The organism is Microcoleus sp. D2_18a_D3, from assembly GCF_036702455.1.
In the GTDB taxonomy this organism is placed as follows: domain Bacteria; phylum Cyanobacteriota; class Cyanobacteriia; order Cyanobacteriales; family Microcoleaceae; genus Microcoleus.
Genome location: NZ_JAUBTK010000067.1, coordinates 1 through 42528, shown reverse-complemented (window position 1 = coordinate 42528; position 42528 = coordinate 1). Strand labels below are relative to the sequence as shown.

Annotated in this window: 37 protein-coding genes and 1 pseudogene; 15 read left to right on the top strand and 23 right to left on the bottom strand. The window is 46.7% G+C overall.

The genetic code is table 11. From position 1 onward, the window contains the following. Positions 1-74: 74 nt before the first annotated feature. The 4 genes from QUB06_RS25305 to QUB06_RS25290 form a co-directional block, all read right to left on the bottom strand. Positions 75-1028, bottom strand: coding sequence for a PhoH family protein (locus QUB06_RS25305; RefSeq protein WP_333377157.1), 954 nt, complete (start codon positions 1026-1028; stop codon positions 75-77). A 374-nt stretch (positions 1029-1402) separates the two neighbouring features. After that, a complete protein-coding gene (locus tag QUB06_RS25300) occupies positions 1403-1924 on the bottom strand; it encodes a KH domain-containing protein (RefSeq protein ID WP_333095964.1) in 522 nt (173 codons plus the stop codon). Continuing rightward, positions 1863-2147: a 30S ribosomal protein S16 gene (rpsP, locus tag QUB06_RS25295; protein WP_242721878.1), complete on the bottom strand. Its 285-nt coding sequence runs from the start codon at positions 2145-2147 to the stop codon at positions 1863-1865. Before rpsP ends, QUB06_RS25300 begins: the two co-directional genes overlap by 62 nt. Before the next feature lie 436 nt (positions 2148-2583). After that, positions 2584-3918, bottom strand: coding sequence for a D-alanyl-D-alanine carboxypeptidase (locus tag QUB06_RS25290; protein WP_333437623.1), 1335 nt, complete (start codon positions 3916-3918; stop codon positions 2584-2586). Between the two features lie 352 nt (positions 3919-4270). Here QUB06_RS25290 and plsX point away from each other — a divergent pair, with 352 nt between their 5' ends. The 7 genes from plsX to QUB06_RS25255 all read left to right on the top strand — a co-directional run bounded on the left by plsX (position 4271) and on the right by QUB06_RS25255 (position 11408). After that, on the top strand, positions 4271-5323 hold the full coding sequence (gene plsX / locus QUB06_RS25285) for a phosphate acyltransferase PlsX (RefSeq protein ID WP_333437624.1): 1053 nt from the start codon (positions 4271-4273) through the stop codon (positions 5321-5323). A gap of 318 nt (positions 5324-5641) precedes the next feature. Then, a complete protein-coding gene (locus tag QUB06_RS25280; RefSeq protein ID WP_333437622.1) occupies positions 5642-6643 on the top strand; it encodes a beta-ketoacyl-ACP synthase III in 1002 nt (333 codons plus the stop codon). 405 nt (positions 6644-7048) lie between these two features. Further along, positions 7049-7930 (top strand): ACP S-malonyltransferase, encoded by an 882-nt coding sequence (fabD, locus tag QUB06_RS25275; protein WP_006633728.1) that lies wholly within the window; start codon positions 7049-7051, stop codon positions 7928-7930. 244 nt (positions 7931-8174) lie between these two features. Continuing rightward, on the top strand, positions 8175-8888 hold the full coding sequence (locus QUB06_RS25270; protein ID WP_333437621.1) for a PspA/IM30 family protein: 714 nt from the start codon (positions 8175-8177) through the stop codon (positions 8886-8888). A gap of 9 nt (positions 8889-8897) precedes the next feature. Next, the gene (locus QUB06_RS25265) at positions 8898-9839 is read left to right on the top strand and encodes a phosphate ABC transporter substrate-binding protein (RefSeq protein WP_333437620.1); all 942 of its coding nucleotides are present in this window, start codon (positions 8898-8900) and stop codon (positions 9837-9839) included. A gap of 242 nt (positions 9840-10081) precedes the next feature. Further along, a complete protein-coding gene (locus QUB06_RS25260; RefSeq protein WP_333164213.1) occupies positions 10082-10720 on the top strand; it encodes a lysophospholipid acyltransferase family protein in 639 nt (212 codons plus the stop codon). Between the two features lie 154 nt (positions 10721-10874). Further along, positions 10875-11408 (top strand): hypothetical protein, encoded by a 534-nt coding sequence (locus QUB06_RS25255; protein WP_333437619.1) that lies wholly within the window; start codon positions 10875-10877, stop codon positions 11406-11408. 266 nt (positions 11409-11674) lie between these two features. Here the strand turns inward: QUB06_RS25255 and QUB06_RS25250 are convergent, their stop codons facing one another. From QUB06_RS25250 to QUB06_RS25205, 10 genes are all read right to left on the bottom strand, one after another. Continuing rightward, positions 11675-12220 (bottom strand): GAF domain-containing protein, encoded by a 546-nt coding sequence (locus QUB06_RS25250; RefSeq protein WP_333437618.1) that lies wholly within the window; start codon positions 12218-12220, stop codon positions 11675-11677. Positions 12221-12520: 300 nt separating this feature from the next. Beyond that, positions 12521-13111 carry a YdcF family protein gene (locus tag QUB06_RS25245; RefSeq protein WP_333437617.1) on the bottom strand — a complete coding sequence of 197 codons (591 nt, stop codon included), beginning with the start codon at positions 13109-13111 and terminating at the stop codon, positions 12521-12523. A 734-nt stretch (positions 13112-13845) separates the two neighbouring features. Further along, positions 13846-14676: a GUN4 domain-containing protein gene (locus QUB06_RS25240; RefSeq protein WP_333437616.1), complete on the bottom strand. Its 831-nt coding sequence runs from the start codon at positions 14674-14676 to the stop codon at positions 13846-13848. A 150-nt stretch (positions 14677-14826) separates the two neighbouring features. After that, on the bottom strand, positions 14827-15969 hold the full coding sequence (locus tag QUB06_RS25235) for a hybrid sensor histidine kinase/response regulator (protein ID WP_333437615.1): 1143 nt from the start codon (positions 15967-15969) through the stop codon (positions 14827-14829). Positions 15970-16119: 150 nt separating this feature from the next. Further along, positions 16120-18783 carry a GAF domain-containing protein gene (locus QUB06_RS25230; protein WP_333437614.1) on the bottom strand — a complete coding sequence of 888 codons (2664 nt, stop codon included), beginning with the start codon at positions 18781-18783 and terminating at the stop codon, positions 16120-16122. Between the two features lie 14 nt (positions 18784-18797). After that, on the bottom strand, positions 18798-19025 hold the full coding sequence (locus QUB06_RS25225) for a hypothetical protein (protein WP_333437613.1): 228 nt from the start codon (positions 19023-19025) through the stop codon (positions 18798-18800). A gap of 340 nt (positions 19026-19365) precedes the next feature. After that, positions 19366-20499, bottom strand: a complete 1134-nt coding sequence (locus tag QUB06_RS25220) for a glycosyltransferase (protein WP_333437612.1) — start codon at positions 20497-20499, stop codon at positions 19366-19368. Positions 20500-20509: 10 nt separating this feature from the next. Then, complete coding sequence (locus QUB06_RS25215) at positions 20510-21154, bottom strand: DUF4291 domain-containing protein (RefSeq protein WP_333437611.1); 645 nt, start codon at positions 21152-21154, stop codon at positions 20510-20512. A gap of 378 nt (positions 21155-21532) precedes the next feature. Next, a complete protein-coding gene (locus QUB06_RS25210; protein ID WP_333139230.1) occupies positions 21533-22681 on the bottom strand; it encodes an NAD-dependent epimerase/dehydratase family protein in 1149 nt (382 codons plus the stop codon). Between the two features lie 110 nt (positions 22682-22791). Then, on the bottom strand, positions 22792-23382 hold the full coding sequence (locus tag QUB06_RS25205) for a chromophore lyase CpcT/CpeT (RefSeq protein ID WP_333437610.1): 591 nt from the start codon (positions 23380-23382) through the stop codon (positions 22792-22794). Between the two features lie 494 nt (positions 23383-23876). Between QUB06_RS25205 and QUB06_RS25200 the strand changes: the two genes are divergently transcribed. Further along, positions 23877-24422: a hypothetical protein gene (locus QUB06_RS25200; RefSeq protein ID WP_333437609.1), complete on the top strand. Its 546-nt coding sequence runs from the start codon at positions 23877-23879 to the stop codon at positions 24420-24422. Continuing rightward, positions 24389-25360: pseudogene (locus QUB06_RS25195) on the top strand (RNA-guided endonuclease InsQ/TnpB family protein); the annotation flags it as partial. The gene QUB06_RS25200 and the pseudogene QUB06_RS25195, both read left to right, overlap by 34 nt. On the opposite strand, the gene QUB06_RS25190 reads toward QUB06_RS25195, so the two are convergent. Both QUB06_RS25190 and QUB06_RS25185 read right to left on the bottom strand, forming a co-directional pair. Then, the gene (locus QUB06_RS25190) at positions 25331-25549 is read right to left on the bottom strand and encodes a helix-turn-helix transcriptional regulator (RefSeq protein ID WP_333437608.1); all 219 of its coding nucleotides are present in this window, start codon (positions 25547-25549) and stop codon (positions 25331-25333) included. The pseudogene QUB06_RS25195 and the gene QUB06_RS25190 sit on opposite strands and share 30 nt — an antisense overlap. Positions 25550-25566: 17 nt before the next feature. After that, positions 25567-25779, bottom strand: a complete 213-nt coding sequence (locus QUB06_RS25185; RefSeq protein WP_333150720.1) for a helix-turn-helix transcriptional regulator — start codon at positions 25777-25779, stop codon at positions 25567-25569. A 132-nt stretch (positions 25780-25911) separates the two neighbouring features. Between QUB06_RS25185 and QUB06_RS25180 the strand changes: the two genes are divergently transcribed. Beyond that, positions 25912-26145, top strand: coding sequence for a hypothetical protein (locus QUB06_RS25180; protein ID WP_333437607.1), 234 nt, complete (start codon positions 25912-25914; stop codon positions 26143-26145). Between the two features lie 296 nt (positions 26146-26441). Here QUB06_RS25180 and petL read toward each other — a convergent pair whose 3' ends face one another. After that, positions 26442-26543 carry a cytochrome b6-f complex subunit PetL gene (gene petL, locus QUB06_RS25175; RefSeq protein ID WP_006633742.1) on the bottom strand — a complete coding sequence of 34 codons (102 nt, stop codon included), beginning with the start codon at positions 26541-26543 and terminating at the stop codon, positions 26442-26444. A 77-nt stretch (positions 26544-26620) separates the two neighbouring features. Here petL and aroB point away from each other — a divergent pair, with 77 nt between their 5' ends. After that, positions 26621-27715 (top strand): 3-dehydroquinate synthase, encoded by a 1095-nt coding sequence (gene aroB, locus QUB06_RS25170; RefSeq protein WP_333437606.1) that lies wholly within the window; start codon positions 26621-26623, stop codon positions 27713-27715. A gap of 96 nt (positions 27716-27811) precedes the next feature. Here the strand turns inward: aroB and QUB06_RS25165 are convergent, their stop codons facing one another. Then, positions 27812-28582: a tetratricopeptide repeat protein gene (locus QUB06_RS25165; RefSeq protein WP_333437605.1), complete on the bottom strand. Its 771-nt coding sequence runs from the start codon at positions 28580-28582 to the stop codon at positions 27812-27814. Between the two features lie 191 nt (positions 28583-28773). Here QUB06_RS25165 and QUB06_RS25160 point away from each other — a divergent pair, with 191 nt between their 5' ends. Beyond that, complete coding sequence (locus QUB06_RS25160; RefSeq protein ID WP_333139986.1) at positions 28774-29613, top strand: stomatin-like protein; 840 nt, start codon at positions 28774-28776, stop codon at positions 29611-29613. On the opposite strand, the gene folP is transcribed toward QUB06_RS25160, so the two are convergent. The 5 genes from folP to QUB06_RS25135 form a co-directional block, all read right to left on the bottom strand. Beyond that, on the bottom strand, positions 29604-30473 hold the full coding sequence (gene folP, locus QUB06_RS25155) for a dihydropteroate synthase (protein WP_333437604.1): 870 nt from the start codon (positions 30471-30473) through the stop codon (positions 29604-29606). The genes QUB06_RS25160 and folP overlap by 10 nt on opposite strands. Positions 30474-30736: 263 nt before the next feature. Then, the gene (locus tag QUB06_RS25150) at positions 30737-31297 is read right to left on the bottom strand and encodes a Uma2 family endonuclease (RefSeq protein ID WP_333437603.1); all 561 of its coding nucleotides are present in this window, start codon (positions 31295-31297) and stop codon (positions 30737-30739) included. 122 nt (positions 31298-31419) lie between these two features. Then, entirely contained in the window at positions 31420-32145 is a 726-nt protein-coding gene (gene tpiA, locus QUB06_RS25145) for a triose-phosphate isomerase (protein WP_445251421.1), read from the bottom strand. Between the two features lie 68 nt (positions 32146-32213). Next, positions 32214-32399, bottom strand: coding sequence for a PCP reductase family protein (locus QUB06_RS25140; protein WP_006633749.1), 186 nt, complete (start codon positions 32397-32399; stop codon positions 32214-32216). Between the two features lie 100 nt (positions 32400-32499). Continuing rightward, positions 32500-33465 (bottom strand): hypothetical protein, encoded by a 966-nt coding sequence (locus QUB06_RS25135; RefSeq protein ID WP_333437602.1) that lies wholly within the window; start codon positions 33463-33465, stop codon positions 32500-32502. Between the two features lie 834 nt (positions 33466-34299). Between QUB06_RS25135 and QUB06_RS25130 the strand changes: the two genes are divergently transcribed. The 3 genes from QUB06_RS25130 to QUB06_RS25120 all read left to right on the top strand — a co-directional run bounded on the left by QUB06_RS25130 (position 34300) and on the right by QUB06_RS25120 (position 41901). Beyond that, positions 34300-35313, top strand: coding sequence for a PleD family two-component system response regulator (locus QUB06_RS25130; protein WP_333437601.1), 1014 nt, complete (start codon positions 34300-34302; stop codon positions 35311-35313). An 18-nt stretch (positions 35314-35331) separates the two neighbouring features. Next, positions 35332-35736 (top strand): hemerythrin family protein, encoded by a 405-nt coding sequence (locus QUB06_RS25125; protein ID WP_333437600.1) that lies wholly within the window; start codon positions 35332-35334, stop codon positions 35734-35736. A 150-nt stretch (positions 35737-35886) separates the two neighbouring features. Then, the gene (locus tag QUB06_RS25120) at positions 35887-41901 is read left to right on the top strand and encodes a response regulator (RefSeq protein ID WP_333437599.1); all 6015 of its coding nucleotides are present in this window, start codon (positions 35887-35889) and stop codon (positions 41899-41901) included. The last annotated feature ends 627 nt before the right edge of the window (positions 41902-42528 follow it).

Here is a 42528-nt window from a genome sequence, read left to right as displayed (position 1 = left end):
ATGACTAATGACTAATGACTAATGACTAATGACTAATGACTAATGACTAATGACTAATGACTAATGACTAATGACTATGTTTCGTGCAGTTCGTAAGCAGCGACAATCCGCTGCACTAGCGGATGTCGTACCACATCCGCCTGAGAAAATTCGCAGAAAGCAATGCCCTCAACGTTGCGTAGAATATTTTGGGCAACTGACAATCCCGACTGTTGGTTTGGCGGCAAATCTGTTTGAGTGATATCCCCCGTTACTACCATTCTCGATCGAAAGCCCAGACGAGTCAACACCATTTTCATCTGAGCCGGCGTCGTATTTTGAGCTTCGTCCAAAATTACGAAGGCATTGCTGAGAGTGCGCCCCCGCATATAAGCTAAAGGAGCTACTTCGATCAAGCCTCTTTCCATTAAATCGGCCATTTTTTCAGGGTCGATCATTTCTTGCAGGGCGTCGTAAAGCGGGCGCAAATATGGATCGACTTTTTGCTGCAAATCTCCCGGCAAAAACCCTAATTTTTCGCCAGCTTCCACGGCTGGCCTGGTTAAAATCAGCCGTTCGTACTGCTTGCTTAACAGCGCTTGCACGGCGAAAATAGCTGCTAGAAATGTTTTGCCAGTACCAGCGGGGCCAATGCAAAATGTCAGGTCATGCGTGCGTACTGCTTGGACGTATTGCCTCTGCTTGAAGGTTTTGGCTCTAATTTCTTCGCCGCGGCGGGTTCTGGCGAGAACGTCTCGCTGCAAGTCTTGTAAATCGCCTTGGCGGTTGGTATCCAAAGCTTGGCGCGCCGTCTGGATTTCAACTCCGGTAATATTTTTGCCGGATTTCCAATAGTCGGAGAGCGATCGCACTAATTTATGACACAATTCTACTTGACTTTTTGTGCCGGAAATCAGCAGTTCTTGCCCTCGCATTACTACGTTAGCACCGGTTTGCTTAGAGATCATTTTCAGGTTTTCTTCTTGATTACCGGCCAAGGACATGGCGCTTTGAGTGCTCGGTAACTCTATTATTAGTTTTTCATTCATGCCAACATAAGCTCCTCCAAATAAGCAATTAAAAGTTAACAACTAAACGTTAAACCACTCACTATTTGCGAACAAAAAAACGCCCGTTACTAGGTTTTACCTAGTATCTAAGGCGTCTTTTAGATTTAGCTCCCAAATGAGTTTGGTGCTTGAGGCACAAATCAAATCTCCCTTCTATTAAGTCAGGCAATTTTAGATTTTAGGTGGGAATTTTTAGATTTTAGATTAACCTGATGCCGCTGACATTTGAAATTTTAAATTTTACATTTGTTTCCGATCGCAAAACCGGCAATTTCAAACAAAACGGCGCTTGTAATACAAACTCTACAACAGGCAATCTAAAATCTAAAATTCTTTCTGGGCTACGCAGTTAGTTAATAACCGGGAGTATTCCTGCTCGTTCTAAACGTAGGTGTGTTAGTACGGCGAGGTTGTTCTCTCGGAGTTCTGCTAGCTAAGGGACTCGGCGACGGAGGTGGCGTCCGGGGTCGGAAGTCGCCGCGCGGCTCCCGCGAGCCGCGATCTGGGCGATCGCGATCCGGGCGATCGCGATCGCCCCTGGGCGGGCCAGATCCACGATCGCCCGCCTCACCATCGTATATATCTAAGTAGAGGGACTGACCCGCCGTTTGCGCCACCGCTTCGAGCGTAGTTCTAATTGCCTGAATATTGCGTCCGCCCCTACCGTAAACCCGGCCTTTGTCGGGATCTTCAAAAGCAAGCCTAACCCAGACCCGCGATTGGCGCGGGTGCAGTTCGCAATCAACCCGCAAAGAGCCTGGGGTCTCTAAAAAAGGCCCAATTAAAAATTTAACCAGTCCAGCATAGTTGGGACTAGCTGACTGCTGCTGTGCTGGATTCAACGTTGGCTCCGGCTCCGACTTGTTCAAATACATGGGCTTTTCTCAGGATGTCACGCACGGTGTCAGTTGGCTGAGCGCCTTCTTGCAGGCGCTTGACAATCGCTGGAACATCCAGCCTGGTTTCATTATTTCTGGGGTTGTAATAGCCGAGCTCTTCTAGGGGACGGCCGTCGCGGCGGGTAGAACTGTTCATCGCTACAATCCGGTAGCTTGTCTCGCGTTTTTTCCCGTATCTCTTCAATCGCAGTTTGATCATCTTCTTGCACAATAGTCTTGTTCCAATTCTAAGCTATTTTTTGAACCTCCCCACATCTAAAGCCGGGGGATTCTTGCCCACCAATCAAGGCGACAACGGGACATTCAAGTATCCCTCTACTCACTCAAACAGCTTAAAGCTGAGATTGCGTATACTTTCTGAGTCCTTCGTATGTTTAAGTTTGAACGCTCCATACCCTGCCATTATTTGCCCTTTAACTATTCCAAATCTAGTTGGATCTGTCCGTTGCTGGGATTGCTCCATACTAGGGTACTTCAATGCGCCGAAGGTTATTCCTACTCACTTTTCGCTTGTGCTGATTATACACGGCGGTTTCAACCGCTACCGACTTATCCCCATGTCTAAAGCTAGGGGCCCGGCGGGCTCGTCTTTCGGTCAATGCTCCTTCCTCGAACCCCAACTCAACCCGTATTTCTTAACCTCCGACCAAAATATCGCTACGATTTGCTGCCCCCAAGGCAGGTCTGGCGCCGTCAATGTGCGGTGTAATTGCTACTGGCAAAATCGATGCAGTTCCCCACTGCTGCACCAATTTTTGCAAAAATATATCTTGCTGCGCTCTCAAAGAGTCCCAATCGGTGCCGCGATTAATAATTGCAAACCAAACTAAACCCCGATCGCGCGTGGGTATGGCTCCCGCCAAAGCAATCACCGTGTCCAAAGTACCAGTTTTCACCACAGCCGATCGCGGAATGTGTCGGTATTCCAAAGTTCCTTTATCGCGCCCGGACACCGGAAACAAGTCAGCAACTGTCAGCCCAGTCGTCTGAAGGTTGCGGGCGATCGCCTGCATCATCCCACAAGCCGCCCTGGGAGACATCTGATTTTCCACTCCCAATCCCGAACCGTTAACTAATTGAAGTTCCTCCTCCGGCACTCCCGCAGCCCAAGTCGCTTGCTGCTGGACTATTTTTGCCCCCCCCAAATCGTCGGCCAGCATCTGAGCTATTTCATTGTCGCTGTGGACGTTCATCTGCTTGAGAATTTCGGCTAAAGGAAGCGATCGGCGCTTTAGCAGCAAACGCCCCGAAGTCACAAATTTCTCAGCAATGACGCTGCCGGCCACCGTTACTTGCGGCTTTCTAGTTCCTGGAGCCATCTTAGAATACATTGCCACCACGTCCGCAGGCCAATTGCTACCCTCAAGAGCTTGCCGCAGTATCTCCCCCGCCACCACAGGATCTGACTGGTAATTCATGCGGAAATTGCCTGTCACCACCAAATTTCCCGCCACGCGCTCGATACCCATTTGATTGAGAGCATTGCCAACGGCGATCGCCTCCTCCCACACAAACAGCGGATCGCCCCCGCCGCTGACCACCAAATCCCCCTGCAATACACCATTCCTAATCGGCCCCGTTCCCCGGAACCGCGTTTCAAACTGATAATCCGCGCCCCAAGTCTCCAGGGACGCCAGAGAAGTCGCAATCTTAGTCAGCGAAGCCCCAGGCATCAGCGTCTTGCCCTGCTGACTTACCAGCGGCACCATTCCCGCTTGCACCCAAATTCCCTGATTCCCATCAATCAGGTTCTTGTCTTTCAAATCTTTTAAATATTCCCGCACCGTCGCTTCTGCGGGCAAGTCTGGATTTGCCGCATTTATTCGCCCAAAAGCCAAATCTTCGGCCACCACTAACCCGGGTATCCCTCCCCGCCAAGCCAGCACTGACGCAGCATTAGGCGCGACAGTGCCTACCCCAGCCATGTCGAGCCACAGAGACATCATCCCTGAGCTAAATAAATCCAGCATTTTTTACTCCTAAAGTCAATCGATTTGAGATTTGAGATTAAAGAATTGAAGAAAGCGCTCCCACTGATAAATCCGGGGGCTTGTGATCAGGATGGGGAGCTTTTTTCTCGCTCCACGGATGAATCCGGCGTTCCCGGACTAAAGTGCTTGCGGTGATGTAAACTATTTCATTGATTTTTTCAATATGCCGTCAAAAATAGTAAAGTAGTGACAAAACAAGTTCTATCAGAGTAGTCGGAAATAAGAATTGTCCGATCGCCCTAGCGAGCCGATTTTAGTTCTTTATTCAGACTTGTGGATTCACGCTCCTGACTTCCTGGTAGAATTTTTAGTGTTTCTCAAACATTGGTCAATGGGATCGACACGCGCAAGAATTGCAATAGACGCTATGGGTGGGGATCATGCCCCCGCCGAAGTTGTAGCTGGAGCGCTTAAGGCACAAGAAGAATTAGGCGTAGAGATTTTGCTGGTGGGCGACCCGCAGCAAATAGAAGACTCGCTCCGGCAACAAGACGCGATCGGCCGCGTCTGTACAGGTCAGCTAGAAATCGTTCCTTCTGAAGGAACGGTGGAAATGCACGAAGAACCTTTGAGTGCCCTCAAACGCAAGCCCAACGCTTCGATTAACGTAGCGATGAACTTGGTAAAGCAGCAGCAAGCTGATGCTGTGGTGTCCGCCGGTCACTCCGGCGCGGCAATGGCTGCTGCCCTGCTCAGGTTGGGCCGGCTTCCCGGAATCGATCGCCCTGCGATCGGTGCGGTTTTACCGACAATGGTACCGGGCAGCTCTGTACTCATTCTCGATGTCGGCGCTAATGTGGACTGCCGCCCCAAATTTTTGGAGCAGTTCGCTCTTATGGGAACTATTTACAGCCAGTGCGTGCTGGGCGTCGCCGAACCTAAAATCGGCCTGCTCAACATTGGCGAAGAACCTTCTAAAGGCAACGACGCGGCAGTGCGGACTCACCAGTTATTGGTGGACAACCCGAACATTCCTTTTGTGGGCAATGCCGAAGGCCGCGACGTGCTGTCGGGGAAATTCGACGTGATTGTCTGCGACGGGTTTGTCGGCAACGTGTTGTTGAAGTTTGCCGAAGCGGTGGGCGAAGTTGTGGTGCAAGTTCTTAAGGAAGAATTAGTCAAAGGACTCCAAAATCAAATTAACGATCCTCTGCTGCAAAAAAGCTTGCAAGGATTTAAGCAGCGGGTAGACCACGTTGAACACGGCGGCGGTTTGCTATTGGGCGTTGCTGGAGTTTGCATTATCAGCCACGGTTCGTCTCAAGCTGGCTCGATTTTTAATGCCATTCGTTTGGCGAAGGAGGCTATTGACAACCAAGTGCTGGAGCGAATTCGATCGTCCAATAACCAAAGCGCTCTGGAACAAGAAGCTTTCAACAGTTGACAGTTGACAGTTGACAGTTGACAGTTAACAGCTTGCCCGCTGGCTTAGAGAAGGGTTGACCTGTGAGGGCGACCTCTAAGAAGGAAGTCCGAGGATTGGAGTAATGAATCGTCTGATTTTAATTTCTCCCGCTAGGGACTCCGGCTTTCAACCAATTCTTTCTAGTAGGAATTAAAAATTAAAAATGTCAAATTAAAAATGTCAGCTTAAACCAAATGTTCTGCTTAACTAAAAGCAATTCAAGCAGTTTTAAAAAGAAGTTTAATTGGTAATTTTTAATTTTTAATTTCTCGATTGATCGCTCATAAATGGAGAGGAATGTTGCAGCAATCAGGGTTCGGCATTGCCGTCACAGGTAGCGGTTCTTGTACACCGCAGGTTTCGCTCGATAATAACGGTTTGAGTCAGATAGTAGAAACTTCTGACGAGTGGATTGGGGCGCGGACGGGCATTCGTTCCCGGAGGCTGGCGGACGATCGCACTTCTTTGTGCGATTTAGCGTCGGAAGCATCGCTTCAGGCGATCGCAATGGCAGAAATTTCGCCAACAGATATTGATTTGATTATTTTGGCGACTTCCAGTCCTGACGATTTGTTTGGGACTGCCAGTAAAATTCAATATCAATTGGGCGCAACAAAAGCTGTGGCTTTTGATTTAACAGCAGCTTGTTCCGGCTTTGTTTTTGGTTTAGTTACAGCCTCGCAGTTCATTCGGACAGGGGTTTATCAAAATGTTTTGCTGATCGGAGCAGATATTTTGTCTCGCTGGGTGAATTGGTCGGATCGGGGTACTTGCATTCTCTTTGGAGACGGTGCAGGTGCGGTGGTATTGCAGGCTTCAGAAGTTGATTCATTTTTGGGATTTGAAATTCGCAGCGACGGCACACAAAATTCGTCTCTCAATTTGGCTTACAAAGCCGAGTCAAAAGAATTAATTGAGGGCGTCAGCGTCGCAGTGGGTGGATTTCATCCCATCACAATGAACGGTCAAGAAATTTATCGCTTTGCAGTAAAAAAAGTGCCGGAAGTCATAGAAAAAGCTATGTTTCGGGCCAATATTAACGCTGCAGAAATTGACTGGCTGCTGTTGCACCAAGCCAATCAGCGGATTCTCGATGCAGTTGCCCAAAGGCTAAAGATTCCCCCCGAAAAAGTAATCAGCAATTTGGCAAAGTACGGCAATACCTCAGCGGCTTCAATTCCCCTTGCCTTAGACGAAGCCGTGCGTCTGGGTAAAGTTAAACCGGGCGATACTATTGCTGCGGCTGGTTTCGGTGCAGGTTTGACTTGGGGGGCAGCGATTTTTAAATGGGGAAGGTAATATTTGGCGGCCGGCTGTAAACTTGCCCTACTTATTGTCGGGGCTGTGAGACTTGCAAAATACAAATCCTTGAACCCGCCATACATAGGGCAAGGTGTGCAGCCACACACCCCCGGGACAGGAGTTCTTGACAAGCGCGCCCTGAAATAGAAAATCCTCTATTCTTCGATCGACTTTCCCCGGCTAGAAGGTGGAAAATTTTGTTACTGCTATTAATTTAATTAAAGTAGCAAAAAAAATATAAAGTTCGTAAAAACTGCAATTATTATGTTAAAATTGTGAGTCGCGAGTAGATAGTTCGTTAACCAAAAGATAGCGGATACCAGCGAGCGAACTTAGAAGCGGAAAAGAAAGAATTTTTGCAATCACCAATTAGCAACCACCAATTAGCAGATTACCGGAAAAATGACTAAAACAGCATGGGTATTTCCCGGACAAGGTTCCCAGGCGATCGGGATGGGTGCAGACTTATTAAACTTGCCAACAGCCAAAGCCAAATTTGAGCTCGCTAAAGAAATTTTAGGTTGGTCTGTCCCGGAAGTTTGCCAAAAAGAAGAAGCAAAACTATCTCGGACTCTCTACACTCAGCCTTGCTTGTTCGTAGTAGAAAGTATTTTGACCGACTTAATGCGAGAAAAAAGCGATCGGCCAGCAGTGGTTGCCGGTCACAGTTTAGGAGAATACGTCGCCCTCTACGCAGCAGGCGTCTTTGACTTTGAAACGGGATTGCGCTTAGTCAAACGCCGCGCCGAACTCATGGACACTGCCTCCGGCGGGCAAATGGTGGCTTTGATCGGGTTCGACAGGCAGGAACTAGAACTGCAAATTCAATACAGCCGAGACGTAGTGCTGGCAAACGACAACAGCGAAGCACAAGTCGTGATTTCTGGAACGCCCGCAGCAGTAGAAGATTTGCTTGCCAAAATCAAAGTCAAACGCGCGGTTAAATTGAATGTTTCCGGTGCATTTCACTCTCCCCTGATGGCCGGGGTGGCGGCAGAGTTTCAACTAGCGTTAAAGTCTGCAAGGTTTTCCGATGCTAAAATGCTGGTGCTCTCGAACGCAGAACCGTCAGCCACTACCAGCGCAGCCACTTTAAAGCAGCGGTTGACTCAGCAGATGACCAAAGGCGTGCGCTGGCGTGAAATTTCCCTGCAATTGCCACAACAAGGAATCGATCGGGTAGTGGAAATTGGCCCCGGCAAAGTTCTCACAGGTTTGATCAAACGGACTTGTCCCGATTTAGCGCTGGTAAATGTTAGCAGTTTTGCAGATTTGCCCGCTTAATCTATTTTTAACCTGTGATCAAATCGCAGACCGTAAAATTGAGAGTTAACCGGCCCTAAGATTGCCCAAAAACGAATCGCACAACAGGCAAATCCGAATATTACCTGTTGTGCAACTTGGGGATAGACGATCCAGACGGTTAGAAAATATTAATCAAAAATCTAGAAATCGATCGACCTGACGGGGCGATCGACAAATCCTGATGTAAACTAGGCGTAAAAACCAAGCTTACCGAGTGTTTTATATGAAAAAAGTCCTTTACTGGTTGATGGGCGACAAGGCAGGCAGAACCATAGTAGGTGCCTGGAACTGGATGTGGGGACTGCCCGTAGAATCCGGCGGCCAGGTGTCGGTGGCGGTAGCCGAAGAGTCACTGCGATCGATGCAAGAATCAGTGCAAAAGCTAGCAGCAGCAGTCTCCACCCAAGTTGCAGCCTACCAGCGCGCCAAAACTAAATATGAAGAAAAAGTTAGGGAAATGCAAACCGTAGAGCGCCAAGCCATCACAGCCCAGCGCAACGGCAACGAAGAAGCAGCCCGCTTGGCAATGTCGAAAGTAATTCAGACAGAACAAATTCTGCCGCAGTTAGAAGCTCAAGTAAAACAAGCCGAACAGTACGTCAACGCTTCCAAAGACAAGCTAAATCGAGAACGGATGAAGCTGGAAGCCTACAAAACTGATATGCAAAATATGAAAGATATGGCTGAGATTAACGAAGCCCTCGGAGCCATATCCAAAGTCAACAACGACCTCAGTATCGATTCAGCTCGATCGCAGTTTGAGCAAGCCAAAAACGCCGTCCACGGTCGCAACCTCAAACAGCAAGCTTTAGCAGAAATATCTGAGAACCCCCAAGAAAGACTTCAGGCCGAATTAGAAAATATGACCTTAGACGATGAAGTTAATCGCAGGCTACAAATGTTAGACGACTCCAACAACAAAGAACTTCCAAACTAAGGAGAGTTTATGGCTAAGAGTGGGCCTCCCCCCATAGTTTTTATTCTGTTATTTCTGTTGCTTGCCGGTGGCGGTTGGTTCTTTTTTCTCAACAAACCAGCATCGCAAGATGTTAGTAACAATCCCCCCACTCCCACACCCGCAGGCGATGGCGTCCCACTTCCCGTCGCACCAGTAGTCGGCGGCGCTTCGCCTGTTGCAGCTAGTTCCTTTGCGCTTCCAGCTTCTGTTCCTGCGGGCACGGCGGTGAGAATTGACGGTTCCACCAGTATGGTGACAATCAATCAGAACCTCAAGAACGGCTTTCAAGGGAGGTTTGCTGGCACTACAGTCGATGCCAAAGCAAATGGTTCTGCCAAGGGAATTCAGGATTTGGCGCCGGGAACAGCCGATATTGCAGCGGTATCGCGACCTTTGACGGCTCAAGAACAAGGTCAGGGTTTAGCAGCGGTGCCTGTTGCCCTAGATACGATCGCCCTTGTAGTTGGCGTGAACAACCCCTTCAAAGGAGGTTTAACCTCCGCTCAAGTTCAAGATATCTTCAAGGGAAATACTCAAAACTGGTCGAAAGTCGGCGGCCCGGCGGGCCCGATGAAAGTAATTAACAGACCGGCAGTTAGTGGCACTCAACAAACGTTTAAAGAACAAGTGCTCGGAGGTGGCGAGTTTGGTACGACGGCAAATATTACCACGCTCGATCGAGATGCGACAACTCCCCTGCTGCAAGCTTTAGGCAACAACGGCATTGGCTATGCGACTTTCGCTCAAGTAGCCAATCAGAAAACTGTGCGCGTTGTTCCGGTCAACGGTGCGACGCCGGATGCTGGTAACTATCCTTACAAGCGGCAGTTGTACTACGCTTACAAAAATCCTCCTAGCCAAGCAGTTAAGGATTTCTTGGGCTATGCGACTTCTTCGGAAGGACAAAAAGCGATGCTGGCTGGAAATTGAGCCTTTGCAGAGTTTTGACCTTCAGGAATTCGCCAGCATAAATTCTGGCGCTACACAAGCAAATAGTCCGCCAGAATAAATTCTGGCGCTATACAAGCAAAGTCCGCCTGCGCGGACTATATTCTTCAGTCCGCGCAGGCGGACTTCGTTTGACAAGAAGCGGTTTAAACCGCCGAATAATCTCAAACGGACTCGATTCTGATAGGCTAATATTCGATGTAATTTAAAATCTAAGGTTTTCTGTGAGCAAAAGTCGCGAACCAGTCGAAAGTTTACTTCTCTACTATTTATTCAAATGGTCAATTGTCAGCCCGATGCTGCACTTGTACTTTCGCGGCCGCATCTACGGTGCAGAAAATGTTCCAGCAGAAGGGCCGGTGGTAGTAGTCAGCAATCACGCCAGCGATTTTGACCCGCCGATTTTGTCGAATTGCATGAGGCGACCTGTCGCATTTATGGCGAAGGAAGAGTTATTTAAAGTTCCTATTTTGAAGCAGGCAATTACGCTTTACGGTGCTTATCCAGTGAAGCGGGAAAGTGCCGATCGCAGTGCAATTCGATCGGCTATCAATTCTTTGGAAAATGGCTGGGCGACGGGTGTATTTTTGCAGGGAACTCGCACCCCAGACGGCAGAATTACTGAACCGAAATTAGGTGCTGCGCTGATAGCTGCTAAGGCAAAAGCGCCGCTGTTGCCTGTTAGTTTGTGGGGAACTCACGCGATTTCGTCGAAAGGTTCGGGAATGCCGCGTCCGGTGCCGCTGACGGTGCGAATTGGCAAGTTAATTGAAGCGCCCGGTTCTTCGGATCGCGAGGAGTTGCAAGCGCTGACTCAAAGATGTGCGATCGAGATTAATGCCATGCACGATTTGGGTCGCTGATTTTATAACTTTTGTTGCGGTTTTTCAGGTTATATCTACAGATAGATGAATGCTGAAGATAAACATCGAAAAATATCAATATAAGTGATTGAAAACAAGCGCAATAATTAGGCTTGAATTTGAGTTTAATTTGACAGGGGATAAGAAGAAAGATATGGTAACAAGCAATCAAACCCGCGCGTTGGGATTGTTTTCTAAGCGCGAAGATGCCGAGCAAGCTCTGGCAGAATTGAAATCTTCCGGGTTTCCAATGGATAAAGTTTCGGTTGTTGCTAGGGATGCAGGTGAGTCTGTAGGCGATACTCAAACTAGCACTCAGGTGGGCGAGAAAAATCTCGACACAGGATCAGCAGTGGTTGGAGAAACTCTGACAAATAGTGCTTTAGCCAGCTTCCTAGTGGGTCTCGGAAGTTTAGCTATTCCCGGAATCGGGCCGATGATTGCAGCGGGGACTTTCGGCGCCTCACTGGTGGCTACCGTAGCAAGCACTGGCGTCGCGGCTGCGAATTTCGGTGGAGTGGTGAAGGCTTTGACTGACTTGGGAATTCCCGAAGAAACAGCTAGAATTTACACCGATCGCCTGCGGGCCGGCGATTATTTGGTGGTAGTAGATGGCGCTGAGGATGATATTAGTCGGGCTCAAGGGGTTTTCAGCAGTCGGGGCATTCAAAATTGGGGCGTTTTTTAAACAAGAATTGTGCACTAAGTCTATCCCTAGGGCGATGCACACCTCACCATTGGTGAGAACCATTAGCTCAAATTTAGTACCCGACTTTTGTTTGAAAATTAGCGTATCGATCCCCCCTAACTTAAAAAGGGGGGAACCGGAAACGGTCTTTCGTCGGCCGGGAAGGGCATTGAGATTCGGCTAAAACGCCGATCGAGACCGGGTTTTAGTCTTAAGTTGGCATTAATTCATTGCCCACCCCCTCCCTACAAGTAAATTATTGATTTTTATCGCTCATCTTTTGATGCTGAGGCGGTGACATAAGCGACAGCTAAAGGCGAAATTTTTTCTGTAACTGCTGCGATAACTTGGCGATCGAAGTCAGCCCACACTCTGGGGCGATCGAACATACAAGGCTGCAAAACCCCCCACAATAAGCCGTCAGCACAAAGGTGAGCGTGAATCAAAGCTCGATGTCCGAACTCTTTTGCCTCAAAATGTTTGTTGACTACTTCAGGATTTGCTGTTTCAACATCCTCAACAAAAATCGAAGGTTCAGTTCGCAAAGCTGCTGCAAACAAAGGGTCTTCTTCCCCTAAAGATTCTGGTTCTTTTTTCCATTCCGCGTCCCCAATCTCTGGAAAGTTCGAGTTGCGACGCCAGCAGTAAGGTACTCTGCCTCTTTGCGTTTCAGGATTGCGGAGGTAGAGAAAGACCCGATCGCAATTTAACACCTCGCCTAAAGCCGGCACCAAAGCCGAAAAAACAGCATCCGGCGTTTTGCTGTCACTCAAAATTTTATCCAGAACTTGCGGCAGAATTTGGTCGGTCATTAACTTTAGCTTTTGAAGTTCATCTACTAATTTTAAACTACTCGTTCTCTTCTGTTACCAGAAAGAATTGGTTTAAAGCCGGAACCATAAGCGGGAGAAATTAAAAGAAGACTATTCATTACTCCAATCCTCTTCCTTCCAGGTAGATGTCGCTATAAAGCGGTCAACTGTCAACTGTCAACTGTCAACTGAAGCATTTATCATCAGCGTCTTCCCGGTGTCTTAAATCGCTATAGAAAACAAGTTTTAAAACCAGAGAGAATGGCAAAAAATTAACACTTGCTCAATGCTTTCCTGGGTTTATTCAATTCGGGCTTGGCTGAAGTCAGCACCCGTATAACCGGTTGTCAGCCAAAGAATAGCCCTAGCGCCGTCGCGAATAGCTTTTTCCACCGGTTCGGGGGTTCGCCCAGACGGAACTGCCACAGGCTTAAAGCTAATGCCTCGACTACCGAGTACGATTTCGCCGATAATCTGAGCTCGCCGCATATGATCGTCAGAAGTGATCAGATACACGCTCTCAATCCCTCTAGCTTTCAATTCATCTACCAGCGTAGTAAAATTTGTTACCGTATCTACCGCTCTGTAGTCTAAGTGCACGCGATCGGACTCAATTCCCGCTTCTGAAAACACCCATTCCGCGAACTCCGGATTGCTCCCAGACGACACCCAAATCGGCAATTCAGGGTGATCCAGAGCAAATTTGGCGGCAAACACCTCTCGCTCCGTAGCCCCACCTAGAACTAACAAAGCTTGGGGTCTCTGAAATTCGCTCTTAACCTCCTGATAGCCAAACCAACACGCCATCAAAAGCCCTACTAGGAACCAAAAACTGCGTGAAGTATTCAAAGGCTGGTAACGTCGCGTGTTTGAATTGATTCTTAACCACATCTAAACCTATAAAAATTTTATGTAACTCACAAAGGAACCATAGCAAAAAATACCGCACGTATAGCCCACTAACAGGAATTAAAAATTAAAAATTAAAAAAGGGTCGCGGGATCATAGATTTTAGATTTTAGATTTTAGATTTTAGATTGACTCTACGCTGGTGGTGGGGCTTAAACAGGTGATTTTAGATTTGAGATTTCAGATTTTAGATTTCAGATGGATTCTATAGAGGTTCTGCGTAAGTCCTCGTCTTCAACCAAGTATTCGTCTGTGGGCGAATTCGTTAGCGGATATGCAAAAAAGAGGGGCAAAACTTAGGCTTTCCCCTCCTGCTGTTAATTTTTCTTGATTTTTAACGGGACTGGCCGGGTTCGAACCGGCGACCTAGCGCTTCAGATTTGTGTGAGTTTCCCCACTCTCTGGACTATACCTTCACCATAGGCTTGCAGCCTTTAGGTGGTGACCGTCTAGTCTCTAAACCTTCCTGATTTCAATATAGGCGATTGTTTAATCGCCCTGAACTCAGGCTTGGCTTGGTATTGCCTTAGAGTCATAGGAACCCATGAACTCTTTAGGTTTCACCAAATTTGACCACATTCACTCCCAGAGTTTCCTCGCAGGGTGCCCGATTCTTCAGGAGGCGCTTGCTCTATCCATCTGAGCCACAGCCCCAGTTGCTAAACCGTTTTGATTATAGCAGTTAATGTCGATTTTGAATTTTTTATTTTCGATGATTAGCGATCGCCAGTTGCGAGTTTCGCAGCGATGCGGGCAAAGTTTTCTGCAGCGGTGAGTTTACCAGCACCATAACAGGCGCGCTGCCTCCATGCGGTGACGGGGAGATGTCCGGGGGGAGCATCTTCGTTGAAGGAGAGCTCGCTGTAATATTTCCAATTTTCCTTGACTCGCCAGCCGACTCGATCGCAAAATTCAGTATAATTTGCCTCGGTACTTTCCCAAATCTGCTGCTGCACGCTCAACCCGAACCGCCCGCTGCTGTATTGTTGCCAAAGTTGGTCGATCGTGCAAAGGTCTGTAGGAGGAAAACTGTCAATATCGGCTGCACTCAGCCAGCCTTCGTCTTCCCTGACAGCGATTTGCAGCAAGATTTCCCAAGTGTGTTCATCAGCTTTGCGCCATTTTCTGGTTTCTAATAGCTTTGTCAGTTGGCGATAGTCCATCCCCACTTCGGAGATAGCCGGAGTTGAGTCAGGTATTGCGCTTATTTTGTCTTCCAGCCGCAGTAGAGTGCTGACAATCAATTCGGGGTTTAGTTGTTCGAGGCGGTACAGAACCCATTCTAACTGAGATTGAAGGTACGTGCGGGCGATCGCACCTTGCTGCAATTCCCCATGCAACTCATCAAATTTAGCTGACCAATTTTGTTGAGTGCGGGTCAATTCCCACATTTGTTTTGCCCACTGCAATCTAACTTGTTCTTTTTTTAAATAAGTTTTGGAAGGCTTAGCACGTTGCGGGTAGGGAGTCACATCCCAGCCGCAAATCGAGCAAAACTCTGCTTTTTCTTCTCTGTATTCAGCACCGCACACTGGACAGTTAGACATATTGCCATAAATTCGGTTGCCAAGTAATTATAGGACATCTGGTAAATTAACCCTAATTCGATTAGGTACGCACTTTGCACCCTACCATTACAGTGTATCTTTACTAATGTTCGCTTTTCGCACCCCAAAGTTAGGGTGAATTATACTGTTCTAACAAGGCAACCGAATAGTAAACAAACTGCCTTTGCCCAACTCGGATTTTACGTCAATCGTACCGCGGTGAGCTTCGACTATTTGGCGGCACAGGTGTAATCCCAAACCTGTGCTGGATTTCTTGTGAGTTCCCGAGCTAAACCTTTCAAATAACTTTGCTTGTTCGCTGGGAGAAATGCCGGCGCCGGTGTCTTTGATTTCTATGATTACCCATGCCAGCGGTTGGTTTTTGAAGCTCGTATAAGCAGGTGAATTGGCAGCTTTTAAGCTGACATCTATTGAGCCATTGTCGGTGAATTTAATCGCATTTCCGATTAAATTTGTCATCAAGCGGTGCAGTTCCAGACGATCGCCCGGATACTTCGCAATCGGTGCACTTTCTGCACTTTCTGTCAAGTCTAAATTTATCGACAAACCTTTAGCATCCGCTAGGGGAGCTAGTTCTTCAGCTACTTCTGTAATAAGCTGGCGCAAGTCCACGGGAGCGAAACTTAGGGATTTGCGGCCTGCTTCGTAGCGGTAGACTTCCAGCAGCATATTTACCATCGCGATCAGGTTTTTGTTGCTGCGAACCATCGTCCCGAAAGCGTCGCGCATGGGAAGCGAAATTTCTCCCAAAGCTCCCTGCTGCATTAAACTTAGCATTCGATCGGCTGCTACCAGCGGCGTCCGCAAGTCGTGAGCGAGTCGGGAGACAAAATCTTCGCGCTGGAGGGCGATCGAATTGCGCTCGTCTACGCTGTGTTTTAGCCGCAGGAGCGATCGTACCCTCGCCAGCAGTTCATCCATTTCGACTGGTTTGCGGATGAAATCGTCTGCTCCCATGTCCAATCCCTGCACTACGCTGGCACTGTCGTGAGCAGTGATCAGCAAAATCGGCATAAAGGGCAATTCCTTATTGTCTCGGATTCGTTTAGTGACTTCGTAACCATCCATTCCCGGCATCATCACGTCTAGCAGTACCAAATCCGGGGCTGACTTGTCAATTTGACTCAAGGCAGAAAAGCCGTTTTCGGCGGTGCTAATTTCGTAACCTTCTTCTTCTAGGATTGTCTGCACCAACAAAACATTATCTGGTGCGTCGTCTACCACCAGAATCCGATCGGCTTTTGTGGCATTCGGAACAGATAAATAACTCATTTAATTGTTAGCCTGGAAATAAATACTAACTTTAATATGGCATCCGATTTATGTTTTCACATTTTTCCACTTCTTAACTCTGTCATAAGGAATATATCAAAACTTTATCAAATCTTTTTACTTTTGAACACTCGGATGTAATATAATCTACTACTTGGTTGTCATAGTATGCACGCCGTCCCAATCATCGGGCGGGGGTACTTCCAAATAGCTTAGGGATCGGTCGAGGTGAACTTCCACAGGTCGATCGTTCGGTCGCATAGCTAAAGCCGCTTCAAAACAATTAATAGCTTTGTGAAAATTTCTAGCAATATAAGCATCCCTACCGTTGCTGTAAAGTTCCAAAAACCGAACGGTTTCTCCGTCGATGGGTTCAGAACTATTTTGCAGCAACTCGTAAATACCCACCGGCTGATTTTTGCCCTTAACCCGCACCTTGTCTAACTCTCGCACCCAAATCCCTTCGCGACACAAACTGTATGTAAATTCGCTCAAAATTATATCGCAGCCGTACTCCTTTGTAAGCTGTTCCAAGCGCGAACTCAAATTCACCGCATCCCCGATTACCGTGTAATCCATTCGCTTTTGGGAACCAATATTTCCCGAAACCACCTCTCCAGAACTAATCCCAATTCCGAAGCGAAACGGATCGGCACCGGGGCGAGAATCATTAAACTCTTTCAAACGGCGGCGCATATCTAAAGCCGACTGAACCGCCATCCAACCGTGACTTTCCGGAGGATTCAGCGGCAGGGGCGCGCCGAAAACCGCCATTAAAGCATCGCCGATAAACTTGTCTAAAGTGCCTTCGTAGTGGAAAACGGCCTCCACCATCGTCTCAAAATATTCGTTCAGCAGGGATACCACATCGGACGCTCCCAAATTTTCGGTCAGCGTGGTATAGCCACGAATGTCGGAAAATAAAATAGTGACTTCTTTGCGTTCGCCCACCATCAGGGCGCCTTCACCCAAGGCCATCACTTTATCTACGACTCCAGGAGTCAGGTAGCGGTACATCGTATTTTTCATCCGCTTTTCGTGGCTGATGTCTTCGAGTACCACTAAACCGCCGCGCACGCCGCCCTCTGGATTGAGCAGCGGGTTGACAGTCAAATTCAAACTACGTTCAATTACTTTTATTCGAGAGGCGGGGATGGGCAGCGGACAATAAGGGTGATACAGGGCAGAATTTCGCAGCGCAAATAGAGATTGGGCATTAGCTAATTCTGCCAGCGCTACTTCCTCAGTCCACGCGCGGTTTTCGCCCCAAGCGTAATATAAATTAGGATCAGTGTGATCGGGCACGGCCAAAATATAAGTTTCTTCTTCTTCTTCTTCTTGTTCTTTTTGTTGGGAATTGAGTGTTTTTTCTACCAACAGTCCCACAGTTAAACTTTGTTCGGGAACGTAATGTCTGGCAGCATTTTTGAGACTGTCTTCTAGTCGAAATTGCAAATTGTCGATCGGCACAACTTCCCAAACATAGCGATTCACAAGTTTCTCTTCCCAAATCTGGGGATTGTGTTTGCTTTTAGCTTGATTTACGGGATAGCCCAACAATTCTATGGCTGCTTCGTTGATAGTCACAACTCGCCCCTGTAAATCGGTGGAAATTACTGCATCTGAAAGGCTTTGCAGCATATCTTTTTGATACTGCTTTTCCACCATCACGTTCTGAAACAGTTGAGAATTTTGCAACGCCATTCCTGCTTGGGAATTAAACGCTCGCAAAAACTCTTCGTCGGAAGGGGTGAAAGTACCTTGGTTCTTATTAATTAGCTGAGTTACCCCGATCAGCTCACCTTTAGCGTTATGCACCGGCATACACAAGACAGTCCGAGTGCGGTATCCCGTTTGCTGGTCTGTAGAGGGATCAAAGCGGGGATCGTCGTAAGCATCTGTAATATTTAGAGGTTGACCAGTCGAAGCCACGTAGCCAGCAATTCCCCTATTCGCCGGAAGGCGGACTTCCATCATCGTTGTGCCGTCAGCCTTAGCTAATTTTGTCCAAAGTTCGTTGGTTTCCCGATTTAACAAAAATAGCGTGCTGCGATCGGCCTGCATCAAGTCGCGAGCTTGATCCATGACAGAGCGCAAAGTGGTTTCCAAGTCAAGACTTTGACCCAAAGTCGTGGTCGCTCTCAAAAGTGCGGCAACCCCTCGCTGGTTGCGGGCCACGACGTAGAAAGACTGACAGCTTTCGAGAATAATCCCGATCGAATCTGCAAAAGCCTGAAACTGTTGTTCGTCTTCCTCGCTAAAGGAGACTTTGCCAGCTTTATTTAACAGTCTGACCACCGCTACGGGTTCCTGTTGGCTCTTGCTGCTAAAAATCGGCATACAGAGCATGGTCTCGATCTGGTAGCCCGGTGGTTCGTCTACTTCGGTATTAAAATACTCGTGCGATCGAGCTTCGGCGACATTAATAGATTTTCCGGTTGTTGCTACGTAGCCTAAAATGCCTGCATCCATAGGCAAGCGAACTTCTACATCTTCGCCCGTAAGTGGATCGGCTGTTTTGTGCCACAGTTGATTTTTGTTGGAGTCAACCAAAAAAATAGTTGTCCGGTCTGCTTGCAAAATTTGACCAATTTTGACAGTGAAGGCATCTAAAAGTTGCTCTAAGAGACTTTCGAGTGCTTCATTGTTAATCAGGTCCATCGCCCGGATAAATTGCTGAAATTCAGCCGTGATAAAGTCCAGCAGGCACACTAATTCAGGAACTGGCAGGCTCTTAACACGGGAGGTCAATGCCCCCATAAAATTGACTTGAGTCAGTGTAGCCAGAACGCTACCAGTATTGGAGAATGTCATGATTAACTGCTTGCTCAGAGGGGTAGACTGACCGCAGGTCGATCGGCGCTAGATTCGGCGGCGGTGCAAACTCTTGAATTTGTTTGCCAGCGCATCGGCACTCGCTTGTGGTTTTGATGAATCGTGAGTTCAAAAGTGGCGCACGCAACTTCAGTTTGCTTGTTATGTATGCTCGATCGATCTTTTTTACAACCTCGATACTGATGAGGGTTCGTCAATTCAAGCTGAACTTGAGTTCGCAAAACTGCCAGCCTGAAAATTAGGTGACAGGCTTTAGTTCGATCGAGAGTGCAGTGTGGATTTGACGCTCTGTGCTCGGCCCCAGCGCGCGGTGTGACAGTTTTAGCGCACTCGGCGACCGTATCCGGTCAGGTAAAGGGCGCTATGAAAGCAGCGCGCAAGGCATTCCTACAGAGCTTACTCATAGTTTAATGGTAAACGCAACAGCAGGATAACGACGGTAATTTATGCAGCAAAAAAGTTCGATCGGTCTTTGAAAACATCCCTGTTCACTACCAACTAACGATCGAACAGCCAAGCTAAGCTGGCGGTGATGTTTAAAGGTGCTACAGATCCTGACATTTAGGCCGCTCTGGGCATAGACTCGGCAAACACCACTGATTGATAGTACCGCTGCAGTTGTGCGGCGGCGGCGGCCCAACCCCAGCGTTCGGCTTCTCGGCGAGCGTTATGGCGCAAGGTTTCCCGTTCTTCGGGATTCGCAAACAGACGCTTGGTGGCGGCGAGTGCTCCTTCTTCGTCGGCGGGGTCAAATAAATATCCGTTAACACCGTCGGTGACGATATCGGGAATTCCGCCGCTGCGCGCCGCCACTACAGGCGTCCCCGCAGCCATTGCTTCTAGGAGCACTAAGCCCAGGGTTTCGGTGCGGGAGGGAAAAATGAAGGCGTCGGCCGATGCGTAAGCTCTTGCGAGTTCTTGCCCCTTGAGGTAGCCGACAAAATTGGTGGGTGTACCGGCAAAATATTGTTCCAGGGTTTGCCGATGCGGGCCGTCTCCCACTAAGGCGAGGCGGGCGTCGGGAATCGCTGCGAGGACTGGTTTGATGCGTTCGATTTCTTTTTCTGCACCGAGGCGGCCGACGTACAGCAGCAGGGGGCTGTCTGGGTTATTTGCAGAAAGGCGCGATCGCATTTCTCGACTTGCCAATTCCGGGACAAACATTTCAGTATCTACACCCCGCTGCCACAAATCTACTCGCTCAATGCCGTGGGTTCTCAATTCTTCTACCATTGCTGTAGAAGTACATAAATTCAGTTCTGCTTGGTTGTGAGCACCTTTGAGCAATTCCCACAATAAAGGTTCGAGGACTCCAAAACCGTAGTGGTGCAAATATTTGGGCAAATGCGTGTGGTAAGAAGCCAAAATCGGAATGTTGAACTTTTTCCCGTAATATATACCGCCCAATCCCAAAATAGCGGGATTGACAACATGAATAATATCAGGTTTAAACTGCTCTAATTGGCGACCGACAGCCGGAGAAGGAAGTGCCATTTTCAATTCCGGGTACATCGGCAAAGGCAAACCCTCCACACCGTAAACTCGTGCGCCTTTGTATTCTTTAATCCCGTAATCTGGAGAAAATATCAGAACTTGTTCGCCCGATCGCTGCAAGTGATCTACCGTGTGAATCAGTCTGGTAACAATGCCGTCTATTTTCGGCAGGAAAGTTTCAGTGAAAAGAGCGATTCTCATAATAAATTGTTTAGGAAACCGATGATAATCCTAGCCTCTGGAAGATGTCGGGGTCGATGACAGGATACACTGCCTCGCAGGGAGTCAGTAATTGCGTGCGATCGCCTCCGTTATATTGACGCTGTTGCTGCACGAATTGGGAAATATCCTCAATTTTAACAATCCATTCTCGCGCGTAACTAGCTAAAACACTGCCGCGCAAACCGAGTTGAATTGCCCGCCGATCCATTTTCGATCCATTTGGGTGATGGTCCGGGTCCCATTGCAGCCGTACAGCCGAATTTTTAACAGCTTGTTGCCATTCTTTTTCGCTTCCATACACTGCAGGAACGAAATTAGAATGGACAGCAGATGCTAAAATTTCGTCCCAGGCCGATCGCTTCAGCCAAATAGCAAGAATTACTTCTTGTCCGGGTTTTGTTCCCCATGCCGATCGATACATCATCCATAGAAAATTTGGCTTAATCCAACTCATACGATTCAGGCTGAATTCCCCGCCGAAATAACCATTTTCCGCTGCAAAATGACCGATCGCCGGACGGTAGGCTTGGTACACTACGACCGTATGTTCATCAAATTGTGCCAGAATGTGACGACCTATTTTCGGCCATTTACTTGCCTGGTTTAAGTAGGGTTCTGTTAGCAGCTTCACCACAACTAATTACTCTCGTGATGTTTCTGGGGGCAACATACAAACTCCGTGAATTCCTATCCCTACAATTATCCCGCCTCAAAGCAATCCCACACCTTCGGCAAAGCAATTAATTCTGTGAATTTCCTTTGCTGTTCTGGCAATTAATATTTCTGTTCCAGAGGCAAATGGGGCTTCGCTATGGAATTTTTTAATTAACCGCAGAGGACACAGAGGACACAGAGAAAGAGATAAAAAAAGAGAGATCATCTTAATATACAGCAAACTCCATTCAGAACTTGCGAACCCTTCTCCTCTCTTCCCTTCTTTTCTCTTACTTCGCGCCCTTCGCGCCTTCGCGGTTCGTTAAAAAGCTCTTTCCCCGCAGAGAGAGGCCCGAACTTACTTCCAAGAAACCTTCGGCAAAATTTGGTTTTTATCGACACGGTGCTGATATTTTGTAGCAAAATTCAGCAGAGAATCGAGCAGGGAATCTGAGAGATAGTGCGGTTGCAAACCGAGGTCTAGCAAATTGGTGTTTTTGGCATTGAAATAATGTTCTTCTTTCTCAACTCTGGGATTTTCGAGGTGGTTGATTTCTACTTTTAATCCCATTGCCATGCCTGCTTTTTGCACCAAGGAGGCTAAGTCGCCGACGCTGAATTGTTCGGTGAATTGGTTGAAGACGCGGAATTGTCCGGCTTCTGCGGGGTTGGCGATCGCCAATTCCACGCACCGCACGGTATCCCGAATGTCTAAGAAGCTGCGGGTTTGTCCGCCCGTGCCGTAAACTGTCAGAGGATGACCGATCGCAGCTTGGATGCAAAATCTGTTCAATGCTGTACCGAATACTCCGTCGTAGTCCAAACGGTTGATCAACAGTTCATCCATGCCGGTTTCATCTGTGAGCACGCCGTAGACTACGCCCTGATTTAAGTCGGTGGCTCTTAAACCCCAGATTTTGCAAGCAAAATGGATGTTGTGGGAGTCGTGGACTTTTGACAGGTGGTAGAAACTGCCCGGTTGTTTGGGATAGGGTAGTGTATCCTTGCGCCCGTTGTGTTCGATCGTGATGTAGCCTTCTTCAATATCAATATTCGGCGTGCCGTATTCGCCCATTGTCCCCAATTTCACTAGGTGACAGTCGGGGAAGTCTTCCCGGATGGCGTACAGCAGGTTGAGTGTCCCGACGACGTTATTGACTTGAGTGAGGACTGCGTGTTCGCGATCAATCATTGAGAAAGGTGCCGAACGCTGTTCGCCGAAATGGACGATCGCCTCTGGTGCAAATTTTCTCATGCTTTTGCTGAGAAAATCGTAGTTGGTGATGTCACCGACGAACAAGTCGATCGACTTGCCCGTTAAATCTTGCCATCGCTGGAGTCTTTGCTGAATCGGTGCGATGGGAGTGAGGGTGTCGCTGCACAGTTCCAGATCCCAGTGCCGCCGCACGAAGCTGTCGAGGATGCCAACTTCGTAACCCTTGTTAGAAAGGTAGAGTGCGGTTGCCCAACCGCAATAGCCATCGCCACCAATAACCAGGACTTTCATAAATCAACGGTGAATCTTGCTTGCCAATACTGGGTTAATGTACCAGGTATTGGTGCATTCTGAACCTTTAATCAAGCGTGTTCGCCTAGGAAGGAGTCTGTTTTTTGAGATTAAACCTGAATTTCGTCGGCGAAACTGGCCCGGCGGGTGAATTCAAAGGGGCCGGCCTGGGCTCCCCAGACGTGGGCGTCGGTTTCTGGGTCGCGTCCGCGATCGTGGCTAATAAATTTGTCTTGGTCAATCTCGAATTCGCTGTCTAGATAGGTTTTTTTGCCCTTTCTGACCACCGTGCAGCCTTTTCCGGGTTCGACAGACCCTTTGAAGCTGTTGCCCGTCCACTGCGTAATAAAGGTGCAGCCGGGAAGTAGAGTCAGTTGTGCTTTTTTGATTTCTTGCAGCCGTTGCGGGTCGCGGGCAGCGCCGTAGAATTGTTCTTCGTTTTCTATGGCATAATTTTCGATGTCGATTCGATCGCCCACCGGGACTAATTTCAAAACTCGGACTCGGTACGGTACATTCAGTTCAATATCGTAGGCTTGTTCTAGGTACAAGCTGATCCCCTCCAGAACTTCGACGGGCAAAGGTCTCATGCAGACGCGGATGTGGGCGAAGAAGGGCGGGTTTTCAAAGGCTTGGGCTTGGTTGCTGAAGTCGGCGGCCATCCAGCGGGCGAGGGTGACGATATCGGTGGAATGAGTCATTTCGATTTTAGATTTGGGATTTTAGATTTTGGATTTAGGGAGTAGAAGTTATTTTAGGGGAAAGCGGGCGATCGGCTATAGAAGGTAGTTATATGGTTTACGAACAAGTAAAGAAACTGCGGCGATAAGTACGGCATTAATCAACGTATCCCATTAGCGAGATCGCCCTTTTCTTCTGCCAACTCTCGAATTTGTAGTCGAACTCGCCCCATTGGTTCGCCCTCAATCTTCCAAAACCTCAACCAAATCTTCCATCGTCACCAAAAAACTGGGTCTGAAGCCCCGTCGTTCTACGACGGCTTTTTATTGATTTTCCAGTTTCCTAATCAACCCTCTCAGTACGTCTGATTGAGAGCGCATTGTCTTTGTACAGTAACGGGCAAGAATTTCAGCTTCTTGAGAACTGATGCGTATATGCAATCTCTTATCTTTTTCCATAACTTCCACGATGTGTACTCAGTTTATGTGTACAATATAGCAAGGAGGTAAAAACAATGCAACGCTGGAACTACAAGTTAAAACCAAACAAAGAGCAAGCCGCGCTCATGGTCCAATGGCTTATAACACTGCGTAAGCACCGTAATTATTGTCTGAGAGAACGCGAAATCGGCTGGGAGACTAACAACAGAAATGTTGAAACGCCAATCAGCTATGCTTTTGGGTCTTATTGCGAAATAGACACCCGTTTAGAAGTTGGTGCTGTGTGTCCTCTTAGTTGTCCGGTTGTCAAGCATGGCGTTATGTCTGCAACATTAACCAAGACCAGTAAAAAGCTAGGTCTGTGTTGGGATAGCGCTGGGGGTATTCAAAGTAAGAGAACTACTGAGTTAAGAAAAGAAAACGAGTGGTACAGCCGTATTGATTCAGATGTGTTGCAGCGAAACCTGGCTAAACTAGATACTGCGTTTGCAGGTTTTTGGAGTCATAAAAGAGGCTTTCCGGCTTACCGAAAAGCCTCAATTTTCAAGACCTTCGAGTACAAACCGGGGCTTGCAAGTTTGAAAACAACCGAGTTTATCTTCCTGGTATTGGTTGGATGAAATACTTCAATAGCAGAAGTTTTCCATTCAATGTAGAAATCCGAACTGTAACCGTCAAGCAAAAAGGGACATATTGGTACATCAGTGTACTGCTTGACGACGGAGTGAGACTGCCAGAACTTATCGAACCTAAGTCAGTTGTTGGGATCGATGTAGGAATAAACAAGCTTGTGTCCCTTTCAGATGGTAGCTTTATTGAGAATATAGCTGTTGCAACAAACTATAGAACAGCTCGACGATTAGCGATAAGAAATCGTGCTGCCAGTCGCAAGCAAAAAGGCTCTAGCAACAGGAAAAAAGCACAGATCAAGCTGTCTCAAACCCAACACAAGCTAACCCAAAAAAGAGACGGATATAACTGGAAAGCTGCCGATAAGATAGTTAAAACGGCTGATGCTGTAGCGCAAGAAAACCTAAAAATAACCAACATGGTTAAACGCGCCAAACAATCCCACGATGGAAAAGGAGGTTATAGGAAGAATGGTGCTGCTGCCAAGAGTGGACTTAATAAAAGAATCCTAGATTGTGCTTGGGGGGATATTTTTGGAAAAATAGCGTGGCTAGCTGCGAAGTCTGGCAAGCCTGTATTTGCAGTTAACCCCCGACACACTTCTCAAGAGTGTCCTAAATGTGGACATACAGAGAAAGGCAACCGAGACGGAGAAAAGTTCGTGTGTCGCGCCTGTGGTTATGCTGAACACGCTGATACAGGAGCCTCTAGGAAAATAGCCAAGAAAAGCGGTTTATCATTTCCGCGTAATCAAAAAAGACTACCTGCGGACTGCGGGAAAGTAACGCCTTTGGAAATATCAATCCCTAAGTGGGTTGAGCCTAGGAACCTTAATTTATCGGTTAACTCGCAGTTATCTAATGTAGAAAGCGGTTATCCAGAAAAAAGGATATCCGGATTAATTTCCGGAGAATCCCCGCTGCTTTAGCACGGGGAGTGTCAAGTCGAAGGCGCGGGCAATTTTGTAGACAGCAGAAAGATCGACTGTATTCAAAGCATCGCGCCTCCCGTAGCTTTTTACTGTGTTGTAGTTGACTCCCGAGCGATCGGCAACTTGCTTTAGTGTCCAACCCTTTTGCTCAGCTAGTTCTCGAATCCGCAGTCTAACGTATCCCATTAGCGCGATCGCCCTTACTATTCCAAAAACTCGACCAAATCTTCAATCATGACATCAAAAGCAAGGGCGATCTTCTGAACGGCACTCAGATCGACCATACTCATCCCATCATCGCGTCTAGCGTACCCTTTAACCGTGTTGTAATTAACCCCAGAGCGATCTGCCACGTCTTGCAGCGTCCAGCCCTTTTCTTCTGCCAACTCTCGAATCTTTAGTCGAACTCGCCCCATTTTGTCCTTGACAACAGGTTAGATTTAACCTTAAACTGTAAAAAATTCAAAACGATCGCCCTCCTAGCCTCGAAAACTTAAGGGCGATCGCCTTTTCTACCACACCCCACGAACGTGGGGAAGGATTAACCTATGATACCAACATCCCAGCCCAAATTAAACACTCATCCCTGGTGTATCGTGCGGCAATTGCCAAATATGCAGCGATTGGTGGTTGCTCGGTTCCACCGTCGAGGCGATGCTGAGGGATACATACAGATTTTACAGCGGTTGTTGCCAACTTCTAAACACGCGATCGTTTTTGATACGACAGGGGCTGAGAAATTGGCACAAGTGCGATCGACTCAATTAGAACGAATGTTGTAATTAATTAGGAGCGATCGTGTTTTATAGCAAGTGCGATCGCTCCTTTATCCTCAAGGCAAATAATTCGGGAATCGAGGGATTTTAGATTTTAGATTGTAAATTTTAGGTTGAAGCCTTAACCCAATTAGTTTGGCTCAAATATGAAATTAATCACTTCTAGCCTAAAGTTATATTAGTCGAAGCATTTGCGCCGTCAATCCACAGATTAAATCAGAGATTTTTGGCGCAAATACTTTGTCGAACTGATACTTTTGCCAGAGATTAAATACTCTGGTTCAGACATCTAAATTAGCCAATTAGATGAGTTTGACAGCCCGCAGACCAAACATCAGCACTGTCGCCAAGCCGATCATGCCGCCAAAAATCCCAAAATAAGTTATTGCTCCGCTAAGAGTCATTGCAATTTCTCCAAAACAATCAATAAAAAGACCTATAAGAACTATAATCTAAAATCTAATATCTAAATTAGATAAATATGCAATCCATAATTAAAGTTGACTTGGGGCCACAATCTTACAATGTTTGCGTGCGATCGGGCGGTTTAGACGAACTCGGCAGTCTGATGGGCGATCTAAGTTTGGGCAAAAAAGTGCTGCTGGTGTCGAATCAGTCGATTTTTCGGCAGTACGGCGAAAGAGCAACAGCAGCCCTCGAATCGGCCGGCCTGGAAGTCAGTAGCTGCATTTTACCACCGGGAGAACAGTATAAAACTTTAAATTCGGTGCAGAAAATTTACGGGGCGGCTTTGGAAAACCGCTTAGAACGTTCCTCGACAATGGTGGCTTTGGGCGGCGGGGTGGTGGGCGATATGACGGGTTTTGCGGCCGCGACTTGGCTGCGGGGAATTAATGTTGTACAGGTTCCGACTTCGCTGCTGGCGATGGTTGATGCTTCTATTGGCGGCAAAACGGGGGTAAATCATCCTTTAGGGAAGAATTTAATCGGGGCTTTTCACCAGCCGCGTTTGGTGTTAATTGACCCGGATGTACTCAAAACTCTGCCGGCGAGAGAGTTTCGGTCGGCGATGGCGGAAGTCATCAAGTACGGGGTGATTTGGGATGCTGAACTTTTCGGGAAGTTGGAGAATTGCAAGCGTTTGGATCAAATGCGCTATGTGAAGGCGGATTTGTTGGCCGAAATTTTGAGCAGGTCTTGCCAAGCTAAGGCTGAGGTGGTAAGCAAAGACGAGAAGGAATCGGGTTTGCGGGCGATTTTGAATTACGGACACACAATCGGTCATGCTGTGGAAAGTTTGACGAATTACAAGGTGATCAATCACGGGGAAGGAGTGGCCATAGGTATGGCTGCGTCAAGCCGATTGGCTGTGGAGTTGGGAATGTGGGATGCTGAGTGCGATCGCCGCCAGTCTGCTTTGCTGGAAAAAGCGGGTTTACCTGCCAAATTGCCGGCTGGTGTGGATGTTGAGGAAATTTTGCATACTTTGCAACTCGATAAGAAGGTGCAGGATGGCAAGGTGCGGTTTGTGCTGCCGGTGCGCTTGGGTGAGGCTGCTGTGAGCGATCGGGTGGATGGAGATTTGATTTTACAAGTTTTGAAGGAAATGCTTTAAATTCTCGTTTTTGGGGTTGTTTAACCGTCGCTGAACGCCCATTAACGCCGATCGCCCAAGATGTTTTTTCTTCCAATCGGCGATCGGCGGTTGAGTTTAGGATTCGCTGGATCGCGAATTAATTTCCTCCAAAATTTTATCTACTCTGTTAGCAGCTTGAGTTCTACCTTGCTTGATAAATAACTCCTTAGCTTTTTTGAGGCTGGCTACTGCCTCCGCTTGGTTTTCCTTGTCTCCTTGCTGGTACAAACCGACTCCTAAATTGTTTAAAGCATCGGGATATCGATCGTTAATTTTAACCGCTTGTCTCCACTGAACAATTGCCTCCGGCAACTGCCCCTGACTTGCCATCGCCACGCCTAAATCGTTGTGAGCTTTGGCGTGCTTCGGGTTGACTTCAATTGCTTTTTGGAATAGAGCGATCGCCTCGCTCATTTTACCTTGCCCCGACAGCATAGTTCCCAACTTGTAATAAGCATCCGCTTCTTTGGGATAGCGAGCGATGAGTTGCCGGTACAAAGCTTCGGCATTGACAGCATTTCCTTGACCGTAAAGGTCGTTGGCAGTTCTCAAACCCACCGTGTAGCCTTTACCTACAACTTGGCACTTCTTCTCGGAGTTGCCTTCCTGCTTGCAAATCCTGAGTTCGTCTCCCTTCATCTCGTAGGACATAACTTCCCGAACAGCAGGGCCTCGGCGCGGTGGTTGCAAGTTCTGCGAGTGCAAGTTTTGCGATAGTTGCAGGGCGATTGTCTCAGCCCCGGCCGGTTGGGCCACTGCGGCATTGCAGATTCCTGCACCCACCAAAATGCTTGGGGCAATCCACATCAAAGGTTTGAACAAGCGAAACTCTCGATCGTTTTTCATGTCTTTTGTCGAAACGTGTTGTTGATATCCTGGGTTTCACTAGCGCCGTAAGAGTCGGAGCCGATGGGGCCCACCCGATGAAATAGTTAGTTATTAACAGTCGAGATATTTTAGCACTGTGGGGCCGAGTTTGAGTTAAATTAGAGTAGAATTCCGATCGATTCTCAGTCAACCTTAGCAGGAAAATAGAAATGGGGCAGTCTATTCTTACCATGCTCTTTGCGCTCATCCTCGGCTACGCTGTTAACTCAAGCGTCAAAATAGTCAGCGGTGGCGACGAAGCTTTAGTGGAACGTTTGGGTCAATACAAGCGCACCCTCAAGCCAGGATTCCACTTTATCAGTCCCCTGGTCGAAAAAGTCGTCTGCGTGGACACAAGCCGTGAAAGAGTTTTAGACATTAAACCTCAGTCAGCAATCACGGGAGATAATGTGGCTCTCGAAGTCGATGCCGTTGTTTATTGGCGGGTTGTCAATTTACAGAAAGCTTATTATGGAATCGATCAAATTGAAAATGCGATCGCCAACTTAGTGTTAACGACGTTTCGCGCTGAAATTGGTCGATTGCCCATGCAAGACATCTTGGGTTCCCGAGATGACATGAATAAAAAGTTACTCAAAAAGTTGGACGAAGCTACTGAAACTTGGGGCGTCAAAGTAATTCGGGTGGAAATTCAAAGCATTACACCTCCGAAAAGGGTGCAAGAAGCTATGGAATTGGAGCGCGCTACCAAGAGCGAGTGGCAAGCAATGGTCAATAAGGCGATCGGGACTAAGGAGTATATGAGGCTCTTAGTTGAAGCTTTAGACTCCCATCCGAATAGCAAGCAAGTTTTGAATTACTTAGTAACCGAAAAATACTTAGACGCTCAACAAAAATTGGGCGAAAGCGACAACGCCAAAATTCTGTTTATGGACCCCAGGAGCATGAGCGAAGCTCTGGGCGAGCTGATGGGTTCTATGCCCGATGTGACGCCTCCTTCTGAGGGCAGCCAAATAACAGTTATCGAGACTAACACTTCTCAAGACTGATTCCTGAAGATAGCGTCGGCAACCAGACAAACATCGTGCATTTCTCTGACATCGTGAACTCGCAAGATATCTGCCAAATTTGCGATCGCACCTGTACAAGCCGCCGCTGTCCCCCAAACTCTTTGTTTCGCTTCTGGCTGATTCAAAATATGACCGATGAAGCTTTTTCGCGATACTCCGACTAAAATCGGACAGTTTAAAACACGGAATTTTCGCAACTCTCGCAGAATTTCTAAGTTTTGACTGTAAGTCTTGGCAAAGCCAATACCAGGGTCGAGAATTATTTGAGATTTGTCAATCCCCGCAGCAACTGCTGCCGCAATTCGACTCTCGAAAAATTCCCCAATTTCCCCCATTAAATCCCGATAATCTGTCAGTTGTTGCATCGTCTGGGGAGTTCCCCGAATGTGCATCAAAATTATTGGCACTTTTAACTGAGCAACGGTTGACAGCATTTCCGAATCAAAAGTTGCTCCCGAAATATCGTTAATTATATCCGCTCCCGCCTCTACCGCAGCTTTCGCAACCTGCGCTCTGGTAGTATCGACCGAAATAGGAACTGAGCCAAAAATATCGGCTTTTTGTCGCAGTATTTGTACGAGAGGTATAACGCGATCGATCTCATCCCCTAATGATATTTCCACTGCACCGGGCCGAGTAGATTGACCGCCAATATCAATAATATCTACCCCCGACTTTACCATATTTTCCGCTTGCGCTAAAGCAGATTCTCTGGTATAGAAATCTCCGCCGTCGCTAAAACTATCAGGGGTTACGTTCAAAACGCCCATTAAATAAGTGCGTTTCCCCCACTCGAAAGCTTGATTTCTAATGGTAATTTTTTCTGGGTTATGTGTCATAAATTATATTTTTGGGCAGGCGGGACAACCGTCTCACAAGAATTTCATCTTGAGAGTGTTGGGTTTCGTTCCACGGGCCCAACCTACACTATCAACTAATAATAATTTTTTCTGGGTTATTTGTCATGGCGATCGTGGGATTTGATATCTGACTGAACGCACGGGTAGCCAGAAACCGGGTTTTTTCACGACAATATTTCGTTGCCACCCACAGATTCTGTAAAAAACCCGGTTTCTTTGAGTCTTAATGCGTCCAAGACTGTTCAACCAAAACTCAACCAGCTAAAAACAGTATCAACTGTCAATTCTAATTCAATTTTATCAATTATTGGCAACAGAGCAGCACCTTTATACAGCTCTACTTTTTGTCCGGGAAATACTGCCAAAATACTCTCTTCTTCTGGATCTAGTAACCACCCCAACTCAGTGCCGTTTCGCGAACAGTGGAGTAAGTTACTCAGCACTTTTGTTTGGCTTTGGTTTGGAGAGAGAATTTCTATCGACCAGTCGGGATTAATGTCAAAGCGGTTAGCAATTCTACCAGACGGCAAAAAAGCAATTCTTTCCCATCGGAATACTGCTACATCTGGCACGATTGATGCCCCGCCAAAAGTGCAGCGCAACTCGGGAAAAGCATTGGCAATTTTCCGAGTTTTCGCTACTTGATTGATAGTCTTGCAGAGTTCACCTTGAAGTACGCTGTGTTCACCTTGAGGCCTGGGCTTCTGAAGGATTTGTCCCTCAAGAAATTCTGATGCCGGTTCAGTTTCAGGAAGTTTGAGGAACTCGTCTAAGGCGGGTTTGGGTTTAACGATCGCAGTCATAGGTTAATTCTCCCGATCCGAGAAACACTGAACGGCACATCACAATTGTAGGCGATCGCTGTTTAATTCCCGCTGCCTTGTTCCCATTACCAATTAACAATTACCAATTACCAATTACCTAATTACTGATAATTGACAATGCGCGAGAAACTCGCAGCTTCCAAACTCGCACCGCCTACCAGAACCCCGTCAATCTCAGGCATCGCCATAACTTCATCAATATTCTCCGGTTTGACGGAGCCGCCGTACTGAATTGGCACGTCAGGATTAGTCAATTTACTGCGAATCAAACCAATAACTCGGTTAGCTTCCTTAGCTTCGCAAGTATCGCCAGTGCCGATCGCCCAAATAGGCTCGTAAGCAATGACTAACTTATTTTGGTCAACATCAACCAAATCTTTTGCCAACTGAGAAAAAATGTGAGCTTCAGTTTCGCCTGCATCTCGCTGCTGCTTGGTTTCCCCAACGCACAGAATCGGAATTAAATCGTATTTCTGAGCCGCTTTCAGCCGCAAATTCACCGTTTCGTCAGTTTCCCCAAAATATTGGCGCCGCTCGCTGTGGCCGATGATGACATAACGGACACCAAGTTCACTCAGCATTGGCCCGGAAATTTCCCCAGTAAAAGCTCCAGACTCTTGCCAGTGAACGTTCTGAGCACCGAGTCTGATCCGGCTGCCGTGCAAATTTTTCGAGAGGACAGCCAAGGAAGTGAAGGGAACGCAAAGCACGACTTCCCGTTCCTCTGGGGTTTCCGTCAGGCAGGACATGAATCCTTGAAGAAACTCTAGGGATTCTGCCCTAGTTTTGTACATTTTCCAGTTGCCAGCTATAACTATTTTCCGCACTATTTCTTTCAGTCCTTGTCCTTACAACGCAATTTATAGTCTAAAGCTTTAGCGTACCTTTCGATCCTTCATTGCCCAAACTCGATTCGAGCTTGCTCAACTAAGTCAACGGTGACGACTTCGGTTTCGGCTTCGCGGGCCAACTGCTCGATGCGGACGCGAGCTTGTCCCCGGACAAAATAGGGAATATTTTTCAGCTTCGCCTTGGCTTCTGGCGTCCATTTTAGATCATCGGAAAATTCGGAATCGGGCATGGCGTTTTGAGCGATCGACTACAAGCCTTCATGTATCAGGCTTTGATGGAAAGCCTGGATCTATTAAATTTACCACGAGTTGCGATCGCGCCACACCTTCTCACTCTGCCTTAATTTGGTTGCCTAAAATAGCCGACGCTTCTTGTAAAAGCTGATTCTGCTCTTCTCGAATTGCCTCCAACCTTATCAAAATATTAGCAATTCGTTCCTGAGACTCCAAACTGTTTGATTCAACTCCCGTCAATTGTAAAGCTGAATTATTTTTGTCTTTGGGATTCTTTGAAACCAATGAGTTTACAACCACTCCACCCAGATTACTTACAGATTTAGAGCCGAGACTCAAAACCCCTTGCATAAATTTTAAAGGAATTTGCAGAATAAATAACAATCCTTTTGCAAAAAAGTTACCTAAAGCCTGTAATAAACTCCTGATAATCAATATAAATAGCACCAACATTACTAAAGATATCCACGGGTGACTCACCAACCAGAAGACTACAGGGTGCGAACCCATCCAATTTTTTAAAATACCATCGATAGCACTTTGAAGGGCATTGGAAGTGGCATCGCTCATAATTCCCGCCTTGTTAATGCTATCTTCTAATGAAGCCTTAGCCTTTTCTGTAACTTGATTTACCCTCTCTACAGTTTGGCTAGTGCTTTGATTCACAGTATTGACCGCAGAGTTAGTAGTTTGATTAATAGTTTCTTTAGCAGTTGTCGCAGAGTGAGAAACAGCATCAACAGCTTTGTTGGTAGTTTCACTGACGCGACTAACTGCTTGATTCGCGACTTCAGATATAGAAATTATCGCTTTTTCGGTTTTGTCCGCTACAGTACCTAAAGCATTGTTCGTAGCTTGATCAACAGTATTAACGGCAGAATTCGTAGTTGGAGTGAGAGCTTCTTTTGCCTGATACGCAGTTTCGGAGAGAGAAGATTTAGCTTGTGCTATTGCTTCTGAAGTAGAATTCACTGCTTTTCCTACTTGTTCCGTCCAAAATCCTTTCGTTTTTTGAAAGCTTTGAGAAAATTTTTGATAAAAATCAGGGAGTGCTACTTCCATAGTAAGTGACCTCCATCAAGTTAATTTACTGTTTCCCAGTGATTATAGTATATAGCAATGCTAAATGAGTCATAAATTTTTTACCCCACCCCAACCCTCCCCTTACTAAGGAGAGGGAGTAAGAAATTCACAAATGATGCGAGAATTGCTATAGTAGAGCTTCAATGCCCCCATGTTTTGAAAGATGGTGCCAACGCTTTGACGATGTGTTCCCGACTCAAACCCAAAGACACGAGTTTAGACACTATCTGGGGGGATTATGGAGAGAAAAAAGAGAAACAACCTATCCGAGAGCGCGCAAAACGCTGTAGATGTTTCTTAACAAAGCTTACGCCTTTTTGCAGTCAGAGCTTCCTGGTGCGAACAAACGCTCAACCAAGGGCGAAGCTATAGGTGATAGTGTGACAATCAGATGTATTCCCCAAAAATAGATCGGACGATCGCTCAAAGATGAGGCCGGAATTTGATGCACCTGAAAAAGCCTGAATTAAGTTGAAAAATCTAGCATATTATGCCAGCGACGATCGCGCGATAACTGGCGATCGTTCGTCAAAGCTCGCTCGGCGTTGTAAAAACTGTTTAACGCCCCCAAAAATAATTACATATTTACAAAAATTAGCGCGAGTTACCAGACTTTCTATCTCCGAAAAAAAGCGATAAATTTTAAGTAGACTGTGGTTGGTGGTTTAACAAACCCGACGCTGCCTAAGATGTTGTTGCGGAAGCTTAGCTGGTGTATAATTTATGACATATTTGCCCAATTTTCACTTTCTATCTCAAGCTCAAAATATGCTACGCTAAAATGTTTGCAGAGCTTAAGATACACCCTGACGTATGTATCAATCATTAGAAGACTCAGCCATTTCCACTAACCCATCTACGGCACCGTCCCCTCTAATTCTCATTGTGGATGACGATGCCTTGATTCGTTTGCAACTCCGACTGTATTTACAGAAGGAAAAATACCGAGTGGCGGAAGCGAGTGATGGGTTGACAGGGCTAGCAGCTTATGAGGAAGTACATCCAGACCTGATCCTGCTAGATGCAGTGATGCCTACTATGGATGGTTTTGCTTGTTGTCAAAAATTATCTGAAGTGCGTGAGAGCGATCGCCCACCTATTTTGATGATTACTAGCTTAGAAGACAAAGAATCTGTCGATCGAGCGTTTGCAGCGGGAGCGGCTGACTATATCACTAAGCCGATTCACTGGGCTGTTCTGCGACAGAGAGTGCGACGGTTGATTAAGCAATTCCACTTGCAACAGCAACAAACCCTACTTTACAACCAGCTAGAGGCCGCCAATCGACAATTAAAATACCTCGCGTCAATTGACGGTTTGACTCAGATTGCCAATCGCCGTCAGTTTGACCAACAGCTAGAGGAGGAGTGGCGACGCATGACGAGGCAGCAAACTCCTTTGTCACTGATTTTGTGTGATATCGATTTCTTCAAGCCTTACAACGATACTTATGGACACCAAGCAGGGGATCTATGTTTACAGCAAGTTGCGACAGCTCTCAATCGCAGTATTAATCGACCGGGAGATTTAGTAGCACGTTATGGAGGTGAAGAATTTGTAGTGATTTTATCCGACACAGAGCTTGAGGGAGCCGTCCAAATGGTTAAGCAAATGCAGGCTCGCATCCAAGCTTTAGCAATAGTCCATAAGAGATCTCCGCATCATTGTATTACGCTCAGCTTCGGTATAACCAGTGTGATTCCTAACCAAGAAAGCGTACCAGAAACTTTAATTACTGCTGCCGATGCAGCCCTTTATCAAGCCAAAGACAAAGGTCGTAATACTTTTTGTACCAACATTCATACAGTTAATGAATTCACCCGTTAAATTCTAAGGGTAAAAACTATGCCTCTCGTCATTTGGAATGACTCGTTAACTATTGGTATTCCCGAAATTGACCGCCAGCATAAACAATTGATTGATCAACTCAATACCTTAGTGGATGCCATGTTTGCCAACCGTGGAAAGGAAGAAATAAAAGATATTGTATATTTTTTAGACTTGTATGTAGCACAACACTTCGGCTTTGAAGAAAATTGTATGCAAAGATACAAATGCCCAGTTGCATCTAACAATGCAGCGGGGCATACCAAATTTATTAAAACACTGAGTGAAGTTAAACAGGAGCTACAAACCAAAGGATCGAGTCTTTCGTTAGCCATTAAGGTTAATGAACAATTGCTAGATTGGTTCGTGAACCATATTAAAAAAGTCGATCGAGAACTCAAGTCGTGTATGAGTAAGCCTTGATTGCTGCTTGAAAGCTTAAATAATCGGTGGTGCGATCTTCAGGGAAACTGTCAGGTAAATAACAGATCGGCTCTATGGCGCTTTTTTTATCGGAATCAGGTCATATTCAGCAACTAGCGATTATAAAAGTTTATGGGAGGGGCTAGCTCAATGCGTAATAAAAGATGGTTAGGTGCGATCGCCCTTCTCACTGGTGCGGGTGTTCTGGGCAACCATTGCAATTTGTCTCTTTTCTTTGGGGTTGATTTCCTCTTTGGCAGTATTCCCATACTGATTATTACTTACTACTTCGGCTGGGGCTGGGGAGGCTTAGCTGGTCTAATTGCAGGCAGCTATACTTATATCCTTTGGCATCATCCATACGCCACGATTATTTTGGTAATTGAGGCTCTGTTTGTAGGGTTTCTTTGCAAGAAGCGCAAACAGCCAAATATCCTTTTATTCGATGGGATTTACTGGTTCTTAATTGGAATGCCCCTCGTCTGGCTTTTCTACGCTCAAATGATGCACATGGAGGCGAATCAGACCATCCTCGTTATGTGCAAGCAAGCAGTCAACGGCATTTTTAATGCCTTAGTTGCCAGCTTAATCATTTCGTATGCGCCGATTTATCGGTGGATTGGCGCTTCAAAGCATCTCGCCCTCTCTTTACAACAAACTATTTTTCATCTGTTGGTAGCTTTTGTCTTTCTTCCAGGACTGATGCTATTAGTTTTTGATGGTAGATCCTTGGTAGGTCAAATCCAAAGGACGGTGCAAACGGAGTTACAAACAAACGCAAAAACTATCACTAGCGCAATATCTCGATGGCATCAGCGACATCTCTTAGGTTTGAATACATTAGCTGAAAAATCGCTCAGGCCTGAAGCCGGCACGGCTGCTAATACAGCGATTCAATCATCCGAGGATCTACAACAAAACATTAGCCTGATCGAGCAGGTGTTGCCAGATTTCGACAAAATTTATGTTGCCGATTCATCGGGAACCATTTTAGCTACTTCTTCTCCTTTAAATCAAACCCGCCGGCGGTTGATGGAACAAAGCACGGAACATCAATCTCTAATTCCCCTGGCTCAAGAGCGGTTGGAACCTTGGATGACTTCTATTCACAAAGATATATTACTGGACGAACCTCATGTAGGATTGAATGTACCCCTGCAAGTTCAAGGTAATTTTCTTGGGCTGGTCCACGGTTCATTAGGATTGAGCCAGATCAAAGCTCTCTACGTTTTCCAGAGAAACAATCAGCAACTACGCATTACATTGCTAGATCAAAACAACCGAGTCATTGCTAGTAATCACTCCGATCAAAAGCTTGTGACCAGTGTTGAGGGGTCAAAGGACGGCAGCACTCGAATTTTAGAGGGAACCTTGCAGCAGTGGCTTCCTAGCAATGGCAAGAATCCGATGATCCGTTGGAAAAATTCTCTGTATATACAGGAATTTACCATTAGCCCCGCTCTGGACTGGAAATTACGCTTAGAAATTCCAGCAGCTCCCTATGTAGAAAATTTACAAAATCGCTACAAGGCTGACTTGAGTATTCTACTCCTCGTCACAATGTTGGCATTTTTGTTTGCAACGCTGGTTAGCGAACGACTGGTCCAGCCATTATCCTATTTAGCTCGTGCGACTACTGACTTACCCAACAAGCTTTCAGAAGAAACATTTGAATGGAAACATAGCTCTGTTACTGAAATCAATGAGCTTGCTGGCAATTTTCAATTGATGGCGATCGCGCTTTATCAAAAATTTAGGGAGATTAAACACGCCAACGCTACATTAGAACAGCGGGTTCAAGAACGAACGCAAAAATTATCCATAATCAATCGCTCTCTGAAAGCAGAAATTAAGAGACGTAAACAAGCCGAAACTGAACTAAGAACAAGAGAAGCGGCGATACGAGCTTTATATGAAGTCACTGCTACCCAAAATCTCAATTTTGAGCAGCGCATCCAAGCGTTGATTGACATGGGATGTCAGAATTTTGGGCTTGAAACTGGCATCTTGGGTCGCGTGCAAGATAACCGTTATGAGGTGATGGTTGTGCGATCGCCTGATGAAGTCCTGAAACCAGGTGATGTCTTTGATATTAAGCAAACTTTGTGCTGTGAAGCTTTAAACACAGATGAACCAGTAACCATCCAACATACAGGCACCTCAAAATTTCGTTCCCATCCTGCCTATCTTGCCTTTGGCATGGAAGCTTATATTGGAATACGAGTTTTAGTTGCAGGCAAAGTCTACAGTAAGCTCAGCTTTTCTAGTATATCTCCCCGTGCAGACAGCTTTAAATCTGCCCATCTGGAATTACTAAAGCTGATGGCTCAGTGGATTGGTAGTGAAATCAAACGGCATCAGGCAGAAGTCGCTCTGCAAGCGAGTGAAGAGCGGTGGGAACTCGCCCTACGTGGTAGTAATGAGGGGGTATGGGATTGGAACGTCAACACTAATGAAGTATTCTTCTCGGCTCGCTGGAAAGAAATGTTGGGCTACGAAGACCATGAAATTTCCCATCACCTGGACGAATGGAGCAAGCGGGTGCATCCCGATGATCTCGGTTGCGTCTTGCAAATAATTCAAGATCACTTTGAGGGCAAAACTTCCTTTTATATTACAGAACATCGAGTGCTTTGCAAGGATGGGAGCTACAAGTGGATTCTGGCTCGAGGGCAGGCGCTTTCGGATGAAGCGGGCAAAGTTATCCGTATGACTGGTTCTCAGAGCGATATTACCGAGCGCAAAAACTTAGAGCAGGAAATTCAAGCCAGAGAGCAATTATTGAATGCTTTCTTTAAAGGAGCTTCCCTAGCAGGGGTGGGGCTGTGTATCCACGATCGGCAGTTGAGATTTTTACAAATCAATGAGGCACTAGCTGAATTTAATGGCCACTCTGTGGAGGCTCACTTAGATAAGACAACCGATGATATTTTGGGGGAATTTGCTCCTAGTGTAAATGCACTGTTACAACAGGTTTTAACGACAGGAAAACCTTCCATCAACTTGGAAATGAGCACAGCACTATCCAGTCAAACGGGTGTCAAGCGCCACTGGCTCGTTTCTCACTTTCCCATTTTCAAGGATGCAGAGCAGGCTATAGCAGTGGGTTGCATTCTAATTGAAATTAGCGATCGCAAACGAGCCGAAGCGGAACTGCAACAAATGAGTGCGGCCCTAGAAAATGCCGTGGCAGGCATTTCTAGGCTTGACCCTCAAGGACGCTATATCTCTGTCAATGTGACTTATGCTGCCCTCACCGGATATCAGCCTGATGAAATGCTAGGGATGGACTGGCAAAGAACCGTTCATCCTGAAGATGTTGAGAAGATGGTGGCTGCTTATGAGCAAATGTTGAGAGACGGCAGAGTCGAAGCGGAAGCTAGGGGAATGCGAAAAAATGGCTCTAGCTTCTATAAACAACTGGTGATGGTCTCTGCTTATGACGAGCAAAATGTGTTTGTCGGACATCACTGCTTCATGAAGGATATTACCGATCGCAAGCAGGCAGAAGAAGCACTACAACGACAGTTGGAAAAAGCCCTACTGCTGAAGCAAATTACCCAAGAAATTCGTCAAAGCCTTAATGCTGAGCAGATATTTGCAACGGCTGCTATTCAGATTGGGCAAACTTTTGGTGTCAGTCGCTGCTTAATTAGCACATACCAGGACAATCCACTGCCTCAGTTTCCTGTCGTTGCAGAGTATCTAGCAGTGGGATGTGCCCCCAGCGGGGAGCATGACATTCTGGCGGCCAGTCCTGCTTATACAAAACGGTTGATGGCTCAAGATGAAGCGATCGCCTCCCCGGATGTCTATTGCGATTCATTGCTCACCTGTGCTCATTCAATTTGTACCAGTCTCAATTTGAGATCGACATTAGCAGTGCGAACCTCTTACCAAGGAGAACCGAATGGTGCCATTTGTTTGCACCAGTGCGATCGCTACCGTAATTGGACTGCCGATCAAGTGGAGTTGCTAGAATCAGTGGCGACTCAAGTAGGAATTGCCCTAGCTCAAGCCCAATTACTAGAGCAAGAAACTCGACAACGAGAAGAATTAACTCTGAAAAACTTTGCTTTGGAGCAAACTAGACGGGAAGCAGAAGCAGCGAGCCGAGCCAAAACTGAGTTTCTGGCGATGATGAGCCATGAAATTCGCACTCCCATGAATGCGGTTATTGGTATGACGGGACTACTGCTGGATACAGAACTCAAGGCTCAACAGCGAGACTTTATCGAGACGATTCGCAATAGTGGGGATACCCTCCTGAGTATCATCAACGACATCCTGGACTTCTCCAAAATTGAGTCGGGCAAGCTGGAGCTAGAAATGCATCCCTTGAGCTTGAGAGATTGCATAGAAGGTGCGATCGACCAACTTGCAGTTAAAGCAGATGAGAAGGATATTGAGTTGGGCTACCTCATCCAGCCTCAGACTCCTAAGTTCATTTTGGGTGATGTCACCCGTCTCCGTCAGATTCTAGTTAACTTGCTCAACAATGCGATTAAGTTTACTGAAACTGGGGAAGTTACCATTTCCGTGGAAGCCTCTCTAGTTGATTCTGACAAAACAATTTCTGAGCCAGGTAACTTGTCAGAAAGCTTGTATGAAATCCAGTTTGCCATTCAAGACACAGGCATTGGTATTCCCGCCAATCGGCTCGATCGACTGTTCAAGTCTTTTAGTCAAGTAGATGCTTCGACGACTCGGCAGTATGGAGGGACTGGTTTAGGTCTGGCGATTAGTAAGCGACTTAGTGAAACTATGAACGGCACGATCTGGGTTGAGAGCGGAGGCCACGTCGGAGGAACCCCTTCACCAAAATGGCAAGCCGCTAAGCTTAATCGAGTCACAATGGGTTCTACCTTCTACTTCACGATTGTGGCATCCTCTGTGGCTACTGAGTTAGCGGAACCGATGGAAATGCTACCAGAACTATCTGGCAAGCGTTTATTAATCGTGGATGACCAGCCCACTAACCGACAAATTCTGACATTGCAAGCAGAGAGTTGGGGGATGCAGAGTCTGGCTGCCCCATCGGCTGCGGAAGCGCTCAACTGGCTTGAGAGTGGAGAAACCTTTGATGTCGCTATTTTAGATATGCAAATGCCACAAATGGACGGCCTCACACTCGCCTCAGCCATCCACCAGCATCCTAAGTGCCACCGTTTACCCCTAGTGTTGCTGACTTCAATGGGCTACCCAGAAGCGAGTTCTTCAGCGATCTCCACCCACTTTGCGGCTTTTTTAAGCAAACCCATCAAACAATCCCAGCTCTATCAAATACTGATCCATGTGCTACAAGCTCAACCGAAAAAAGTTCAACAACAGCTCCCTATATCTGTCGAGGATGATATGAAACTAGCCCAGAGACTCCCACTGCGAATTCTTTTAGCAGAAGATCATCTGGTAAATCAGAAGGTCGCACTGCTGCTGTTAGAGCGTTTGGGATACCGGGCCGATATTGCTGCCAATGGATTGGAAGTTTTGGAAGCCCTGAATCGCCAGCCTTATGATGTAGTGCTGATGGATGTACAAATGCCAGAGATGGATGGACTAGAAGCCAGCCGTCGTATTTGCCAGGAGTGGCAGGCTCCTACTCGTCCCTGGATTATTGCAATGACGGCAAATGCCATGCAGGGCGATCGCCAGGTTTGTCTTGATGCTGGCATGAATGACTATATCACTAAACCAATTCGACTAGAGGCTCTCAACCAAGCGCTGAGTCAGTGTCAACCCAACCCGGAACCGCAACAGGCGCAAAAGGAGGAATCAGATAGTAACAAGCCAAAAATTGATAGGCCAGCGGTTAACCTCACTGAACTGCAAGCCTTCTGTAGCAGCATCGATCAAGATTCAACCGAGATTTTGAGCTTGCTAGCTAACTGCTACTTGGAGGAAGGTCTAAAGTTGCTAGAAGCTATGAAATTAGCGATCGCCCAAGGGGATACTCAAGCCCTAAACCGAGCGGCCCATACCCTCAAAGGCAGTAGTGCGAATCTAAGCGCGGCTCCTCTGGCCCACCTTTGTGCCACGTTAGAAGTCATCAGTACCTCTGGTCAACTCGATCGAGCCTCCTCCCTATTTGCTCAAATCGAGGTTGAGTACGATCGTGTCAAGAATACTCTCCAACAAGAACTACAAAAGAGCGAAACTAATGTGTGAAAGTCAATAAAATAGGGATCTTTTTGCATCAGGACTTAGGCAACTGTCACACGCGATGCCGCAACCGGGTTATGCGATCGCATCTGCATCTGCGTGAATCTGCGTCAATCCATTGTCATCTGCGGTTCAGAAATTTTCTTTTTTTAACCGCAGATAAACACAGATAAACACAGATAAACGCAGATGAATGAGATCAATTCCGGCTGCACCCTGCGTGATTGTTGAGTGTTGACTGTTGGCTGGATTTTATAGAAGAAGGAAGAAGGAAGAAGGAAGAAGGAAGAAGGAAGAAGGAAGAAGCAATAAAATCAATCGTTTCAGCCATTAACAACGTCCTAACCCTCTCGGCGGTTGCTATACAATGCCGATGCTACCGGATTTGATATGATGCCAAATCCGGGTTATATGCCTTGATGAGTTCTCTAACACTTAAAAAATGGCTAATAAACTCTTTGATCGAGGATTTTTGGACTCTTTTTAATGCTCGAATAGTTACAGATTTAATGGCTGCCTAGCTTTATACTGTCTCCGAAGTGACAAAAGAGAGAGGATGACTAATGACTAATGACTAATGACTAATGACTAATGACTAATGACTAATGACTAATGACTAATGACTAATGACTA

Excerpts from the sequence above, each read along its gene's own strand:
- QUB06_RS25305 (WP_333377157.1), bottom strand. The coding sequence starts at position 1,028 with ATGAATGAAAAACTAATAATAGAGTTACCGAGCACTCAAAGCGCCATG.
- QUB06_RS25300 (WP_333095964.1), bottom strand. The coding sequence starts at position 1,924 with ATGTATTTGAACAAGTCGGAGCCGGAGCCAACGTTGAATCCAGCACAG.
- rpsP (WP_242721878.1), bottom strand. The coding sequence starts at position 2,147 with ATGATCAAACTGCGATTGAAGAGATACGGGAAAAAACGCGAGACAAGC.
- QUB06_RS25290 (WP_333437623.1), bottom strand. The coding sequence starts at position 3,918 with ATGCTGGATTTATTTAGCTCAGGGATGATGTCTCTGTGGCTCGACATG.
- plsX (WP_333437624.1), top strand. The coding sequence starts at position 4,271 with ATGGGATCGACACGCGCAAGAATTGCAATAGACGCTATGGGTGGGGAT.
- QUB06_RS25280 (WP_333437622.1), top strand. The coding sequence starts at position 5,642 with ATGTTGCAGCAATCAGGGTTCGGCATTGCCGTCACAGGTAGCGGTTCT.
- fabD (WP_006633728.1), top strand. The coding sequence starts at position 7,049 with ATGACTAAAACAGCATGGGTATTTCCCGGACAAGGTTCCCAGGCGATC.
- QUB06_RS25270 (WP_333437621.1), top strand. The coding sequence starts at position 8,175 with ATGAAAAAAGTCCTTTACTGGTTGATGGGCGACAAGGCAGGCAGAACC.
- QUB06_RS25265 (WP_333437620.1), top strand. The coding sequence starts at position 8,898 with ATGGCTAAGAGTGGGCCTCCCCCCATAGTTTTTATTCTGTTATTTCTG.
- QUB06_RS25255 (WP_333437619.1), top strand. The coding sequence starts at position 10,875 with ATGGTAACAAGCAATCAAACCCGCGCGTTGGGATTGTTTTCTAAGCGC.
- QUB06_RS25250 (WP_333437618.1), bottom strand. The coding sequence starts at position 12,220 with ATGACCGACCAAATTCTGCCGCAAGTTCTGGATAAAATTTTGAGTGAC.
- QUB06_RS25245 (WP_333437617.1), bottom strand. The coding sequence starts at position 13,111 with ATGTGGTTAAGAATCAATTCAAACACGCGACGTTACCAGCCTTTGAAT.
- QUB06_RS25240 (WP_333437616.1), bottom strand. The coding sequence starts at position 14,676 with ATGTCTAACTGTCCAGTGTGCGGTGCTGAATACAGAGAAGAAAAAGCA.
- QUB06_RS25235 (WP_333437615.1), bottom strand. The coding sequence starts at position 15,969 with ATGAGTTATTTATCTGTTCCGAATGCCACAAAAGCCGATCGGATTCTG.
- QUB06_RS25230 (WP_333437614.1), bottom strand. The coding sequence starts at position 18,783 with ATGACATTCTCCAATACTGGTAGCGTTCTGGCTACACTGACTCAAGTC.
- QUB06_RS25220 (WP_333437612.1), bottom strand. The coding sequence starts at position 20,499 with ATGAGAATCGCTCTTTTCACTGAAACTTTCCTGCCGAAAATAGACGGC.
- QUB06_RS25210 (WP_333139230.1), bottom strand. The coding sequence starts at position 22,681 with ATGAAAGTCCTGGTTATTGGTGGCGATGGCTATTGCGGTTGGGCAACC.
- QUB06_RS25205 (WP_333437610.1), bottom strand. The coding sequence starts at position 23,382 with ATGACTCATTCCACCGATATCGTCACCCTCGCCCGCTGGATGGCCGCC.
- QUB06_RS25200 (WP_333437609.1), top strand. The coding sequence starts at position 23,877 with ATGCAACGCTGGAACTACAAGTTAAAACCAAACAAAGAGCAAGCCGCG.
- QUB06_RS25190 (WP_333437608.1), bottom strand. The coding sequence starts at position 25,549 with ATGGGATACGTTAGACTGCGGATTCGAGAACTAGCTGAGCAAAAGGGT.
- QUB06_RS25185 (WP_333150720.1), bottom strand. The coding sequence starts at position 25,779 with ATGGGGCGAGTTCGACTAAAGATTCGAGAGTTGGCAGAAGAAAAGGGC.
- QUB06_RS25180 (WP_333437607.1), top strand. The coding sequence starts at position 25,912 with ATGATACCAACATCCCAGCCCAAATTAAACACTCATCCCTGGTGTATC.
- petL (WP_006633742.1), bottom strand. The coding sequence starts at position 26,543 with ATGACTCTTAGCGGAGCAATAACTTATTTTGGGATTTTTGGCGGCATG.
- aroB (WP_333437606.1), top strand. The coding sequence starts at position 26,621 with ATGCAATCCATAATTAAAGTTGACTTGGGGCCACAATCTTACAATGTT.
- QUB06_RS25165 (WP_333437605.1), bottom strand. The coding sequence starts at position 28,582 with ATGAAAAACGATCGAGAGTTTCGCTTGTTCAAACCTTTGATGTGGATT.
- QUB06_RS25160 (WP_333139986.1), top strand. The coding sequence starts at position 28,774 with ATGGGGCAGTCTATTCTTACCATGCTCTTTGCGCTCATCCTCGGCTAC.
- folP (WP_333437604.1), bottom strand. The coding sequence starts at position 30,473 with ATGACACATAACCCAGAAAAAATTACCATTAGAAATCAAGCTTTCGAG.
- QUB06_RS25150 (WP_333437603.1), bottom strand. The coding sequence starts at position 31,297 with ATGACTGCGATCGTTAAACCCAAACCCGCCTTAGACGAGTTCCTCAAA.
- QUB06_RS25140 (WP_006633749.1), bottom strand. The coding sequence starts at position 32,399 with ATGCCCGATTCCGAATTTTCCGATGATCTAAAATGGACGCCAGAAGCC.
- QUB06_RS25135 (WP_333437602.1), bottom strand. The coding sequence starts at position 33,465 with ATGGAAGTAGCACTCCCTGATTTTTATCAAAAATTTTCTCAAAGCTTT.
- QUB06_RS25130 (WP_333437601.1), top strand. The coding sequence starts at position 34,300 with ATGTATCAATCATTAGAAGACTCAGCCATTTCCACTAACCCATCTACG.
- QUB06_RS25125 (WP_333437600.1), top strand. The coding sequence starts at position 35,332 with ATGCCTCTCGTCATTTGGAATGACTCGTTAACTATTGGTATTCCCGAA.
- QUB06_RS25120 (WP_333437599.1), top strand. The coding sequence starts at position 35,887 with ATGCGTAATAAAAGATGGTTAGGTGCGATCGCCCTTCTCACTGGTGCG.